At 66.4% G+C, this 57,671-nt stretch carries 47 protein-coding genes and 1 pseudogene (2 of these 48 cut by a window edge); 23 read left to right on the forward strand and 25 right to left on the reverse strand.

Annotated elements, in window-relative coordinates; all coding sequences use genetic code 11:
- A protein-coding gene (locus MU582_00275) for a DUF5011 domain-containing protein (GenBank protein UPK75104.1) crosses the window boundary here: on the forward strand, nt 1-4,517 show its 3' portion. Its footprint begins 364 nt before the window's first position; the window shows 4,517 of its 4,881 coding nt (coding positions 365-4,881); its start codon lies off the left edge, out of view; its stop codon occupies nt 4,515-4,517.
- Nucleotides 4,518-4,661: 144 nt separating this feature from the next.
- Nucleotides 4,662-5,318 carry a hypothetical protein gene (locus tag MU582_00280; GenBank protein ID UPK75105.1) on the forward strand — a complete coding sequence of 219 codons (657 nt, stop codon included), beginning with the start codon at nt 4,662-4,664 and terminating at the stop codon, nt 5,316-5,318.
- A 243-nt stretch (nt 5,319-5,561) separates the two neighbouring features.
- On the opposite strand, the gene MU582_00285 is transcribed toward MU582_00280, so the two are convergent.
- On the reverse strand, nt 5,562-6,245 hold the full coding sequence (locus MU582_00285) for a hypothetical protein (GenBank protein ID UPK75106.1): 684 nt from the start codon (nt 6,243-6,245) through the stop codon (nt 5,562-5,564).
- 60 nt (nt 6,246-6,305) lie between these two features.
- On the opposite strand from MU582_00285, the gene MU582_00290 reads away from it, so the two are divergent.
- The 4 genes from MU582_00290 to MU582_00305 all read left to right on the forward strand — a co-directional run bounded on the left by MU582_00290 (nt 6,306) and on the right by MU582_00305 (nt 10,589).
- Nucleotides 6,306-6,827, forward strand: a complete 522-nt coding sequence (locus MU582_00290) for a MarR family transcriptional regulator (protein ID UPK75107.1) — start codon at nt 6,306-6,308, stop codon at nt 6,825-6,827.
- A gap of 31 nt (nt 6,828-6,858) precedes the next feature.
- Nucleotides 6,859-8,574 carry an alpha/beta hydrolase gene (locus MU582_00295; protein ID UPK75108.1) on the forward strand — a complete coding sequence of 572 codons (1,716 nt, stop codon included), beginning with the start codon at nt 6,859-6,861 and terminating at the stop codon, nt 8,572-8,574.
- A gap of 83 nt (nt 8,575-8,657) precedes the next feature.
- Entirely contained in the window at nt 8,658-10,055 is a 1,398-nt protein-coding gene (locus tag MU582_00300; protein ID UPK75109.1) for a hypothetical protein, read from the forward strand.
- An 84-nt stretch (nt 10,056-10,139) separates the two neighbouring features.
- Nucleotides 10,140-10,589, forward strand: a complete 450-nt coding sequence (locus MU582_00305) for a hypothetical protein (GenBank protein UPK75110.1) — start codon at nt 10,140-10,142, stop codon at nt 10,587-10,589.
- A 29-nt stretch (nt 10,590-10,618) separates the two neighbouring features.
- On the opposite strand, the gene MU582_00310 is transcribed toward MU582_00305, so the two are convergent.
- Together MU582_00310 and MU582_00315 are read right to left on the reverse strand one after the other, a co-directional pair.
- Nucleotides 10,619-11,266: a response regulator transcription factor gene (locus tag MU582_00310; GenBank protein ID UPK75111.1), complete on the reverse strand. Its 648-nt coding sequence runs from the start codon at nt 11,264-11,266 to the stop codon at nt 10,619-10,621.
- Nucleotides 11,263-12,234 (reverse strand): sensor histidine kinase, encoded by a 972-nt coding sequence (locus tag MU582_00315; protein UPK75112.1) that lies wholly within the window; start codon nt 12,232-12,234, stop codon nt 11,263-11,265. Before MU582_00315 ends, MU582_00310 begins: the two co-directional genes overlap by 4 nt.
- A gap of 195 nt (nt 12,235-12,429) precedes the next feature.
- Between MU582_00315 and MU582_00320 the strand changes: the two genes are divergently transcribed.
- Entirely contained in the window at nt 12,430-13,125 is a 696-nt protein-coding gene (locus tag MU582_00320) for a class I SAM-dependent methyltransferase (GenBank protein UPK75113.1), read from the forward strand.
- Between the two features lie 31 nt (nt 13,126-13,156).
- On the opposite strand, the gene MU582_00325 is transcribed toward MU582_00320, so the two are convergent.
- From MU582_00325 to MU582_00340, 4 genes are all read right to left on the reverse strand, one after another.
- Nucleotides 13,157-13,741: a DivIVA domain-containing protein gene (locus tag MU582_00325; GenBank protein UPK75114.1), complete on the reverse strand. Its 585-nt coding sequence runs from the start codon at nt 13,739-13,741 to the stop codon at nt 13,157-13,159.
- Nucleotides 13,738-14,904, reverse strand: a complete 1,167-nt coding sequence (locus MU582_00330) for an FAD-binding oxidoreductase (protein UPK75115.1) — start codon at nt 14,902-14,904, stop codon at nt 13,738-13,740. The genes MU582_00325 and MU582_00330 overlap by 4 nt, the downstream gene beginning before the upstream one ends.
- A gap of 4 nt (nt 14,905-14,908) precedes the next feature.
- Nucleotides 14,909-15,298, reverse strand: coding sequence for a group 1 truncated hemoglobin (locus MU582_00335; protein ID UPK75116.1), 390 nt, complete (start codon nt 15,296-15,298; stop codon nt 14,909-14,911).
- A 211-nt stretch (nt 15,299-15,509) separates the two neighbouring features.
- Nucleotides 15,510-15,719, reverse strand: a complete 210-nt coding sequence (locus MU582_00340) for a hypothetical protein (protein ID UPK75117.1) — start codon at nt 15,717-15,719, stop codon at nt 15,510-15,512.
- Nucleotides 15,720-15,811: 92 nt separating this feature from the next.
- Between MU582_00340 and MU582_00345 the strand changes: the two genes are divergently transcribed.
- The gene (locus MU582_00345) at nt 15,812-16,858 is read left to right on the forward strand and encodes a DNA polymerase IV (protein ID UPK75118.1); all 1,047 of its coding nucleotides are present in this window, start codon (nt 15,812-15,814) and stop codon (nt 16,856-16,858) included.
- An 11-nt stretch (nt 16,859-16,869) separates the two neighbouring features.
- On the opposite strand, the gene MU582_00350 is transcribed toward MU582_00345, so the two are convergent.
- Nucleotides 16,870-17,595: a PaaX domain-containing protein, C- domain protein gene (locus MU582_00350; GenBank protein ID UPK75119.1), complete on the reverse strand. Its 726-nt coding sequence runs from the start codon at nt 17,593-17,595 to the stop codon at nt 16,870-16,872.
- 78 nt (nt 17,596-17,673) lie between these two features.
- Between MU582_00350 and MU582_00355 the strand changes: the two genes are divergently transcribed.
- Nucleotides 17,674-19,305 carry an acyl-CoA dehydrogenase family protein gene (locus MU582_00355; protein UPK75120.1) on the forward strand — a complete coding sequence of 544 codons (1,632 nt, stop codon included), beginning with the start codon at nt 17,674-17,676 and terminating at the stop codon, nt 19,303-19,305.
- Nucleotides 19,306-19,647: 342 nt separating this feature from the next.
- Here MU582_00355 and MU582_00360 read toward each other — a convergent pair whose 3' ends face one another.
- The 6 genes from MU582_00360 to MU582_00385 all read right to left on the reverse strand — a co-directional run bounded on the left by MU582_00360 (nt 19,648) and on the right by MU582_00385 (nt 25,118).
- Nucleotides 19,648-20,409, reverse strand: a complete 762-nt coding sequence (locus MU582_00360; protein ID UPK75121.1) for an isocitrate lyase/phosphoenolpyruvate mutase family protein — start codon at nt 20,407-20,409, stop codon at nt 19,648-19,650.
- Nucleotides 20,406-20,981, reverse strand: coding sequence for a hypothetical protein (locus MU582_00365; GenBank protein UPK75122.1), 576 nt, complete (start codon nt 20,979-20,981; stop codon nt 20,406-20,408). Before MU582_00365 ends, MU582_00360 begins: the two co-directional genes overlap by 4 nt.
- A 74-nt stretch (nt 20,982-21,055) precedes the next feature.
- Entirely contained in the window at nt 21,056-22,627 is a 1,572-nt protein-coding gene (locus MU582_00370; GenBank protein ID UPK75123.1) for an LLM class flavin-dependent oxidoreductase, read from the reverse strand.
- Nucleotides 22,624-22,983: a tetratricopeptide repeat protein gene (locus MU582_00375; GenBank protein ID UPK75124.1), complete on the reverse strand. Its 360-nt coding sequence runs from the start codon at nt 22,981-22,983 to the stop codon at nt 22,624-22,626. The genes MU582_00370 and MU582_00375 overlap by 4 nt, the downstream gene beginning before the upstream one ends.
- A gap of 219 nt (nt 22,984-23,202) precedes the next feature.
- On the reverse strand, nt 23,203-23,892 hold the full coding sequence (locus MU582_00380) for a response regulator transcription factor (protein UPK75125.1): 690 nt from the start codon (nt 23,890-23,892) through the stop codon (nt 23,203-23,205).
- A complete protein-coding gene (locus tag MU582_00385) occupies nt 23,889-25,118 on the reverse strand; it encodes a histidine kinase (protein ID UPK75126.1) in 1,230 nt (409 codons plus the stop codon). Before MU582_00385 ends, MU582_00380 begins: the two co-directional genes overlap by 4 nt.
- Nucleotides 25,119-25,284: 166 nt before the next feature.
- Here MU582_00385 and MU582_00390 point away from each other — a divergent pair, with 166 nt between their 5' ends.
- From MU582_00390 to MU582_00405, 4 genes are all read left to right on the forward strand, one after another.
- Nucleotides 25,285-25,623, forward strand: a complete 339-nt coding sequence (locus MU582_00390; protein UPK75127.1) for a hypothetical protein — start codon at nt 25,285-25,287, stop codon at nt 25,621-25,623.
- A 58-nt stretch (nt 25,624-25,681) separates the two neighbouring features.
- A complete protein-coding gene (locus MU582_00395) occupies nt 25,682-27,034 on the forward strand; it encodes a cytochrome P450 (GenBank protein ID UPK75128.1) in 1,353 nt (450 codons plus the stop codon).
- 92 nt (nt 27,035-27,126) lie between these two features.
- Complete coding sequence (locus MU582_00400) at nt 27,127-28,080, forward strand: cutinase family protein (GenBank protein ID UPK75129.1); 954 nt, start codon at nt 27,127-27,129, stop codon at nt 28,078-28,080.
- A gap of 1 nt (nt 28,081) precedes the next feature.
- On the forward strand, nt 28,082-29,467 hold the full coding sequence (locus tag MU582_00405; GenBank protein ID UPK75130.1) for a choice-of-anchor G family protein: 1,386 nt from the start codon (nt 28,082-28,084) through the stop codon (nt 29,465-29,467).
- Between the two features lie 524 nt (nt 29,468-29,991).
- Here the strand turns inward: MU582_00405 and MU582_00410 are convergent.
- The 6 genes from MU582_00410 to MU582_00435 all read right to left on the reverse strand — a co-directional run bounded on the left by MU582_00410 (nt 29,992) and on the right by MU582_00435 (nt 34,953).
- On the reverse strand, nt 29,992-30,369 hold the full coding sequence (locus MU582_00410; protein ID UPK75131.1) for a GntR family transcriptional regulator: 378 nt from the start codon (nt 30,367-30,369) through the stop codon (nt 29,992-29,994).
- A gap of 44 nt (nt 30,370-30,413) precedes the next feature.
- A complete protein-coding gene (cysA, locus tag MU582_00415) occupies nt 30,414-31,427 on the reverse strand; it encodes a sulfate ABC transporter ATP-binding protein (protein UPK75132.1) in 1,014 nt (337 codons plus the stop codon).
- Nucleotide 31,428: 1 nt separating this feature from the next.
- Nucleotides 31,429-32,238 (reverse strand): sulfate ABC transporter permease subunit, encoded by an 810-nt coding sequence (locus MU582_00420; protein UPK75133.1) that lies wholly within the window; start codon nt 32,236-32,238, stop codon nt 31,429-31,431.
- The gene (cysT, locus tag MU582_00425) at nt 32,231-33,079 is read right to left on the reverse strand and encodes a sulfate ABC transporter permease subunit CysT (protein UPK75134.1); all 849 of its coding nucleotides are present in this window, start codon (nt 33,077-33,079) and stop codon (nt 32,231-32,233) included. Before cysT ends, MU582_00420 begins: the two co-directional genes overlap by 8 nt.
- The gene (locus tag MU582_00430) at nt 33,076-34,086 is read right to left on the reverse strand and encodes a sulfate ABC transporter substrate-binding protein (GenBank protein UPK75135.1); all 1,011 of its coding nucleotides are present in this window, start codon (nt 34,084-34,086) and stop codon (nt 33,076-33,078) included. The genes cysT and MU582_00430 overlap by 4 nt, the downstream gene beginning before the upstream one ends.
- Nucleotides 34,087-34,251: 165 nt before the next feature.
- Complete coding sequence (locus MU582_00435; protein ID UPK75136.1) at nt 34,252-34,953, reverse strand: GntR family transcriptional regulator; 702 nt, start codon at nt 34,951-34,953, stop codon at nt 34,252-34,254.
- A 208-nt stretch (nt 34,954-35,161) separates the two neighbouring features.
- On the opposite strand from MU582_00435, the gene MU582_00440 reads away from it, so the two are divergent.
- From MU582_00440 to MU582_00455, 4 genes are read left to right on the forward strand one after another with little or no spacing between them, the layout of a single operon-like run.
- Nucleotides 35,162-36,562: a hypothetical protein gene (locus MU582_00440; protein ID UPK75137.1), complete on the forward strand. Its 1,401-nt coding sequence runs from the start codon at nt 35,162-35,164 to the stop codon at nt 36,560-36,562.
- Nucleotides 36,559-37,398 (forward strand): class A beta-lactamase-related serine hydrolase, encoded by an 840-nt coding sequence (locus MU582_00445; GenBank protein UPK75138.1) that lies wholly within the window; start codon nt 36,559-36,561, stop codon nt 37,396-37,398. Before MU582_00440 ends, MU582_00445 begins: the two co-directional genes overlap by 4 nt.
- Entirely contained in the window at nt 37,395-38,969 is a 1,575-nt protein-coding gene (locus MU582_00450) for an amidohydrolase family protein (protein UPK75139.1), read from the forward strand. The genes MU582_00445 and MU582_00450 overlap by 4 nt, the downstream gene beginning before the upstream one ends.
- Nucleotides 38,966-40,219 carry an FAD-dependent oxidoreductase gene (locus tag MU582_00455; GenBank protein ID UPK75140.1) on the forward strand — a complete coding sequence of 418 codons (1,254 nt, stop codon included), beginning with the start codon at nt 38,966-38,968 and terminating at the stop codon, nt 40,217-40,219. The genes MU582_00450 and MU582_00455 overlap by 4 nt, the downstream gene beginning before the upstream one ends.
- Nucleotides 40,220-40,268: 49 nt before the next feature.
- Here the strand turns inward: MU582_00455 and MU582_00460 are convergent.
- A pseudogene (locus tag MU582_00460) lies at nt 40,269-40,475 on the reverse strand (helix-turn-helix domain-containing protein).
- A 306-nt stretch (nt 40,476-40,781) separates the two neighbouring features.
- Nucleotides 40,782-41,993: an ROK family transcriptional regulator gene (locus MU582_00465; protein UPK75141.1), complete on the reverse strand. Its 1,212-nt coding sequence runs from the start codon at nt 41,991-41,993 to the stop codon at nt 40,782-40,784.
- 124 nt (nt 41,994-42,117) lie between these two features.
- On the opposite strand from MU582_00465, the gene MU582_00470 reads away from it, so the two are divergent.
- The 6 genes from MU582_00470 to MU582_00495 all read left to right on the forward strand — a co-directional run bounded on the left by MU582_00470 (nt 42,118) and on the right by MU582_00495 (nt 51,249).
- Nucleotides 42,118-43,650: a sugar ABC transporter ATP-binding protein gene (locus MU582_00470; GenBank protein UPK75142.1), complete on the forward strand. Its 1,533-nt coding sequence runs from the start codon at nt 42,118-42,120 to the stop codon at nt 43,648-43,650.
- A complete protein-coding gene (locus MU582_00475) occupies nt 43,647-44,702 on the forward strand; it encodes an ABC transporter permease (GenBank protein UPK75143.1) in 1,056 nt (351 codons plus the stop codon). The genes MU582_00470 and MU582_00475 overlap by 4 nt, the downstream gene beginning before the upstream one ends.
- Nucleotides 44,703-44,768: 66 nt before the next feature.
- A complete protein-coding gene (locus tag MU582_00480) occupies nt 44,769-45,809 on the forward strand; it encodes a substrate-binding domain-containing protein (GenBank protein UPK75144.1) in 1,041 nt (346 codons plus the stop codon).
- 89 nt (nt 45,810-45,898) lie between these two features.
- Complete coding sequence (locus MU582_00485) at nt 45,899-47,089, forward strand: Gfo/Idh/MocA family oxidoreductase (protein ID UPK75145.1); 1,191 nt, start codon at nt 45,899-45,901, stop codon at nt 47,087-47,089.
- 147 nt (nt 47,090-47,236) lie between these two features.
- A complete protein-coding gene (locus MU582_00490) occupies nt 47,237-50,236 on the forward strand; it encodes a DUF1080 domain-containing protein (protein ID UPK75146.1) in 3,000 nt (999 codons plus the stop codon).
- Complete coding sequence (locus MU582_00495; protein ID UPK75147.1) at nt 50,236-51,249, forward strand: sugar phosphate isomerase/epimerase; 1,014 nt, start codon at nt 50,236-50,238, stop codon at nt 51,247-51,249. The genes MU582_00490 and MU582_00495 overlap by 1 nt, the downstream gene beginning before the upstream one ends.
- 605 nt (nt 51,250-51,854) lie before the next feature.
- Here the strand turns inward: MU582_00495 and MU582_00500 are convergent.
- The 3 genes from MU582_00500 to MU582_00510 all read right to left on the reverse strand — a co-directional run.
- A complete protein-coding gene (locus MU582_00500) occupies nt 51,855-52,910 on the reverse strand; it encodes a multicopper oxidase domain-containing protein (protein ID UPK75148.1) in 1,056 nt (351 codons plus the stop codon).
- Between the two features lie 63 nt (nt 52,911-52,973).
- Nucleotides 52,974-54,584, reverse strand: coding sequence for a plastocyanin/azurin family copper-binding protein (locus MU582_00505; GenBank protein UPK75149.1), 1,611 nt, complete (start codon nt 54,582-54,584; stop codon nt 52,974-52,976).
- A 22-nt stretch (nt 54,585-54,606) separates the two neighbouring features.
- Nucleotides 54,607-57,671: the 3' portion of a ThuA domain-containing protein gene (locus MU582_00510; GenBank protein UPK75150.1), read on the reverse strand. 571 nt of this gene lie beyond the right edge of the window; the window shows 3,065 of its 3,636 coding nt (coding positions 572-3,636); the start codon falls outside the window, past its right edge; the stop codon is at nt 54,607-54,609.

The following is a 57,671-nucleotide window of genomic DNA, read 5'->3' on the forward strand; positions in this document are numbered from 1 at the left end:
ACGTCTACGACATCCCCGACGCGTGGTCGGCCTCCGACCCCGGTCACCAGGATGACGTGGACGTTCTCGACGGGGGCACGTTCGAGTGCTACTTCCGATACGACGGCGACAACCCGGTCCCCAGCGGTCAGTCGAGCCAACTGTGCGGTGGCGGGCCACAGGGTTACGCCTTCTACCTCCCGGCGACCGGCTGCTGTGTCCGATTCAAGGCAACCGCGACGACTGCCAACAAGAACACCGCGACCGCTCCGGTTCCCACCAAGAGCGGCGAATGGGTGCACGCGGTGGCGACAGTCGGGGACGGCGACATCGAGTTGTACCTCAACGGCGTACCGGCCACCCAGATCCCGCAGGAGCCCGGAAACGGAGTGGGCACCGGCCACAACCATCTGGGGCCGTACGCGAAGCTCAACGTCGACTCGGTTCCGAAGTGGGGCATCGGTGCCGCCCCGACGGACGCTGGCATCACGACGCCGACCCATGCCGCCATCGCCGCTTCTCGGGTGTGGAGCACTGTGCTCACGGATACCCAGATCGCTCAGCTGTGGCGCGAAGAGCGGCCGACGCCACCAGAGGTGGAGGTGCCGGAGGCGAACATCCTCGACGTCGACTTCTCCGACGACGATGCCCCGTTCGCAGATCATTCGGAATCGAACCGCGAGCCGGGCGTCACCGGCACGGCCGACGTCCAAGCCAACCCGGCGTTTGCGACCCAGCCGCACAACGTCTACACCACCGACGGAGAGAAGGATCACGTCTTCTACCCGCTGCAGGACGCGTGGGCAGACACCGGCAAACCGCACACCGACGACATCGCCACCTACAAGGACGACACGTGGGCCGGCGACGGTCTCACGATCCAGTGCGACGTCAAGATCAACGAGAGTCTCCCGGCCGACGACGCACCGCACTTCTGCTCGGACAAGAGCGGCGGTGGGTTCGGACTCCATATCGACAAGTCGTCGATCGTCGCCGCCTTCCACATCAACGGCGGCTATCAGAGCCTCACGTCGCCACCGGTCCGTTCGGGCGTCTGGCACAGCGTGACCGCGACGTTCGACGGGACTGAGATCGACCTCTACCTCGACGGCGAGCTCGTCGGTACGAACAGCAACAACACCGCTGGACCGCTGTTGGCTCCAACGGCCGGATCCATCATCGAGCCGTACGTACGGTTCTTCGCGATCGGATCGGACGTCAAGGGCAACGGTGCGATCGAAAGTCCGGCCGAGGTGTCGGTCGGTGCAGCCAGACTCTGGGACACCGCGCTGTCCGCCGAGCAGGCCGCTCAACTCGACCGGGACTCCTTCGGCGACCGCAACATCGATATCGAGCTGACCTCGACGACGCCGTCGGCAGGTACGAAACTGAACTCACCGACCGAGTTCGATGTCGCCATCTCCAACGAGGACCAAGCAACTGGCTGGACGTACGAACTGGACGGCGAACCGATCGCACCCGGCGAGGAGATCGGCGCCGGGATGGATGCGGGCGAGCACACGATCGCGATCTCGGCGACGGACGTGTTCGGCAACCCGCTCGACTGGACCGTCGACTTCACCTCCAGCGATATCCCCGGCGGTGGCGGCACTGACACCGGTCAGGGCAAAGGCGTTGTCACCTTGTCTGCGATCGCCAATGGCGACGGCGAGCTGAAGACCACCTTCAAGCGGGCCGGTCTGACCGTCGCCGACGGCGGGTTCCAAGGCACCATCGCCCGGTCGCCGGAGAACCTCCCACTTGACCTCGGCGATATCCAGGACCGTACCGAGATCACCGGCGGGTTGACCACTGGCGACGAGGACACGGTCGACTCGCCGGCGAGCCACAGCCGAGTGCCGTTCCAGCGGTTCGACGTCGCGTTGCCGAACGACCGCACCGGACAGCAGCTGTTGTGGGACGGCGTCGTCGACCCGGCCCGGACGGCGCGGCTTTGGGCATGGGACACCGTTCACGAGACGTGGGCACCGATCGATGAAGCCCGCGGATCGACCGACACCACACACCTGCAAGGTGTTCTCCGGCCGCGGACGATCGACACGAGTGACCCCGAAGCCCCCGTCGTGCACGTCGTCGTCACCGCCGAGGACCCGTTTGCCGACGACCTCGCCCCACGTGACGCCTCGGCCGGAACCCCCGAGGCCAAGGACCACCTCGAAGACCCGAGCGACTACGACTTCTCGTTCGTGCACTACACCGACGCGCAGTACAGCACGGAGGTCGCCTCCGGCAGCCAGATGGATTGGTCGTCGAGCTTGCCGTGGCAGCACATCGACGGTGCGACCAACACCCCTGAGGAAGCGTCGGTCTTCGAGGAAGCACTGCGGCAACAGAACGAATGGATCGCGGACAACAAGGACGACCGCAAGATCGGATTCGTTGCCAACACCGGTGACGTCGTCAACAGCGAGGTCTCGGGCAACGACCTGCAGTTCGACCCGGACGCGGCCGAACCCGGCGGTGGCCCGGCGATGTACGACCAGACCACCTCCGACGGCAAGGTCGCCGGGATCAAGGAACAGATCAAGAACGAGTTCAGTACGGTCCGCGACCTGCAAGAGCCGTTGTGGACCTCAGGCGTACCCAATCAGGCGATCGCCGGAAACCATGACAACCGCAGCGGCACGCACAATGGACCCACCTCACCGTTTGCGGCGTTCTTCTCCGCGGCCGACTACTACGACCAGGCTGCCGAGTACTGGCCATCGGACGCGTCGTACCACACGATGGATGAGGAGACCGATCCCGAATCCGGTGAGACCGTCACGCCCGGCCACGACAGCTCGAACAACTACGTGTTGTTCTCGGCCGGCGGACTCGACTTCGTCGCGGTCGCCCTGTCGTACGGCGTGACCCAGGAGGAGTCCGACTGGGCCGACGAGGTGCTCAAGCGCTACCCCGACCGTAACGCGATCCTGGTCACGCACGGCTACCTCTCGGCGTCATCGGCACCGGACGGCCGCGACGGCGCGATCGGAGCCGACGGCGACAAGCTGTACGACGAGATCGTGCGCGACAACGACAACGTGTTCCTCGTCGTCGGCGGGCACTTCCACGGAGTTGCCACCAACCCCGAGGTCGTTTCGGGCCCGAAAAGCGATCACCGGGTCGTCCAGCTCCTCGCCGACTACCAGGGCTACATGGTCCCCGCAGAACGCATCTTCACGCCCGAACAATGCGAGGCTGCCGGGCTCGACCCGGAGACGCAATGCATCACCGGCACCGGAGGCGACGCCGGCAAGATCGACGTCGACGGCGACGGGACCTGGGACCACAAGAGCAGCGACAAGCTCGCGCTCGGCGCCAGCTTCTTGCGGATGCTGCAGTTCAACACTCGCGACAACACCATGGCGATCGACACCTACTCGCCGTTCCTCGATGAGTACGGAGCCACGCCGTACGACCACGGCAACTCGCCGAAGGACACACCCGAGCCGATCGACCGCTACAACGGTGCCGAAGACAACCTCACCGTCCCGATCGATCTGAGTACGCGTACGACCTCGTTCGCCTCTGACGGCCTCGCGGTGGTCACGCCGACCGACGACGTCATCGGGACCGATACCGCGAAGTCCGGATTCCCTGCGACGGTGGAATGGGCCGGTCTGGTCGAAGGCAAGACCTACGCGTGGGTCGCGAGCAGTGTGCAGACCGGCGACGACTCAGGCGTGGTCGACCAGTTCGGCGGCGTTTTCGTCGCCACAGCTGCCGGCACCGACAAGCAGCCGCCGACGTTGACCATCCCGAAGGCGACGACCCTTCAGCGCGGGGCGACCTTCGATCCTCTCGACGGAGTCAGCGCATCCGATGACACCGACGGTGATGTCACCGACCGAATCGAGGTGGTCGGCGGTGTCGACACCTCCAAGCCCGGTCCGTATCTACTCACGTACCGCGTCGAGGACAGCAACGGAAATCAGTCGGTCGGTTCGCGCCTGGTGACCGTCGCCAAGAAGATCGATGCCGCGGTCGTCGGGGAGGCCCGCAGCACCACCTACGGCAAACCGGCACGGGTGACGGTGAGCGTCTGGGGTGATCGCCCGACCGGCACGGTCACGTTGGCCAAGCAGGGACGGCGGCTTGGTTCGGCGACGTTGCGTCGCGGAACCACGACGGTACGGATACCGAAGCGAGCGCTCAAGCCAGGCCGTCACCGCTTGGTGTTGCGGTACACCGGTGACGCCAGGAACCGAGCGTCGAGGTCGAAGGTCGTTCTCGAGATCGCCAAGGCACGGGCCAACGTGCAGTTGGGGATCAAGCGGAAGAACCGTCATCACGGCAAGTTCACGCTCGTCGCGACGGTACGCGTCAACGGCGCCGGTGTCGGCGTGCGGCCGACCGGAAAGGTCCGCGTACGGGCCGGCTCCAGGACTCGGGTCGGTCGGTTGAGGTCAGGGCGAGTGACGGTTTCCCTCGGGCGTCACCGCGCGCAGGCTCGACCGGTGCTCGTCGCGAACTACCGGGGCGATGCGACCTTCGCTCCGCGCGCCGTACGCAAGCGAGTCGGTAGGAGCTGAGAAGTAGCGGTTTGCGCACGGAGCCGATCCCTCTTGCGGACGAGTGAATCTCACGTCCTGGCGGGATCTTCCGTCCGCCCGTCCCTGGAAGCGTGATCTGTACGGGTCGCCGACGGGGCGGCTGGACAGATGAGGAGACACGAGATGCGTAGAACTCAGGGTCGGGCCGTGCTGGCGGCCGTCGTCGCGGCGGGTGCACTGGTGGCAACGGCTGGGTCCGCGTACACGGACACCGACACCGACGACGCGAACACGACCGGCGGCCACCATGACGGTCGCCGGACGGCCGCGGTGACGGGTTCGGCCGAGTTCGGCGTGCCGTTCTGGCCCGACAAGGACGTTCGTTCCTTCAAGTTCGACGTGCACGCCAAGCCGTACAGCGATCCGAAGCTTCCGTTCGCCCCCAAGGGTCTCCCGACCGATGCGGTCGGCAAGGTGAAGATCTCGCATTGGGTGGCCAAGACCGGCGAAACGATCCACGCGACGGCGAAGGTCGATTGTCTCGCCACTGCGCCGCGCACGGCTACGTTCACCGCGATCGTCACGAAAGCGGACGAAGCGGTGCACGACTGGATCGGCCGCCGGGTCGGCTGGAGCGTGTACGACGGAGGCCCGAGGCGCGGTGGCAAGAGCCGCGACCGGGTCAGCTTCTCCTGGAACTTCAGCATGGATCAGAACAAGCAGGGGAAGTGGCGGGAGGCCAAGCTGGGCACGTGTGTAGCCCCTGCGGCCTTCGGCAAGGTCACCCGTGGCGACTACCAGGTACGCCACGCCGACCTGTTGCCGCAGCCGACGTCGTGACCGCATCGCCGATGGATCCCTCGGCGATCACTCCGGAGGCCTGGTCGGGTCGCTGCCGTTGAGGAATCGGCCCGACTGGCCTGCGACCGTCGTCGCGCCAACTGCCTCCGACCAACGCCGGACTTCGCCGGCGAGGAGGCGGGCTCCGGCGACGTCCTCGGCGTCTTGCGCCAGCACGGCAAGGAGGAGCTGCTGCGCGAGTACGCCTGCGAGATGGCCGGCGCGTGCTGCGGCCGCCGTCGCCTAGGACCACCGTACGTATGCCTCGGCGGTGTGGCTGTCGTCGTGCGCGTGGTCGCCGAGATGTCGCTGTGCCTCGAAGATGAGCAAATCGTCGTTGAACTGGCGGCCGGCATCAAGCGCGTCGCGGTAGTGCGGGGGTGCGCTGTCGCGGTCGCCTCGAATGTTGTCTGCGATCCAACCGAGACACATCCGCGCCCAGCCGCGGCGAGCGGGATCCGGGGCGCGTTCGACCAGCTCCGTCGCGTCTGAGGCGAGGGCATCGACAACGGCGGCGTTGCGGTCGTCGGGGCCGAACCACGGCGATCCATCGGGTCGCCTCAGCTGCTTCGCGTACCGACGGCGTACGGCGAGGAGCTCCGCGTCCCAGACGAGCTCGGAGTGCGGGTCGAGCGCGCGGGCGCGTACGGCGAGTTCATCGAACCACGCGGCAGCGGTCGGATCGCCGCCGCGTACGTAGTCGCGGCGTTCTGCGGCATCGGCAGCTGCGAGTGCAAGTCGTACGTTGTCCGCGGCCGAAAGTGCCTCCGTATCGGCGCTTTCGGCGACCGCGGCAGCGGCCAGTTCGAGCGCTTCGTCGTAACGAGTCGCGAGCGACAGTGCGCGAACCGCCGCGCAGAGCGAGTCGATACCGACGCCCAAAGTCGATGCGGGAGCGAGATCCGATTGCGTACCGGGTGACACCATTGCGCCAAGGTACTTTTGGTCAAAACTTTTTACGAGAAAACTATTCTTGGGCGGCAGACGATGACGACAGCCGACTCGGTCGACGAGCACGTAGCCGCATGGGCCGAGGAGCTGGACTGGCTCGACCCGGTGCACGAGGCGATCGTTGCGCGGATGATGATCCTGACCAAGCATCTGCAGAACGCCAGGGCGCGCGCGTTCGCGGCCGAACAGCTCTCGCTCGCATCCTTCAAGGTGCTGCTCGCATTGCGGCGACTCGGCGAGCCGTACTGCACCAGCCCGTCCCGGCTGGCCGATCTGTTGACCCTGAGTCGAGGAGCGCTTTCCGCCCGGCTGGCGCCGCTCGAGGACGACGGGTTGATCGCGCGCTCGGTGGAGGCGACCGACCGCAGGCGCGTACACGTGCGGTTGACCGATGCAGGCATGACCGCACTTGACGCACACGGATACGCGGAAGGAGCAGCCGAGGCGGAGGTGCTCGATCGACTGGATCGAGACGACCAAAAACGACTGGCCGACCTGCTGCGGGTGCTCGTTATCGGCGTCGAGGGGCCCGTTGACCCCTGGGCGGTCCCAGGTTGACCCGCTCCCCGCGGTCGGTGAGCGTGCAGGTATGCGTACCTCCACCATCGGTCGGCTCGCGGTCGTCGCCCTACCCCTTGTCGGCCTGCTCGCACCCGTCGTCGCTACGAACAGCGTTCACGCGGTCGAGCCGACCACCCAGCAATCACTCACGGACGCGGCCGTGCCGGACATCGACTGGCAGACCTGCGATCTGATCTACCAATGCGCCAAGGTCGAGGTGCCGCTCGACCACGACGACCCCTCCGGCGAGACCACGAAGCTGCCGATCAAGCGGCTGCCGGCGAGCAACCCTGCCGAACGTGTCGGCGCGTTGTTCATGAACTTCGGCGGCCCGGGTGCGACGGCCGCCGACAACATCCAGTTCACTGGCGCGTCGCTGATGTTCGGCAACGATGTACGCGCGAAGTTCGACATCGTCGGCCTCGATCCACGCGGGACCAGCGAACAGACGCTGACCTGTGCACCCGCTCCGGACACCGAGGCGCCTCCCGCTCCGACCACGATGGCACCCGAGACGCCGGAAGAGATCGCGGCCAAGATCGCCTATGACGACTACGTCCGCGACAGCTGCGACAAGACGGCCCCGCCGATCATCGATCACATGAGCACGGCCGACGTCGCGCGCGATATGGACCTCGTCCGGCAGGCGCTCGGTGACGAAAAGCTCTCCTACTACGGCCTTTCGTACGGCAGCGTCCTCGGTGAGACGTACGCATCGATGTTCCCCGACCGGGTAGGGGCGATGGTCATCGACGGCGTCATCGACCCCGTCACTTACGCCAACGACGACGGGAGCGGTGAGCCGTACACGTCCCGATGGGGGATGGCGCCCGGCATCGAGGAAGCCCTGAGCTCCGCCTTCGCACGATGCGACAAGGTCGGCATTCTGCGCTGCCCCCTCGCGGGTAACGCCTGGAAGCGGTGGCATCGGGTGGTCGACTCGCTCGACAAGCAGCCTCTCGCCCTGCCGGGCCTCACGATCGACGGCGAGTACTTCAAGTACGGATTGACGGTCAACGCCCTCCAGATGCATCGAATCGGTGGCGTCCCGCTGCCGACGATCGAACTGCTCGCAGGTGCGACGAAGATCATCGATGTGCTGAGGTTCGGCCTGAGCCAGCCGGCAGCACGCAGCTCTGACAGCACGTTGCGGCTACCCGGGGTCGGGCGGGTAGACCTCGGGGCACAGAACTCGGTGCTGCTCGATCGCCTCGGCGAGATCGTACGCAAGATCATGGACCAGGCGGAGAAGTACGGCTTCCCGCCACTCTCCTCGAGTGGTGTCGCCGCCGATCAAGGTCCGGACGAGCCCGTGCTCAGCGGTGCGCAGTTCGGCGTGAGCTGTAGCGACACGGAGAACCCGACCGACCCGAATGCGTGGGTCACCGCCGCGGAGAACTCGAAAGCCGACGCACCCAACTTCGGGCCAGGCGTCGTCTGGAGCTCGTCCGTCTGCGCCAACTGGCCGGGGTCGTCGGAGAGTGCCTACCGCGGCCCGTTCGACACGGACACGTCGATGCTGATGATCGGCAACACCCACGACAACGCGACACCGATGGCCGGGGCGAAACTGGCGCACCAGCGCTTCCCCGGATCGAGCCTGATCACCCTCAACAGCTGGGGTCACACGGCGATCGGCAAGAGCTTCAACTGCATTCAGCCGAAGGTCGACTCGTACCTGTTGACGGAGAAGTTGCCGGCCGACGGCACGGTCTGCCAGCCGGATGCCCAACTGTTCGGATAGCGCAGATCGCGCAGGGTGCGCTCGGCTGTGAGCGTTCTGTAAGCGGTCGCCTCTAGGAAGAGGCGACCGCTTATGGAGGCTCCATGCCAGATCTGTTTCCGCTCTACCCCGCCTCATCGGCGGCGGTACGCGCCGCCGCGCGCTCGGGTCACGGCGCGGCCGAGGCGTTCGGCCGGGTCAGCGAGAGTGTCGAAGCACGCCATCGGGCCGCTGCCGCGGAGGCGACGGACGATCTGCGGGCGACCCTGGACGGTCCCAGTTACGGTCCGCTGACGACTGACGCCAACGCCCTGCAGCGTGGCGCAATCTGGGCGGCGTCCCAGGTCGAGGTGTTTGCGGACGCGATCGACATCTACAACGAGAGCAGCAAGGCACCGCGATCGATCCGCAAGCTGAATGCCGCGTACGCCGAGGCGACGGGTACGAAGCCGGAGGATCCGGCACTCAAGGGTCAGCTCACGATGGAGAAGGAGCAGCTCGATCGTGCGCTCGACCAGGCTGCCGAACAGGTTGCGGCGAAGCTCAGTCGCCCGCCGACGGATGCGGAGGTACGCGAGCTCTGGCGAGCGGGCAACCTCCCGATGGCGGCGATCGCGGCCTGGCCGGGTCTGAACCTGCGCTTGACGGACCTGCCGTTCGAGATACGCGACACCGCCGTCACTGCAGAAGGGTTGCGCTACCTCACCGACCAGCACCTCGTCGATGCGCTCCTGAACCCGAATCTCAATCCCGAGGTACGGCAGCTGATCCTGGAGAACAGGCCGACGGCGGTCGAACTGCTCGCACAACAGTGGCAGCTGACGCCGGAGACGAAGGCCAGGCTGGATTTCCTCTGCGTTCCGAACTCCGATGGGCAGATCGTCGGTCCCGACGGGCGGCTCTACTACGTGCAACGGCCCGGCCCAGGCCCCGCGTACGACGGTCCGGTGATCGGTGCCCCGAACGATTTCATCGGTGACGACGGTCCCGGATCCACCTGGCGCACGTTGATCTCTCGCGATGGAGCGATCGCGTACGGCGACCCGATGGACCTCGCCACGACGATGGCCTTCGTACTCGCCGGTGATATCGGCAAGCCGTCGGGCAAATGGCAGTCGATCGGCGACCAGCAGGGTGCGTACGTCACGATGGAGGACGGATCGGTTCGGCTGAACGACGGCACCCAGGCGCCCAACGACCAGGCGCCGCCGCCGGGCGGCCCGGTGCCCGAGGGGATGAAACCGCCCAACCCGTACAACGGCGGTGATATCGCCAACGGTGGCCTCGGGCTGCTGATCGACGGAGCCGAGGGCCTGAACAACGCCCAACAGGCAGAGTTCAACCGCCACTACGCAACCGAGGTCACCTTCCAAGAGGACGCTGACGGAAACCGGCGCGCTGTGATCAACCTCTATCAGGTGCAGGCCGACGGAGAGAAGGTCCGGATCGACCACTCTTACGCCGACATCGGACCGGGCGGCACGATCGTCCCGGCGCCCTGAGCCGACTCCGATCCTCCTCGCGGGGGAGCGTGATTCGCGCTCTGTAGTGATCCGGATTCTGCCCGGAGTCGACAGATTGGGGGCATGATTCGACGACTAGAGACTCACGGCCTGCTCGTTGCGATCTGGAGCTTCGCGTTCGCTTGCGTACACATCGCCTGGGCGGCGGGATGGCGCGGCGGTCTGCCCGACTCGTTCGCACCGATCGGAGAGCGGCCGTGGTTCCTCGCCTACGACATCCTGGCCGGCGTCCTCATGTACGGGGCTGCGATCGGCGCGATCCTGCTGGCATTCGGCCGCGGTACGCCGTTGCTACACAAGGTCGCCTTCGTGTCATCGCTGCTCGCTCTCGGCCGCGGTGTCCCGGCGTTGGTCTTCGACGTGTTGGGGGGCGACTTCGGCGTCGTCAGCTTCGGCGCCGATGTCTGGTTCACGGTCGCCGGCCTCGCGGGATTCACGCTGGTCAAACGGATCAAGCGCGAGCAGGTCGCGTCTCGGATCGAATCCCGCGAGGCTCAGTACGCAGGGCACTAGGACGTCGGATACCTGGTCGTTCTACTGGCTCAGGGTTCGATCAGGCCGGCGCGGATCGCGTACCGGGTGAGTTCGGTACGATCGCGCATCCCAAGCTTGGACAAGATGTTGGCGCGATGACGCTCAACGGTCTTGTAGCTGATGACGAGCGTGGCGGCGATCTCCTTCGACGAGTACCCCTCGGCGATCAGCTTCACCACTTGGTCTTCGCGTTCGGTCAGCACCGCGCGCGGTACGCGTTCGCCACGACGCATCCGCGCCATGAAATCGCTCACCAGCGTGCCGGCGACGCCCGGGTACAGGAACGACTCGCCGCGGATGGCGGCGCGGCATGCGGTGATGAGGTCTTCATCGGCCGCAGATTTGAGTACGTACCCGCACGCGCCGTCCTGGAGCGCGGAGAAGAAGTACTGCTCGTTGTCGTACATCGACAGCATCAGCGTCGGAATATCGGGAAACCGTCGGCTGATCTCGCGGGCGGCCTGCAGACCGGTCATCCGCGGCATGGAGATGTCGAGGATCGCGAGGTCGGGTTCGGTCGTGCGCGCGAGCTCGACCGCCTCAGCCCCGTCGGCCGCTTCGGCCACGACGCTGAGGTCGGGCTCGGCGTCGAGGATTCGGCGCACGCCGGCACGGACGAGCGAGTGATCGTCGGCGAGCAGGATTCGTGCGGTCATACGTACTCTCCCGGCACCGGAACCTCGAGCCGGACCTCGGTGCCGCCCTCGGGTCGGGTACGTACGTCGAGTTGGCCGGCGACCATGCTTGCGCGTTCGTACATGCCCTGGATTCCGGCACCCATCGCCGACTCATCGCGGCCGGCGCCGTCATCGGCGATCTCGAGTACGAGGGTCGACTCGCGAAGCCGTAGGTCGAAGTCGATGTTCTGTGCGTTGGCGTGCCTCGTCACGTTCGTCAGCGCCTCCTGCGCCACACGGTAGATGACCAGCTCGGTCTGTTGTGGCAGTTCGGGGATGTCTGGCGGAAAGCTGCGGTGAACCGAGATGTCCGTACGAGCGTCGAGGTCGTTCGCCAGACCGGAAAGCGATCTGAGTAGTCCGAGGTCGGCCAGCACGCCGGGCCGGAGCCGCTGGGAGATGCGGCGCACCTCCTCGAGCGTCGTACGAGTGGTGTCGCGGGCCTGCTCCAGCTCGGGTACGACCCGGTCGGGTGCGGCATCGATCGTCTGCTTCAGGGTCAGCAGGACAACGGTGAGGCTTTGCCCGACCTCATCGTGCAGCTCTTGGGCGACGCGCTGCCGCTCGGTCTCCTGTGCGCGCAAGGCGCGGGCGGTACTGACGCCCCGCTCGACCTCCAGGCGCTGGAGCATTGCATTGAATCCGGCGACGAGCGAACGCGCCGGACCCGATCCGTACTCGTCCAGTCGGCGCCCCGGCCGCCGGAGGTCGATGGTCGCCATGACGGCTGTCAACCGGTCAAGCGGACGCAGCATCGAGCGAAGCAGCAGCCCATTGAGTGCGACGCTGACGACGAGGCCGATCGACAGGATCACCCCCTCGGACCACAGTGGCCTGGCCGAGACGGTCATCGGCGACAGCACCAGAACGAGCACGCCGAGTGCGAACACTGCGCCGTTGATCATGCAAACCCGCCAGAACAGCGGTACGGACAACTCCCGACTCATGTGGCAAGCATTGCAAAGCGTTGTGCAGCGGATATGGGTGCTGGCCTCCATGTTCTGCGCGCCGAGCGCGACAGAGGCTTGACGACACGGGCGCGACGCGTGTCCGTTTCCCGTCGCCGGGTGGTCATGACGTGCTCTCGTCCCCGCTCGATGTGGCGCGGCTACAGAGCAGAACTCAACGCCGACGGAGGACTAGTGATCGAGATAGAGCAGCGCAGCGAGTCCGGCGATCGCCGCGACCCCGACTACACACGCGCGTTCAGCGCCGGCGAGATCCGGGCACAAGAGCACCGCGCGTACGTCGGCGGCAGATGGGAGGAGATCGGCAAGCTACAGCTCGACTTCCTCGTCTCGCAAGGTCTCAAACCCGGTCTGCGGTTGCTCGACGTCGGCTGCGGCAGCCTGCGCGGTGGCGTCAAGTTCGCGAACTATCTCGATCCCGGCAATTACTACGGGATCGACCTCAACCCGCACGCGATCGTCGCCGGGTACGATCACGAGCTGGACGACGAGGGTCGCGAGCGACTGCCGGTCGCGAATCTACGCGGTACGGATCGTTTCGACGGTGACTTCGGGGTGTCGTTCGACATGGCGATCGCGCATTCGGTCTTCACCCATCTCTCGTTGAACAACATCCGGCTGTGCATGTATCGCGTCTCGAAGGTGATGAAGCCGGGTGCCACGTTCTACGCGACGTTTTTCGAGCGCCCGCCCGGGTTCCCCCTCGACGGGCACACCCGCGCTCAGTTCACCGAACGCAACGCGTTCTGGTATTACCGCCGTGACCTCCGCTGGGCGTCCAGGCAGGGCCGCTGGAGCTTCCGCCATATCGGCAACTGGGGCCATCCGGGCGGCCAGCGGATGATCGAGCTCACCCGGCTCGAGGACTGACCGGCCGACCCGATCGGTCAGTCCGATCGGGTCAGGCCGACCTGTCCGGCAGGCTTCGACGCGGCTCGGGCAACGAAGCCCGCTGCGTCTCGCTGCGATCCGACAGGCGCGGAACCTCGCCGAGCGTCTCGACCTGTTCGTTGAGCGCATCGAGCACAGCACGCAACTGGACCTGCGCCACCTTGGCGAACGTACGTACGTACTCGATCTCGGGCACTTGGTGGTCGTAGCCGCCCACCGTACCGTCACCGTCGATCGCATCGTTCTGCCGGACGAGCGATGCGGCGGTCTGCTGCGCTTCTTTGACGATCTCGCGCTGTTGGGTGCGAGCCGACGACATCAGATCGCGGGCATGGGTGACGGCCTCGTCGATCAGGTTGTCCGAGATCTTCTGCGCCTCGCTGAACATCAGGACGGCACGTTCGTTGATCGCGTTGTCGCTGCTCGACTCACGCTCGGCACGAAGTGTGGCGATCTCCTGTTCCTGTTGTTCGATCGTGTCGGCCAGGGCATCGAGGTAGCGCAGGACCTCGTCCTGGTCGAATCCGTTGCGGTGGACGGTGAACCGGGCGTTCCGAATCGTCGCCGCCATCCGACTCGTCTGGGTCTCACTCACGACTGGCCTCCTGCGTCATGCTGGGCGAAGACGGGCTGGTAGCCGCCATCGCCGAAGTGTTCGTGGCGGATGTCGGCCGAAGGGACGCCACCCACCGTGGTGAGCTGGGTAACCGTGTGCTCGACCATCGCCGGTGAGCCACACACGTAAGCCGTGCCGCCGCTCCACGAGCCGTGCCCGGCGGCGACCGCGCCGACGGGGCCGCGCAGACCCTGCCAGCTGGGATCGTCGGAGACGGCGGCGTGATAGTCGAACCAGGGACGGTCGTTGAGGGCAGTGAGGGCTTCGTCGGCGTACAGGTTCCACGGCATTCGCGCGCCGTGGAACAGATCGACCTTCGGCCCGTCGCCGTTCTGCTGCCAATGCTCGTCGATTTGATCGACGACTGCGCGCAGTGGCGCCAGGCCGGTGCCGCCGGCCACCATCAGTACTCGTTCAGGCGGTTTGTCGAGGGTCAGCGCCTCGCCGACGGGAGCACCGAGCTTGACGGTGTCTCCCTTCCGCAACGTACGCACCATCGCGGTGCTGACCTGGCCTCCGTCGACGACCTGTACGTGCAACTCGATGACGCCGTCGTCGCGGGGCGCATTCGCCGGACTGTAGTAGCGCCACAAGCGCGGACGTTGCGGTACCTCGACGGCCATGGACTGGCCGGGGCGGTACGGCAGCGGCTGGTCCGGGCGTACGTGGATCGCAGTGACGTCGACGCTGCGTCGCTCGGTCGCGATCACCTCGGCGTTCCACCAGGACGGCGTCGTCTCGGCCGACTTCTCCGCGCCGTCGATCATCACCTTGGCGATGACGCCGTACGCGGCGGTCCAGTCGGCGGCCAGTTCGTCGGTCCATCGCGGTCCGAGGAAATGCCCGAGAGTGGCGAGCAGCGAAGCGCCGACAGCGTCGTAGTGCTCCGGTTCGACGGCGAAGCGTCGATGGTCCGAGCCGAGCGAGTTGATGAACGGCATCACCTCGTCGAGCTCGTCGACGTGGGTCACGATGTTGGCGAGTGCGCCGACCAGCTTGTCGCGCTGCTGCGACATCGAGACCGGGAACATCGAGCGGAGCTCGGGGTGGGACAGGAACAGATGCGAGTAGAAGAACAGGGGGACGTCGTCTCCGGACTTGGTGACGATGGCCCACGAGTCCTTGAGTGCTGCGGTATCCATGCGATCAGGACGCAGTGACGATGTCCGCCCGGGCTGCGCCGAGTGAACCGCCGAGTCGGTCGATCACGTCCGACGGGACACCGGCCTCGGTCAGCGCCGTGACCAGGTGGGTGACGACTCGATCGAAGTCTGCAGCGCCGATGTCCATGCCCGCGTGGGCTGTGCGCAGATCGCGGCCGTCGTACTCGGCCGGACCGCCCAGCAAGTGTGAGACAAGCATCACCTGGTGTCGCTTCAGATGCTCCATGCGGGTTTCGGCGAAGTAGTCGACCAAACTCGGGTCAGCGAGAATCAGGTCGTAGAAGCGGTCCACGACCGCACTCACTGCGCGTCCGCCGCCGATCCGTTCGTAGTCGCTCGGCTCGGAATTTGGGCGCACTGCATCATCAGACATCTACGGCTCCCTCGGTACTTGTCGTCGAAGTCTGCGGGAACGCTACTGTCTGAATCGCGTTATGTACAGAGGGTTTGAGGTCGATACCAACGCGCAAGATGTTGTAACACGTCACTGATTTTGCAACGCCGCCACGTTTGTAAACCGTGCTGGCGCGACAACATTGGCCGAAGCGTTCACGGCATTTCAGGTCATGAACGCCCGATACCGGCTAGTAGCCGCGACCGGGGAGTCCGGGCGGCGCCGAGGAGGTGCCCGTCCAGCTCGGACCCGGGTTCGGCGTCGGGTGCGGCGCATTCGGCTGCGACGACTGCCCGGCCAAAACGCTGCGTCGGATGCCTTCGTCTGCTTCACGCAGCAACTGCTCATAGATCGGCTCGGCGGTCGTGTGTGATCCCCAGCCCGTGTTCGTTCCAGTCATATCCCACTTGCTCCCTCGCGCGATGCTCTCGAACCGCCCACCAACCGTACGGGATCCGGGCGGATGTCGGTGGACGGCGGCAGGATGTAGCCATGGCGCGTTGGGTGCTCCACGTCGACATGGACCAGTTCCTCGCGGCCGTCGAGCTCCTCCGTCGGCCCGAGCTCATCGGCCTGCCCGTTGTCGTCGGCGGTCGAGGCGACCCATCCGAACGAGCAGTCGTATCGACGGCGTCGTACGAGGCACGAGAGTTCGGCATCCGCTCGGGCATGCCCTTGAAGACCGCCGTTCGCAAATGCCCGGAGGCGGTCTTACTGCCGGTCGACTTTCCGGAGTACGACGCTGCGTCGGCGACGGTGATGGAGGCCCTTCGTACGTATCCGGGCACCGTCGTCGAGGTGCTCGGCTGGGATGAAGCGTTCGTCGGCATCGCGGCCGACGACCCCGTCGATGCCGCCCGAGGGCTGCAGGCGGCGGTGCTCGAAGCTTCCAAGCTGCATTGCTCCGTCGGCATCGGCGACACGCTCGTCCGAGCCAAGATCGCCACCGAGTTCGGGAAGCCGCGCGGGGTGTTCATGCTGACCAAGGAGAACTGGATGGAGGTCATGGGGAAGCGGCCGACGCAGGCGCTGTGGGGAGTCGGTAAGCGGATCGCGCAGCGTCTTGGCGGACTGGAGATCCACACCGTAAGCGACCTCGCGTACGCGGCCGAGCCGGAGCTGGTGGCCGAGTTCGGACCGAACACCGGGCCGTACCTGCGCAACTTGGGTCGCGGTCTGAGCCGGGCGACCGTCGATGACACCCCGTGGGTAGCCCGTGCACATGGGCACGAGACGACCTACCAGCAGAACCTCACGGGCGTCGAGGAGATCGCCGGCGCCGTACGGGCGCTGGCCGAGCAGGTCGTGGTCGACATCCGCGCCGAGGAGCGCCCTTGTATGCGCGTCCACCTGAAGGTGCGCTTCGCGCCGTTCTTCACCTTCACCCGCGTACGAAAACTGCAGGAGCCCACGTACGACCCGGAGGTGATCGCGCAGACTGCGCTCGACCTGCTTGCCGGGCTGGACGACGATCGGCCGATTCGGCTGCTCGGTGTACGCGCCGAGATGGTGCCGCCGGAGGGCGGTTACGACCGATGACCCGTCGTCGGCTAACCGAGCGCGAGCCCGCGTAGTTCGGCTTCATACGCGGCGTACGCACCGCGGAGCTCCGCGGCCGGCCAATCGACGGGCAGCAGCGGCGCCGGGAGCAACGGGTCGGTCGCGAGGTGTCGAACGAGCTGGGCCGCGACCGCGAGTCGTGCCGCGGGCTCCGTTGTGGCCTCCAGCCGAGCGCGTAGCCGCCGGCCGCCTCCGCTCCAGGCGCCCAGATCCCACAGCGATGCCGCAAGATCGACGGAGTCGCCGTCCGGCACCGCACGAAACGTCGTGAGCACCCGGTTCGCCGCGTACTCCGAGGGTCGGCGGAGGTTGGCCGGCCGAGTCCAGACACCTTCGCGGAGCTCCGCGAGCCGGTGCGCGCGCATGGTGTCGCGCAGTGCCGCGCGCTGCGAGCCAGTGCGGCCGGTGACGGAGACGACGGCGAGCTCCCAGTCGCCGTCCCATTCGGTCTCCGCGTCGTCGATCGCCTCCGTCTGATAGCGCTGACGCTCGACAAGTGGGTCGCCGAGCACGTACTCGGCGTGACTGCGCTCGACCTCGCCCGCGGCGACGGCGCGGCTGAGTGCGGCGCGGATCGTCGATGCGGAGATCCCGAAGTAGTTGCCGGCGCGGGTCATCGCCGACGGGCTGATCGGCTCGGGATGGGCGCCGAGTAGCAGGCTGAGCACGACGGAGCGTGCCGGGAGCGGGGTGGGTCGGTGCTGGTCGGCTGCCACAGACGCAGCATCGCACGCTACAGGTTCGGGTACAACCGTGGCACAATATGTAACACTTCGTCGATCGAGAGGTGCCTCATGTCCGCAACGCACGACGTGCTCAACCAGGCGCCGCCCCTCGTCGGGCATGACACGAGTGCGGACGCTGCCCTCCGTGAAGGCGTCGAGCGTGAGGGCGCCGGCTGGGCGATGCAGGAGCTCGAGGAGCTCGGCCGTCTCGCCGGCAGCTCGGAGGTACAGGAGTGGGGCCGCCTCGCTGAGCGCTATCCGCCGCGGCTTGTGACCCACGACCGTTACGGCCACCGCATCGACGAAGTGGAGTACGTTCCGGCGTACCACCGCCTGATGGAAACCGCAGTCTCCCACGGGCTGCATGGCGCGGCCTGGGCCGACGACCGACCAGGCGCACATGTCGCCCGGGCGGCGAAGCTGATGGCATGGTCGGCCGACGCCGGCCACGCGTGTCCGGTCTCGATGACGTACTCGATCGTTCCTGCGCTCCGAGCGGCGCCCGACCTCGCGGCCGTGTACGAACGCCTGTTGACGAATCGTTACTACGACTACGGCCTACGCGAGCCGACCACCAAGCGCGGACTCATCGCCGGCATGTCGATGACCGAGAAGCAGGGCGGATCAGACGTACGTGCCAACACCACGCGCGCGGAGCCGCAGCCCGACGGGTCGTACCGACTCACCGGGCACAAGTGGTTCACGTCGGCGCCGATGTCCGATCTGTTCCTGACGCTCGCGCAGGCTCCGGAGGGCCTGTCGTGTTTCCTGGTGCCGCGGGTGTTGCCTGGTGGACAACGCAACGCGATCGCTCTGATGCGTCTCAAGGACAAGCTCGGCAACCGCTCCAATGCGTCGGCCGAGATCGAGTACGACGGGGCGTACGGCTGGCGGGTCGGTGATGAAGGCCGAGGCGTACGCACCATCGTCGAGATGGTCAACATGACAAGACTCGACTGCGTCGTCGCGACGTCGACCGGGATGCGTACATCGCTGGTGATGGCGGCGCACCATGCGCGGCACCGCGCTGCGTTCGGCAAGTCACTCATCGACCAACCCCTGATGCGCAACGTACTCGCCGATCTGGCGATCGAGTCCGAGGCCGCGACGTCGGCGATGCTCCGCCTCGCCGGTGCCAACGACCGGGCGGTCCGCGGGGACGAGTCGGAGGGTGCGTTGCGCCGGCTCGCACTGGCGGCGACGAAGTACTACGTGTGCAAGCGCGGGCCGATCCATGCTGCCGAGGCACTGGAGTGCCTGGGCGGCAATGGCTACGTTGAGGAGTCGGATCTTCCGCGGATCTACCGGGAGCTGCCGTTGTTGTCGATCTGGGAGGGGTCGGGCAACGTCGCGGCGTTGGACGCTCTGCGGGCGATGGCGCGCGAACCCCAGACCCTCGAGGCGTACTTCGCCGAGGTGGAGCAGGCCGCAGGTGCCGATGCGCGATTCGACGACGCCCTTGCACGGTTGAAGAAGGACCTCGGCTCGCTCGACGACATCGAGCTGCGCGCGCGACGGGTCGTCGAGCAGATCGCGCTGGTGTTCCAGGGCTCGCTGCTCGTGCGGCACGCGCCGAGCGCGGTCGCCGACGCATTCTGCGCTAGTCGGCTCGACCGTGACTGGGGCGGCGCGCTCGGCACCCTGCCCGCCGGACTCGACCTCGGCCCGGTGCTGGAGCGTACGTACGTCGAGGTGCCGTGATCGCGGCGCACGTCGGGAGGTGACGCGCTCTCGTGGTTCCTACGGTGCGGCTACCCCGCCTGCCCACCTCGGTTCGCGCTCGGCTTTCCCGCTACGTCTGGCTGGGCAGACGCGGCGACGCGCGGAGGCGCCATTTCGGTTCGGTTGCTTGGCGGCTTTCGCGGCACTTTGAGATGGGATCGGGGTAACGTTCGGATTCGGCGTCACATACGTACCGATGGCCACGTACGAACCAATCGGCGTGGCAAGGTGCCACTTTGCACGGTGTAGCTGCCGTGCAAAGTGGAGTTTCACCATGTCTACTTGGTAAACGACCACCACCGACTCCGCAAGAACCGACCGCTACGGGGCATACGAGCGAGTGAGTCGCTGGACCTCCGCGTACGCAATCGCCTCCGGACTCGTTCCGGCGCGTACGCAGTCGACTGCGGTAACCGCGGCTGCGAGGGCAGCCCGGTACGGGAGTGATCCCGAGCTGACCCGACGAACGCCGAGCTCGGAGAGCTCGGCAACGCTGAGGCCCGGTTGGGGCAGGACGTTCAGGGGTACGTCGAACCCGGATGCGAGCGCGACGATCGTCTCTGGATCGAATGCGCCGGGTACGAAGACTCCGTCTGCACCGGCCCCGACATAGTGTCGCGCGCGTTCGAGGGTGTGCTCGATGGTCGCGTCCTGACCGAGCCAGAACGTGTCGACCCGCGCGTTCACGAACACGGCGTCGCCGCAGGTCGCTTTGATCTCGGCGATCTTCGATGCGTGGGCCACTGGTTCGATCAGCGTTTCCGAGGTGCTGTCCTCGATGTTGATGCCTGCGACGCCCAACTCGTCGACATACGCGGCGACCCGGGCCGGATCGCCGTCGAATCCGTCTTCAATGTCTGCTGAGACGTGCACGGGCAGAGTACGAAGGGCGCGTACGAGGTCGCGCGTACGCTCTCGGCCGCCGCGCGCTCCGTCGGGGTGGCCGTGACTCGCTGAGACACCGAGGCTGGTCGTACCGACGGCGGGGTGACCGGCATCGACGAACGCGAGCGCCGAGGCGACGTCCCAGGCATTCGGCAACAGCAGCGCCCCGCGACCGTGATGCAGATCGGCGAACGTCATGTCAGCGCCGCCGCTGCCAGTCGGCGGGCGATCGCCTCGCCCGGACATGCATGTGGGCCGCGCCCGAAGTGCGCGTCGGCGAGATCGACCTCGACGACCGTACCGTCTGGTGCGACACGCCGAGTCATCGGAACGGGCGCTCTACCGTCGCCCGCCTCCAGTGCGTCGATGAGTGCGCGCGTACCCGCATGCGCCTGTACGAGAAGGCAGATCGTGGCGGCGACGCGTTCACTGCGTTCGTCGAACTCCGTTACGAAACGCTCGACGGCCTCGTCGGCTTCGGTCGTTGTCGGCTGATGTGGGTGGTACGCGGCGGCGATCGACGCGACCTGGTGTGCGAGCGATCTCGGCAGACCGAGCGAACGCAGCAGGCAGTCCGTCGGATCCTCGCCCGGGTACGGATCGACGTCGAGCCGGTCGAGCTGGTCTTCGACGGCCGCGCGCATGCGGGCATGGTCTGTGCCGTCGGCGAAACGCGCGATATGAGAGCGCAGCCACCCCATCCCGTGGGCGCCCGCCTCCGGCGTCGGCATTCGGTACGCAGGATCGAGAAGAACTGTTGAGCGGAGCATTCTCCGATTGTGGGCGCCCGATGTTTCGTTGCCGGCCGAACCATCGCTGCGGCGAGGCGATGACGGCGCCGGTCTCAGCCGAAGCCGTGGGCCGCGAGCGGGTGCACGAGTTCGCGTTCTTCGTACGCGAGATGCGATAGCAATGTGTCGGTCAACAGGTCCAGTTGGTGTTCGAGCTCGTCGAGCGCCGCCTGGCCCGTCGTGCCGTAGCCCTCGTCGTCGACCAGGCCGACCAGCGCGCGGTCGAGAGCGTCGAGCACGTCGGCGATCACCTCGTGTTCCCGTTCGAGCCGGTCGATCACGGGTACGAGATCGGGTTGTGCGCGACGCAGATGCGGGAAGATTCCGGTGTCCTCGAGCGTGTGATGGCTCGCGACGATCCGGCAGTACGACTCGCAGAACGCCCCCAGGGTCCAGTTGTTCTGGCGGATCGCCATCGTGTTGATGATCGAGCGAGCGGCACCGACTTGCAGGCTTCCCTCGCGTACCTGCGAGAGCACCGAGCGGACGCGTTCGAGCTCTCCGCGCAGCCCGTCGTGCACCTCGATCAGATGTTGCGGAACGGCTTGCTGGGCGGGCGTGTACTTGGCTTCGAGCGGCTTGGCTGCCGTCGGACGCGAACTCTCGTCCCACGGCTGCTTCTCGACGAGCCGTCGGCCGTCGTCGGTGGTCGGCCGCACGGTCAGCGGGGAGGCATCGAGCCCGAAACCCGAAGGCGCCTGACCGGTGAACGACTCGTCGAAGGATGCAGCAGTGGCAGGTGCGGACCGGTGCGCTGCTACGAGCTCGCGTACGGCCGGTGCGACCTGTGTTGCGAACCGCCGGATATCGGTCTCGTCGTCGCTGCCGAGGATCAAGGTGCTCATGCCCTGCTCGAGTACGAGGCCGGCCAACTGCTCGGCCCAGTCGGCGGGCGACCCCTTGAGGAAGTCGGAGCTCGTGCCGAACCGTCCGCTGATGTTGTACATGCGGCGGATCGACTGCGGCGCGCGGCCGGCATTCGCAGCGGCGTCATCGATACGGGCGTTCATCTCCGCCAGCGCCGGCGGGTCGGCGTACCCCATACTCGGTATCCAGGCGTCGGCCAGCTCACCGGTGACGCGAAGCATCCGCGGCTTGTACGCGCCGAGCCAGATCGGGATGTCGTGGGCCGGTTCGGGTCCAGCATGCATTCCGTGGACGCGGTAGTGCTCACCGTCGACGCTCAACGAGCCGCCCTGCCAGAAGCCCCGGATGATCCGGATCGCCTCGATCAGCGCGTCGACCGCCTCCCGCGGCGTACGGCGGACTCCGCCGGCCGCCTCGATCGCGTCCCAGAATGCGCCCGCTCCGAGGCCGAGCTCGACGCGCCCACCGGTCAGCAGGTCGAGCGTTGCCGCCGACTTCGCCAGGACGGCCGGGGGCCGCAATGGAAGGCTCGCGACGTTCGGTGAGATCCGGATCGCGTTCGTACGCGCGCCGATCGCCGACAGCAACGTCCACGTGTCGCCGAAACGTGCTTGGTACGGGTGGTCTTGCATCGTCAGCAGGTCGAGCCCCGACACCTCGGCGAGCGATGCCAACTCCAAGATGTCGTCGACGCGGTCGGAGTTCGGCGTCACGAAGACGCCGAACTCGACCTCGAGACCGTAATCGGTCACTGTCATGCCCCCGTCTTGGCGGTCGCACCATGTGCGCGCAACAGGTCGTCGTCGCCGGTCAGCGCGGCGGCGATCCTACGGTGCTTGGTCGCCTCGTCGGGACGCGACTGCCGCTCGAGCGTACGCGCCAACATGTGGTGCGCGTACGACTCCGTCGGGTCGCGCTCGATGACCTCACGCAGCTGCGCCTCGGCCGGGGCCAACAGCGCCGCGTGGTAGTACGAGCGGGCGAGCAGCATCCGAACGCCGACGTTGTCGGAGTCGTCCGCGATGATCTGGCTGAGCTCGTGGATCGCGGCCCGGTAGTCGCGGGAGTCGTAGTAGCTCTGTGCGAGGTTGTATCGCAACGTGCGGGTGTCCATCGGGCCCTCCTTCGCGGTCCGAATCGAGGCGGCAACTTGACGCCTCAACTATCTTGTGCTCATGTAACCGCGGGCGCCAGCCGGGTATTCCGGCGGTGGTCTGGGTGCCTTCGGCCGTACGACCGCCCATCCGCTGCGGGAAGTTCGGTGCAGATTGCACCACGCGGCATGGTGTCGGTGGTGCAATTCGCGCCGAACTCCGCTGGACAGGTCGCGAACCTAACGACCTACGATCGGCCCGCGGGACTCGTTCGGTATGACGAGCCCGTGGTCGAAGGCGTACACCACTGCCGCGGCCCGGTCGCGGAGCCCGAGTTTGGTGAAGATTCGGCCGATGTGGCTCTTCACAGTGAGCTCGGAGATGTGCAATTTACGCGCGATCTCGCCGTTCGACAGCCCGTGTCCGATGGCCTCGAGCACCTCGCGCTCGCGTACGGTCAGCGCATCCGCCGAGGTGGCAGGCCGCGATGCGGGTGCGGTCCGGTAGGTGCTGAGTACGCGAGCGGTCACCGCCGGATCGAGCCAGGAGGAGCCGCCGGCGACGGTGCGCACAGCACGGATGAGGTCTTCGGCCGGCGAGTCCTTGAGTACGAAACCGGCCGCGCCGGCACGCAAGGCACCCGACAGCATCTCGTCGTCGTCGAACGTCGTGAGCGCAAGCACCGCGGGAGCATCCTCGGCGTCGCGCAGCCGTTGGGTGGCCTCGATGCCGTCGACTCGCTTCATCCGCAGATCCATGACGACGACATCGACTTGCGCGTTGGTGAGCGCGGCCGGGACCTCGTCGCCGTCGGCACATTCGCCGACGATCTCGAACCCGTCTCGTCGCCGCAGGATCCGCCGGATGCCGGAGCGTACGAGCTCCTGATCGTCGACAAGCAACACTCGTACCCGGGCGGGTTCGGTCACGGCAGCATCCTCCGTACGACGCAGTCGGCGCTGTCTTCGGTCGGGGCGGCCCCCTCGGGCGCCGAGGCCGGTACGACGAGGTCCACGATCCAGTGTCCCTCGTCGGGGCCGGTACGACAGTGCCCGCCCAACTGTTCGGCACGCGACGCCATGCCGGTCAGACCCGAGCCATCGCCGGGTTGTTTGTACGAGGCCGGCAGCCGGTTGCGCACCGACATCCGTACCTCGTCGCCGTCAACATCCAGCAGCATTCGTACCTGCGAGGTCGGTGCATGCTTCGCGACGTTCGCGAGCGACTCCTGAGCAACTCGGTAGACACCGAGCCCGACGACGGACGTCAATGCACTAGGCGCTCCGTGCTCCTCGTACGACACGCGTACGCCGGCCGCGCGTACGTCCTCGACCAGATCGCGGATATCGGTCGCGGTTGGCAGCGGACGATTGCCCGTCGACTCCGTCGCGAGCACACCCACGGTTCGCCTGATGTCTGCCATGGCCTCCCGGCCGATGCGTTCGGCGTCCCGGAGCGCGTCGACCGCTTCGTCGACGTCCTCATCCTCGGTGAGTGCCCGGCGCGCACCGGTGACGTGCAAGAGCGTGACGCTGAGGGAGTGCCCGACCAGATCGTGAATCTCCCTTGCGATCCGTTGCCGTTCGGCTAGCGTCGCGCGTTCGCGTTCTCCCGTACGCGCGGCGCGTTCGGCGACCAGAGCACGCATCTGCCAGCGCAGCATCGCGCCGACCATCAGACCGAGGAGAATCTCCAGCACATGCACGATCCGGCCGTCGAAGCCCGCGATCCCGATGAGCGCGATCGACAGCGCGGTCACGAACGAACCGACGCGCCATCCATCGGTCGCGGTGACCTCTGCGGCGAGAAAGGCGAGGATCGGCGGCGCCATGTCGAGCGGAGCAGAGACGCCTCCCGGATCGCCCATCAGCCACGCCACCGAGCCGAGCAGGATGACGGCGATGAACCACCAAGGCGCGAACTTCTGGGTCGCGAACTCGAGGAGGAACGCGCCGACGACGAGCACCAGTGACAACGTGACCGCACGCGGTGGGAACAGCGCCTCGCGTTGCACCAGCGCGAGGATCGCGAGCGTCGTCGTACCGAACGCGCAGATGATCGGGATCCACCACGGATAGGCGAGCCCGCGTCGCGCACCGCCCGCCTCGATGCGCGCGGGGATCCCCTTGATCAACGCGAGGATGCCTCCGTCCATGACGTCAGCCTATGCAGTACGCCCGGAATCGACATCGTTCCCGGGGAGGCCCGCCGATTCCTACCACGGTAGTAAGCCGATTGCGTACCGTCGCCCGATGTGTGCCCCCTCGCCACCGCATTAACGTCGACTCATCGCAACGAAGCGAGATGGGGAGGCGACGGCGATGAGCTGGGACGAGACGCACCGACGCTGGCAAGCGGTCCGCGAGGTGATCGCGCAGATCGATATCGACGCGAGTGGAGAGCTGCCGTGGCGCAGTGAGTACGCCGAGATCTTCGGCGATCGCGATGGACTCGTGCACGCCCTCCGGTATCGATGGAAGCTGATCGTGCAGGCGCAGCTGGATCCGGAACTCTCCGAGGACGTCCTCGCCGAGACATTTCGCGACATCATGGTGCGCAATGCGGGCCTGCTGCGGGTCCTTGACCGTTATACCGAAGGCGTTCCGTACGTCGGAGACGCTGAATCGATGAAGGGATTGGCCGTTGTCGAGGCCGGATAGCGCTACACCGAACGCAATGGCGGAGGCGGGCACCTGCCCGATGGCATCCGGGAGCGCGGTGCGTACTGTCGCGAAGACCGACTGGGGCCCGGAGCGTCGATCACGGGTTCCTGGTCGCGTCTTCGCGACCTGGGCCTGCGCGTTCGGGTTCACCCGCTGGGGTCTGCGGCTCGGTGCGCGGCGGGGTGATCTGCTCGCTCGCATGGTGGTCGATCAGCGGCTTCGTGCCGACCCGTTCGCCGGGTACGACGAGGTACGCGCCGGTGGCCCGGTCTACCTTGGCCGCTACATCGGAGCAACGGCCAAGTACACCGCGGCCAATCACGTCCTGCGTAGCGATGCGTTCGGGGTTGCGGGCGGCACGGGAGGCCTCCCCCGCCCCGTCGAACGACTACTCGACCGGGTCGCCGACCCAGGTGCGCTCGGCCCGCTGTCACCGCCGTCGATGCTCGCGATCGACCCGCCTGAGCACACTCGTAACCGGCGTCGCGTCTCGCGCGTGTTCACACCGCGAGCGGTCGCCCGCCTCGAGTCCAGCGTTCAAGCCGTCGCCGACGATCTGCTCGACCGCATCACGGCATCCGGGGTGAACGGGTTCGATCTGGTGGGGCGATACGCCTCCCAGCTGCCGGTCGCGGTCATCTCCGACATCCTCGGCGTACCGGAGAACATGCGTCAGCGCGTACTCGAGTGGGGTGACCATGCTGCGGTGACACTCGACCCAGATCTGTCCTGGCGTACGTACCGCGACGCCGAGCAGGATCTACGCGCCATGTACGGATGGTTCGACGAACACGTTGCCTACCTACGCGAGCATCCGGGCGAGGATCTGCTCAGCGAGCTCGCTCAGCTCGACGGCGAGGATCGTCTCGACGACGATGAGATGCGCGCGACCGGGTTGCTCGTACTCGGTGCCGGGTTCGAGACGACGGTCAACCTGATCAGCAACGCGGTCGCGACCCTGGACGCACACCCCGATCAGCTGGCGAAGGCGCAGCAGGACGACCTGTGGGGCAACCTCGTCGAGGAAGTGCTGCGCTACGAGTCTCCCGTGCAGTTGACGCTACGAGAGGCGTACCGGGATACCGAAGTCGAAGGCGTACGCGTGCCGAAGGGCCAGGCGCTTCTGGTGATGCTCGCCGGTGCCAACCGCGATCCGGAGATCTTCGCCGACCCGCACCGGTTCGACGTCACTCGCAGCAACGCCGGCGACCACCTGGCGTTCTCCTCGGGCGTGCACTATTGCCTCGGCGCCAGCCTCGCCCGAATGGAAGCGACGGTAGGGCTGCGAACGTTGTACGAGCGCTTCCCCGACCTCCGGTTGGACGGGCGGCCCGTACGCAAACCGACCCGCGTGCTGCGCGGGTTCGAGCGACTTCCGGTGCGATTCGAGCGCAGCCGAACGGCCTGAGTCGGCCCGGGTCCTGTATCGCCGCAGGATGCCAGGAGCCCGAACCCGCCCCTAGCGTGGCGACGTCCTAGTCGAGCGCAGAGGGGAATCCCATGAAGGTACGAGCACTACTGGCCTCCGCAGCAATGGTCGCGGGTGGCTCGATGTTGGCTGTCGGGTCCACTACTGCGCCGGCAAGCGCAGATGCACCGTGCGCGCCGCTGCAGGTCGTCGGCGTTCCAGGCACCGGGTACGAGCTCATCTTCGACGGGCAAGGTATGCCGAACGGCCTCGATCTGCTCAAGCCAGGCGTGTTGATCAAGGATGTGGCCGCCAAGTTGCAGCCTGAGCGCGACGCAGGCAGGGTCACCTACCAGCAGGTCCCCTACCCCGCGGACATCGGCATCACCATGTCGTACCGCAAGTCGGTCCGGGTCGGAACGGCCGCTACGAAGACCTACATCAAGGCAAAGTCGATCCAGTGCCCGGGCAGCCGGTTCGCGCTCATCGGGTACTCGCAGGGTGCGAGGGTCGCCGGAAACGTGCTGCATTCCATCGGCAAGGGCAACGGGCCGATCGCGCCCGATAAGCTCGCGGTCGGCGGCTTGTGGTCCGATCCCGGCCGATCGACGTCCGACCAGCTGATCGGACCGGGAGTACCGGGTGTTGGCATCGACCGGCTACGCAAGGGAGGCTTCGGCGCGGTCAACGGCCGTACCTTCTCGGTCTGCGCTCCCGGCGACATCGTCTGCTCGACGGACGATACGACGCTGCTGCGTCCGCTCGTGCGCAAGTTCGGCAAGTCCGCACTCGCAGACACGTCGATCTTCCAGCAGGCCCTGAAGATGCTCCGCCGCAACGGATTCGACCTACAGAAGTGGTCGCGCGAGTTCGGTGAGCAGGATCCGATGTCGCTGCTGCCGAAGGCGTTCAAGACCGGGTTCGAGATCGACCGGTACGTCCGCGAGGGCAGCCACGGCCATTACCTCGTCGGCAACACCATCAGTGTCGACGGCCAGTCGTCGATCGACTGGGTGACGGATCGCCTGCGCGACGCGGCACGCTGAGATGATTCGCAGGTACGCCACCCTGTCGGTGGCTACGGCCCTGGTGGCCGGCGCGTGCCTCACGGCACCGCCGGCCACGGCCGCCGATCACTCGTCGGCACGGGCGCGGTTCATCTCGGCCGATGTCGCAGGCATCGACCTCGGGCCGCTCGCCGCGCTGAAGGGTGTGACGGCCCATCAGCGCGGCGGGCATACGGTCACGAAGGCGAACAAGTTCAAGGGCTCGTTGCTCGGTACGACGATCCCGCTGAACAAGTACGCCAAGCAGCTCACCCTCGGCGGAGCCATCACCATGGGTGGCATCACGCAGTACGCGCAGGCCAAGTCGAACGGCCGGTCCCGGGCGTACGCGGGTCTCGTGAGCTCGTCGGGGGCGATCGGCGACAACGGCGGGCACCGGGTGCCGAAGAGCGCGACCGTCAATCTGTCGAAGCTGATGAAGGGTCGCGTACCGGACTTCGTCAACGAGCAGGTCAAGGATCTCCGCGTCAGGTTCCGGGGCCTGACCGCCGTCGCCGCGATGAACGGACGGCGCAACGACGCACCGGCGACGCGATGCCGGAACCTCGACCGACCGAAGCACTGTCTCGGCTATCAGCTCGGCAACGTTTCGATCGGTGCGCGCCTCCCGGCGCTGAAGGACCTGTACGCGCAGGTCAGCCCCCTGTGGTCGGCGTTCGACGGCAAGTCCAAGCCGATCGGTGAGATCTGCCGCTCGCTGCTGCGACCGCTGCCGCAAGTCCAGCCGGCATGCGGTGCGCTGGACAACAACCCGTTCATGCAGGTGAGCATCAAGCCGCCGAATGCGAACGCGTTGATCAATGTGTTCCGGCGGGCCGGTCGACACCATGGTCTGTTCGTGAACCCGAAGACCGGCGCGGTCAAGCTCGACGCAGATCGCTTCCTGTCGGGGATGGGCGTTGACGTCAACCGGCTCGGGCAGGGCACCAACGTCGTCAGCTACGTGACACAGGCGATGGACACCGGCGTGGCCACGGCACTCAACCAGACGGCACAGCGGGTGATCGACGAGGTCGTCGCCGAGCTCGAGAAGTCGGCGATCACGATTCGTCCTGCCGGCGGAGCGCCGTTCACGGTGCATGTTCGTGACCTGTCGCCGCTGTACCTGCCACTGGTCTACGCACTGAAGGCGGCCGTCACGGAAGGCATCCGCCACGGCGTCGGCCAGGTCACAAGCCAGATCCTGCCCGCGCTTCGGCAGGCCGACGCGTACAGCAACCAGGTCCAGCTGCTTGCGAACGTGCAAGACCGGACCCCGAGCGGTGCGTACCGCGTCACTGCCTTGCGCGTACGGATCAACGACCAGGAGGCGCTGCCCGGCAACGTCGATCTCGCGACAGTGGCGGTCGGCCCGAACGGGCGGTGAACTGCGGGTCGGTCTTCCCCGCTTCTACCGTGCGACTACTCGTCTGCCCGGTCCCGCTCGCTGTCGGCTTTCCCGGCTCCTTCGGCTGGGGAAAGACGCGGCGACGCGGGGGCCGCAACTACGACCTCGGGTTGCTTGCCGGCTCACCCGTTCCGGTCGGCTTTTGTGGGGTCGATGGGTGGCGCTTTACCAAGTAAACATGGTGAAACTCCACTTTGCACGGCGTGGACACCGTGCAAAGTGACAGGTTGCCGTGCTCGTTGGTACGCCAGCGACTACCGGTACGGATGTGACGTCGAAACCGAACGTTACCCCGATCCCATATTAAGGTTCGGGGAAGCCGCCAAGCAACCGAACCGAACTGGCGCCTCCGCGCGTCGCCGCGTCTTTCCCCAGCCGAAGGAAGCAGAAGGCCGACAGCGACGAGGAATCGGGCAGGCGGGTGGTCGCAGGCGAGGCAAACGGATCAACTGACAGCGCAGCCGAATCGGGCAGCCGGGAGGTCGCACCGACCGAAGTTGCCTTCACCGCTCGCTGTGCAGTGTCGTGTGCAGTAACGCCTCGACGCTCTCGTGGTCGAGTCCGGCGTCGCGGGCGTGCCGCAGCCAGACCTGTAGTTCGCGGCGAAGCGGGGCGTGTGCCGCGATCTCCGCGTCGGAGACAGGGGTGAGTACGAAGGTGCCGACGCCGGGTCGCGCCTCGACAAGACCGTCGCGCTCCAGCTCGCGGTACGCCCGGAGCACCGTGTTGGGGTTGATCGCGAGCTGTGCGGCCGCACCCTTCACCGTCGGGAGCTGATCGCCCTTCCGCAGCATCCCGAGAGTCAGCGCGTGCCGAACCTGCCGCACGATCTGCCAGTACGAGGAGATGCCGGAACGCTCATCCAGGTAGAACTCGATCACCGCTGTCCAATCTCTCGATGCGCTCCGGCAGCGCTACTTCCCGGTCACACTGCCCGTACGGCGGCGCGTACGGGCGCCGTCTGCTCAGCGGTCAGCCAGACTTCCGAGCCGATCTCGAGCCCGAGGTTGCGGGCGTGGGAACGTGTCGTCACAGCCGTGACGTTCTCGCCTTCGTCGGTGCGTACGCCGAGCCGTACCGCGAAGCCGATCCGCAGCAACCGGGTGATCTCGCCCCGGACCGCGTCCGGGGCGGCGTTCACCACCTCGACTCCGATGTCGTGGGGGCGTACCTGCCGCCCGCCGAGAGTGGTCACCTCGCCGAGGAAACCCATCACGAAGTCGTTGGCCGGCTCGTCGTAGAGCTGGTCGGGCGTGCCGACCTGTTCGATGCGGCCGTCGTTGATCACGACGATCTCGTCGGCGACCTCCATCGCCTCCTCCTGGTCGTGGGTGACGAAGACCGTCGTCACGTGCACGTCGTCGTGGAGTCGGCGCAACCATTCGCGCAGCTCCTTTCGCACCTTCGCGTCGAGGGCGCCGAACGGCTCGTCGAGCAACAGGACGGTCGGCTCGACGGCGAGGGCACGGGCGAGCGCCATCCGCTGTCGCTGGCCGCCGGACAGCTGCGCAGGCAGCCGGTCCGAGAACTGCGATAGGTGCACCAGCTCCAGCAGCTCGTCTACGCGCTTTCGGATGCGCGCCTGGTCGCTGCGCCGCTTCGACGTGCCCGGGATGCGGGTACGCCCGGGCGAGCGGATCTCCAGTCCGAACGCGACGTTCTTCGCAACGCTCAGGTGCTTGAACACGGCGTAGTGCTGGAAGACGAACCCGACGTTGCGCTTCTGGGGTGGCAGCTTCGTCGCATCGGTGCCTTCGATCTCGACGAGACCGGAGTCGGCCGTCTCGAGGCCGGCGATGATCCGGAGCAGGGTCGACTTCCCGCCCCCCGATGGGCCGAGCAGCGCGGTCAGCTGGCCGGACGGGATCGAAACGGAGACGTCGTCGAGAGCGACGAAGTCGCCGAATCTCTTGTTGACGCCCGCGATCTCAATGCTCATGTCAGTTGTGCTCCTTTGGACGCAGGATCGAGACGACGACGATGCAGACGACGCTGACCGCCGCGAGGATGAACGAGGTCGCGTACGCCGCGCTCTGCTCGAAGTTCTGGTATTTCTGCTCGACGACCAAGGTGGCCGTCTGGGTCTGGCCGGCGAAGTTGCCCGAGACGATCTTCACGGCGCCGAACTCGCCGAGTGACCGGGCGAGAGAGAGGACGACGCCGTACACGACGGCCCATTTGATGCTGGGCAGCGTGATTCGCAAGAACGTCTGGCGCGCGCCCGCCCCAAGGGAGCGCGCTGCCTGCTCCTGGTCGTCGCCGATCTCGGTCAGGGTGGGTACGACCTCGCGGATGACCAACGGCAACGCCACGAAGCAGGTCGCCATGATCATGCCCGGGCTGTTGAAGATCACCTGGAGCCCGCCGCTTTCGACGGTCGGCCCGAACCAGCCGTCGCGCCCGTTGTAGACGAGCAAGAGAGCGAGGCCGACCACCACTGGTGAGACCGACAGCGGTACGTCGATCAGTGTCGAGAGCAGTCGTTTGCCCGGGAACTCGTAGCGTACGAGCAGGATCGAGATCGTCACCCCGAAGACCAGGTTGATGGCAACCGCCCATAGCGCGACCTCGACGGTCAACGACAGTGCGCTGCGTACGTTCGGGTCCGAGAAGATCCCCTCGAGCGAGGCGAACCCGTCGGCGAACGTGTGCTTGACGACGAGCGCAACGGGCCAGGCGACGAGAAGGAAGACGTATCCGAGCGCGAGGAGTCGCAGACCCCAGCGCACGGCGATGGATCGCTCACCCACGGCGCGCCACCCTTCTCTGCAGGAGGTCGAGTCCGACGATCACGATCAACGCGACGGCCAACATCACCGACGCGAGCGCCGCGGCACCCGCGTTGTTGCCGTTCTCGATGAACGTGAGAACCCGAACCGACACGACCTCGGTCTGGAACGGCAGGTTGCCCGACAGCAGCACCAGCGAGCCGTACTCAGAGATCGCGCGGGCGAACGACAGTGCCGCGCCTGCGGCGATGGCGGGAGTCAGGCTCGGCAGGATGATCCGCCGGAAGATGGTGAACCGGGATGCTCCGAGCGAGGCGGCGGCCTCCTCGACGTCACGGTCGAGCTCTTCGAGTACGGGCTGAACGGCGCGTACGACGAACGGCAGGGTGACGAACGCGAGCGCGAGCAGCACGCTGTTCTTCGTGTTCGCCCACTCGAGGCCGAGCGGACTGTTGGTCCCATACAGGGAGAGGAGTACGAGGCCGGCGACGATCGTCGGCAAGGCGAACGGGATGTCGATCACGACGTCCATCGCCGACTTGCCCCAGAACCTGTCGCGTACGAGTACCCACGCGATGACGGTGCCGATGACCGCGTTGACCGCGGTGACGATGAGCGACTGGCCGACGGTCAGCCGGATCGCCGCCCAGGTCTGGTCGTTGGACAACGTGGTCACGTACTGGTCCCAACCCCCGCCCGCCGCGGTCGCGACGACCGCGGCGAGCGGGATGAGCACCAGCAGGCTGAACCACATCACGGAGACGCCGAGACCCAGTGCAGAGCCGCGGGTGAGCGTCGAACCCCCAGCCGGGCGCCCCTTGTTGCGCGTGCGGGTGATCGTTTCGGCGGTTGCTGAAGTCATTCGGTCTGACCAGTCTTCTGCTGCAGCTCGGGGATGATGCCGGTGTCCTCGTCGAAGTACTTGTCGGCCGCAGCGTCCCAGCCGCCGAAGTCGTCATCGATCGTGTAGAGGGTCTTCGGCTCCGGGAACGGGTTCTGCGGGTCGGTCGCGCCGTCGACGTCGGTCTGCACGCCGTCGATCACCGGCCGGAAACCGCTCTTGGCGTAGTCGGTCTGGGCGTCCTTGCTGAGTAGGAAGTCGAGGAAGTCCGATGCAATTGCGTCGGCATCCTTGGTGACCGCGGCCGGGTTCTCGATCAGCAGGGTGTCGTCGGGGACGATGTAGTCGACGTCCTCGCCCTGCTGTCGCGCGAGGATCGCCTCGTTCTCGTACGAGAGAAGGACGTCGCCGTTGCCGCCGGTGAACGCCGTCGTGGCCTCGCGTCCGCTGCCCGGCAACGCGATGACGTTCTGCAGGAGTTTGGTGACGTACGCCTTGCCGGCGTCGTCGTCCTTGCCCTTGGTGGCGTGCGCCCAGCCGGCGAGGATGTTCCAGCGGGCCGAACCCGATGATCCGGGGTTCGGAGTGATGATCTCGACGCCGGGCTTGACCAGATCGTCCCATCCGGAGATGTTCTTCGGGTTGCCCTTCCGTACGACGAACACCACCACCGATGACGTCGCGATTCCCTTGGTCGGACCGGACTTCCAGTCCTTGTCGACGATGCCGGCGTCGACGAGTCGGGTCACGTCGGTCTCCAGCGAGAAGTGGATGAGGTCGGCGTCGAGATCGTTCTCGACCGCGCGGCTCTGGTCGCCGGAAGCGCCGTACGACTCCTTGAAGACGGCTCCCTCGCCTTCAGCGGTGTCTTGGAAGTCAGCGATGATCGGCTTGTTCGCGGCCTCGAGTACGGAGTACCCGACGATGCTCACCTGCTTGTCCGGTGACGCGCCGCTGCTCGAGCAGGCGGTCAAGGCCAGCGCGCCGGTGACTGCCGTCGCCACTGCGATCGTGAACTTGTGCTTCATGGTGGCTCTCTCCCGCCTCCGAGCACGAAGGCGTAACTAGTGAATCTCGAGTAGTTTAAGCGACTAAGACCTTAATATCATCCCAGGGGTGGGTTCGCGGGGGGTTTCAGCTAGTGAGCGGGGGAGTGCCTCGTTGTGACGAGGTCGTTGTGAGCCTGCGGATCCCTACCCGGGCGATCCCTTGAGATCGATGATTGCTTGACGCAGTGCTTCGATGTTTCCGTCCCGATGCACATTGAGCATGTGCACGAGCCCGCGTGCATCCCGGGCGCGTACCGCATCGATGATCGCGTGGTGCTCTTCTTCGAATCTGCGACGGCGTTCGTCGTCGCCGTAATGCACCGACCGGTACGCGGCGGTCGACTCCCATAGTCGGGAGAGCAGCTGCACGAGATGCGGCATCCGCGCGGCCTCGAAGATGATGAAATGGAATCGGCGGTTGGCCGACGCGATCGCGAGGACGTCCTCGCTCGTGCCGGCGGCTTCGACCGCAGCCTCGGCGGCCTCCAGCTCGGCGATCTGCTCATCGCTGATCAGCTTGATTGCCTGGCGCGCGGCTTCGGTTTCGAGCAGCCGACGGAGGCGGTAGATCTCGCTGAGATCGTCGACGGTGAGCTCGCTGACGACATACCCGCGGCGTGGTCGATACTCGACCTGCCCTTCGCCCTCGAGGATCTTGAGCGCTTCGCGGATCGGCACCCGGCTCACGCCGAGCAGCTCGGCCAGTGAGTCCTGTCGAATCGGCTGACCGGGCCGCAGGTCACCGGTCAGGATGAGCCGCCGCAGCTCGCTGAGCGCGTAGTGGGGTGTTGTCATCGGCCGGCGTGCAGCGGCATCGGAGTCTGCTCGTGGCGTTGAGAAACTCATGGACACCGTAATTCGTCGCGGTCACTGTCGGTCGCCACGCTATCGGGCCCCCTGCTGCCGGAGGAGACGACGATGTGCTCGTCGGGGTGTTCCGGCATGCGTCGAGGCCCTTGCGGATTCGAGATTGGATCAAGTATACATCATCCAACCTTCAGTCAGCTGTCCGAGAGCACCCACCTGGGCCTCCGGATAGGCAAGGAGATGATGAATGTCAGCGACAGTCACCGGACGGCCGACGACGCAGAACCTCGTCGCAATCGGCGCCGTACTCGTCGGCCTGGTTGCGTCCGTACTCGTACACCTGCTGACCAGCTCGCCGAGTCTGTGGGGGCTGCTCCCCATCGCGTTCTACGCAGTGCTGGTGCTCATCGGGGTCAACATCATCCTCGCGACGGGCGGGGCGATCATCAGCGCGGCCATTCTGACCGGCACGACACCGCTCGCACTGGGCGACATGCTCGCAGAGTCGCTCGGCTCCTTCCTCGTACTCGTCGGGTTCATCGTCCTGCTGGGCGCCGGCCTCGGAGAGGTGGCTGCGCGTACGGGTGCTGCGCACTCGCTCGTGCACGGCGTGATGAGCCGGATCGGTCTGCGTACGCAACTGCAGGTCCAGATCGGTGTCATGGTGGCGGGTACGGCCTTGAGCGCGATGCTCGGCACGATGGTCGGTGCAACGGCCGTACTGGCGACGGTTGCGATCCCGCTGGCAGCGAAGGTACGGCTGAGCCCGCCCGCGGTTGCCGCGATGTTCCATGCGGGCGGAGCCGCTGGCCTCTTCGTCGGTCCGTTCACCCCGCCGGTCGTCACGATCACCGGTGTCACCGACATCAGCTACGCCGAGTACCTGCTGAAGGCCGGCGGTCCGATGGCGCTGGCCACGTGGATCACCGGGTTCTTCATGGCGCGCTGGATCCAGCGCCGTTACGGCGCAGAGCACCATTACTCGGAGGAGGATCTCGGTGAGGTGACCGGCGAGACCAAGACTCCGACGCATGCGCGTGCGGCCAGCATCGCGTTCGTCGTGACGCTCGCGGGCCTCGCGACGATCGGCATCATCGTCGAGGCGACCGCCAGCTACATCCCGCTCGTCATGATCGTCACCGCGGCAGTGACCGGGCTCGCGGGCCGACTCGGGCCAACCGCGATCCTGGATGCGATGTACGCCGGCGGCGCTCGGATGCTCTGGCTGGTGTTCTTGTTCTGGCTCTTCGACCCCTTCCTGATCCTGTCCGAGCAGACCGGTGGGTACGAAGCGCTCCTGGACGTACTGGAGCCGATGACGGCGACGACGAGCGTGACCCTGGTCGGCCTGGTACTCGTTCTGGTCGGGTGGCTCGGCATCTCCGGTGCTGCCGTCGCTCAGGTGACGTTGATGGACAAGCTCTTCGCGCCACTTGCCGCCAGCCTAGGCATCAACCCAGGTGCATGGTCACTCATTCTGCTCGCCAGCTCGCAGATCGACTGGTTCGGACCGTTCCCCGGCCCCGACATGGTTGCGCAGATGGGGCTTGCGCGGTCTCGAAGCCTGCGGCTCATCCTCTACAACGGTTGGGCGATCATGGTCGCGAACGTACTCATGCTCGTCGTACTCATCCCGGTGCTCACGTGACGACTGACGTGAACGCGGACCAGCTGCGCGCGGACGTCGAAGCGGTCATCGCGCGCGCCAGTGGCGAGATCGCAGTGGCCATCGACCTCCGAGGCGGCGACTCCGGGCAGGTCAGGCTCGGGAGCAATGCGAGGTTCCCCGCCGCGAGCATCGTCAAGCTCGCGGTCTTGCTCACCGTCCTGACCCACGTCGATCGTGGACGGCTCGCGCTCGACGAGGTGGTGTCGCTGGACCGGAGCGCGGACGTCGGCGGCTTCGGCGTACTCGTCGATGTGCCCAGCGTGCACAGCCTCCGTCTTCGTGAGCTGCTCGCTCTGATGATCGGGTTCAGCGACAATACGGCGTCCAACGCGTGCATCGACCTCGTCGGACTCGATGAGATCGCCGTTGCCCTCGACTCGGCCGGCCTACGGGACACGACAGTGCAGCGACGGCTGATGGATCTCGATGCCGAGGAGGCCGGCCTGCGCAATGAAGTGACCGCTGCCGACGCAGCTCGACTGGTGTGGCTGCTCGTCCGAGGTACGGCGGTGTCGCCTCGCCTGCGCGACGTGGCATGGCAGCTGTTGCTCGGCCAACGGGTCAACGACAGGCTCCCGCGGAAACTGCACCCCGATGTCGTCATCGGACACAAGACCGGTGAGTTGCCGGGCGTACGCCACGATGTCGGTGTCCTGCAGTACGCCGATAGAAGCGCCGCGGTCGCCGTGCTCACCAAGGGTTTCACCGATCAACGTACGGCGCAGTGCAACGACGGTGGTGACGCATGCGATCTGATCGCGGAGATCGGGAGCATCGTCGGAACCCACCTCCGTACCGGAAAGGCGGCAGTTTGAAGTACCTCATCCGTGGGGGTTCGATCGTCGACGGCACCGGTGCGCAGCCGGTACGCGGCGACCTCCTCTTATCGGGGTCTCGCATCGCCGCCCGCTTGGCGCCGGGTGAGACCGGGCCAACCGATGCGGTGGTCATCGATGCGACCGGGCGGTACGTGTGCCCGGGTTTCATCGACGTTCATTCGCATGCGGACAACTCACCGTTGCTCGAGAGCGATGATCGCTCGAAGCTGATGCAGGGCGTGACGACCGAGATCGTCGGGAACTGCGGATTCAGTCTTGCGCCCGCGGCACCGGGCCGCCGGATGGAGTTCGGGGAGTACCTGCGCAGGTTGTTTCCGCCGACCAGCGTTCGATGGTCGACGTTCGGTGAGTTCCTGGCACACGTCGACGAGCGCGGGTCGGTCACCAACTACTGCCCTCTGGTCGGCCACGGTGCGCTCCGGTTCGCCGTCGTGGGTATGAACCGCGGGTTGGACTCGACGGAGTTGCAACGGATGCGGTCCGAGTTGGAGGCAGCGCTCGAAGCCGGCGCATTCGGGATGTCGAGCGGGCTCGTCTACCCGCCCGGATCATCTGCAGACAGCGCTGAGATCACGTACCTCGCCGACGCGCTGCAGGGCCGGATCTACGCGACGCATCAGCGGGCCGAGGGCGCGCATCTGATGCCGAGCCTGGCCGAAGCACTCGACGTCGCGCGGAGCACGAGCGCGCGGCTCCAGATCTCGCACCTCAAGGCGATGGGTCGTCCGAACTGGGGAGCAACCAGAGCAGCGCTCTACGCGATCGACGAAGCATCGGACGCGGGTGCGTCGGTTGCGCAAGACGTCTACCCCTACACCGCGACGTCGACGACGTTGATGTCACTGCTCCCGCCAGAGTTCCTCGTCGGCACCAACCAGGAGGTGCTCGATCGACTCGGGTCCCGCGGTGCGGTCGATCGGCTGCGGGAGTTGCTCGAATCCGGAGTCGACGGGTGGGAGAACCGCGCCGCGTACGCCGGGTGGGGCGGAGTGCTGGTTTCGTACAGCGCGAGCGGTGCAGATCAGGGCCGGACGCTGGCCGCGATCGCCGAGGAAGCCGGCGAGGACCCGGTCGAGACCCTCGTACGCGTACTTCGCCGGGAACGCCTCGAGGTGACCGCGAGTACGTTCCTGATGGACGAACGTGACATCGAGGTGGTGCTCGGGCATCCACGGACGATGATCGGCTCCGATGGTCTCCCCGTCGGAGCCGCGGCCAGACCGCATCCGCGGTTGTTCGGCACCTTCCCGCGGATTTTCGCCCAGTACGTCGGCTCCGGTCGGCCGCTCGACTTCGCGGAGGCAGTACGTCGGATGACCTCGTTGCCAGCAGAGTGGTTCCGCGTCCCAGAACGCGGTCTGATCAGGTCCGGGATGATCGCGGACCTCGTGATCGTCAACCCGCTCGCCGTCAGCGACACCGCGACGTATGCGGAGCCGGAGCAGTATCCCGAGGGTGTGGAAACGGTGGTTCTGGGCGGACAGCCGGTGGTCCGCGACGCCGTCTACTGCGGTGAGCGCCGAGGCACGCGTTTGGAGCCGGCATGAGTCGGGTGACAACGGATGTCGTCGTTGTCGGTGCTGGTGCGGTCGGCGCGTCCGTCGCATACGAACTCGCCGACGGTGGAGCCGATGTCGTCCTACTGGACGCAAACCCCCGGGTCGGTGACGGATGTTCAGCGGCAAACGCCGGCCTGCTGACCCCGAGTCACGTCGAGCCGCTCGCCAACTCCGCGAACGTCATCGCCGGCGCGCGCTCGATAGTGCGCCCGTCGGGACCGTTCGCGATGAGCCCGCGGCCCCAGCTGATGCCGTGGATGATGCGGTTCCTCGGCTCGGTCGGCCCCAAGCAGGTGGCGTTGCGCGCGGCACGGCTCAAGGAGCTCGCCGCGTACAGCCTTCGACTGCATCACTCCTACGCCACCGCAGGGTTGGGATCCGGACTCGCATCGACCGGCGTCCTAGACGTGTACTCGACCCAGAAGAGTTTCGATCGCGCCAGCTCGGCACTTGGCGAGACCAACCGCGTACGCGTGCTGGACGCAGCCGGTGCACGCCGCGAACAGCCGTCGCTCGGTGAGGTGAGGGGAGCTGTGCACCATCTAGGGGAGGCGCACTGCGACGGCCGGCAGTTCGTCGGTGCGGTCAGCGAAGCCGCGCGCCGTGCGGGTGCCGTCGTCCGGCTCGGCCAGGCCGTCACCGGTGTGCTCGTCCGCAATGGCCGAGTGCTCGGCGTCGAGACCACCGATGGTCGCATCGATGCCGAACACGTTGTCATTGCCGGTGGGGTCGGGAGTTCTCGTCTCGTTCGGTCGGTCGGCCATCGACTTCCGATGCAGGCGGGCAAGGGATACGTGATCGATGTCGAGGCCAGCGGACCCGCGCCGTCGATCCCGATCTCGTTCAAGGATCTGCGGGTTGTGGCGACGCCGTATCCGGACCGACTTCGAATCTGCGGAACCTTCGAGCTGACCGGTGACGACCGCTCGATCGACGATCGACGAATCCGCTCGGTTTTGGATGGTGCGCGGGGAATGCTCCCGTCGCTTCGGGTCGAAAGCGTCCTACAGGCCCGTGCGGGACTTCGCCCGTGCAGCCCAGACGGCCTTCCTTACATCGGGCGTACGCGCACGACAGAGAACCTGGTCTTCGCCACCGGGCACGGCATGTGGGGCCTGACTCTCGCGCCGGTCACGGGACGACTGGTGGCGAAGGGGATCCTCGACGAAGCGCCGACGCTCAATGAGGCGGCGCTGTCGCCGGATCGGTTTCGACCGCTGCTCACCCCCGCTGCCTGATCGGCGCACGGCGCGGTCAGGCGCTTCGAGCCTCCATGCGCTGATCGCGGGGAAGAAGTTCGGTGATGGGGACTGCGTAGAACTCGGCCAGCTCATACAGGCGCTGAACCGATACGGCGCGGTCGCCGCGCTCGTACGAACTGACGACGACGGCCTTCCAGCGACCGCGTGATCGCTGCTCGACGCCCTTCAGGGAAAGTCCGTGCCGCTGTCGGATCGCACGCAGCCGCTGCCCTACTGCCTTGGCATACTCCATGTTCCGCAAGAGGTCACTCCACTTGTAAATATCGGTTACTGAAGAGTACCCGCTACCAGGCTCGACCGTCCTGTTGCCGTCTCATGCGCTGGATTTCGTGTGGAATCCGTCGTATGTGCCTGGTTCAACGACGATCCCACAGGTGAGGGTCAGTCCGGAATGCCCCAGCCGGTGGCCATGCGTCCACCGTCGACACCCTCCACCGTTCGAGCGCAGACTTCGTCACGATGTGCCGACGCGCGCTCGACGCAGGTGGAGTATGGGCACCGCGTCAGAGGCGCTTGCCCCGTCGCTCGCAGTAACGAGTCAGGCGCGGGAACGCTGTACGTACGCGTCGACCGCCTCGGGTGCGAGCACCGAGTCGATGACCATGGCGCTGGCGCCGAGTACGCCCGCCTCGACCCCGGTTTTGGAGGTGACGATCTGGAGCCCGGTGGTCGCAAGCGGCAGCGAGCGTTGGTAGACGATCTCGCGTACGCCGGCGAGCAGGAACTCACCGGCTTCGGCAAGCTTGCCGCCGAGCACGATGATCGAGGGGTTGAGCAGGCTCACGCAGGTGGCGAGCACCGTTCCGATATCGCGACCCGCCTGGCGTACGGCGTGCACGGCGCGTACGTCGCCGCCGCGTACGGCATCGACGATGTCCTGCAGGGTCTCTGCGTTGCTGCCGGACTCGCGAAGATGGGCGGCGATGGCAGGTCCGGCGGCGATCGCCTCGAGGCACCCGGTGTTGCCGCATCGGCAGACGACCTCCTCGGCGGTACTCGACGCGACCCGTACGTGCCCGAGGTCGCCCGCCGATCCTTGCGCGCCGCGATCGAGCCGACCGTCGGTGATGATCCCCGAGCCGATTCCGGTCGCCACCTTCACGAACAGCAGATGTTCGTGGACCGACCACTCCTTGGCGTGCTCGCCCAGCGCCATCAGGTTGACGTCGTTGTCGACGAGGATCGTCGTGTCGAACGTCTTGCCGAGGTGCCCGGGTACGTCGAAGGCGTCCCAGCCCGGCATGATCGGTGGGTTCGTCGGCTTGCCGGTCGCGTGCTCAACGGGCCCCGGAATGCCGACGCCGATACCGGCGAGCTCGGCATGTTCGGTCTCCTCGAGCATCGCCGTCGCCTCCGCAGCAACCGTGTCGAGCACGGCAACGGGTCCGTCGGCGATCGTCATGTCGAGAGTCTTCTCCGCCAACAGCTGACCGCCGAGATCGGTGAGAGCGACGCTCATATGGGTCGCTCCGAGGTCGACGGCGAGTACGGCGCGCGCGGAGGTGTTCCAGGCAAACCGGGCAGCCGGGCGTCCGCCGGTGTGCGCGGTGCCGCCGATCGGTGCGATCAACCCGGCCGCGAGCAGAGCATCGACGCGCTGGGTGATCGTCGAGCGCGCCAGCCCGGTCACCTGGGCCAGTTCCGCGCGGGTGCGCGGCTGGCCGTCACGCAGGAGCTGGAACAGGTCACCCGCACCGGGTGCCGCCCCCGGGCCCGAGGTCGGTACTGGGGACATGTGTACCTCTGTCATCTCGTCAGAATGGCCGCCTCGTTGCGACTCAAAACACAGATTAGCCGAACGAGGGGGATTCTACCGACGAGCATCGACATACTTTCGCTTGCGATCCGTCATAAGTGGTGTCTAAGATCACGCCATGTCGGCCCAGACCCCTCAGGCACCCTCCGATGCCCCGCTGCTCGCGATGCGCGGTATCGTGAAGGAGTTTCCTGGCGTTCGCGCGCTCGACGGCGTGGATCTCGACGTACGCGCCGGCGAGGTGCACTGCCTGCTCGGCCAGAACGGCGCCGGAAAGTCGACCCTGATCAAGGTGCTCGCAGGCGCCCACAGCATCGACGGTGGAGAGATCCGTTGGAACGATGAGGTGCAGCAGATCAGCTCGCCGCAGCAGGCGATCGACCTCGGCGTCGCGACGATCTATCAGGAACTCGACCTGATCGACGGGCTCTCCGTGGCCGAGAACATCTTCCTCGGGCACGAGCTCGCGACGGCGGGCTTCACCCGCAGGTCCGACGCCGCACAGGCGACCCGTGAGCTGATGCGGCGACTCGGTCACCCGGAGATTCGGCCCGGTCGTGAGGTCGGCGGTCTTCCGGCGGCGGGTAAACAGATCGTGTCGATGGCCAGGGCGCTGTCCCATGACGCCAAGGTGATCGTGATGGACGAGCCGACCGCCGCGCTCGACTCGGACGAGACCGATGGGTTGTTCCGGGTGATCGAAGGTCTGCAGGCCGACGGCGCCGCGATCATCTACATCTCGCACCGGCTGGAGGAGATCCGTCGCATCGGCGACCGCATCACCGTGCTCAAGGACGGCCGCACCGTCGGCACGAACCTCCCGGCCGCAACAACCGAGACGAATGACCTGATCAGCATGATGACCGGTCGGTCGATCGAGTACGTCTTCCCCGACAAGTTGGCCGACACGTCTGACGCCGATCCGCTCGTACGAGTCGAGGGGCTGAGCCGCAAGGGCGAGTTCAGCGATGTGTCGTTCGACGTACGTCCCGGCGAGATCGTCGGCCTGGCAGGTCTGGTCGGCGCCGGACGAAGCGAGATCCTGGAAACCGTCTACGGAGCCCGCAAGCCGGACACCGGAACCGTCACGATCGATGGTCGGCGGCTGCGGCCGGGCTCGGTCGCGGCGGCGGTCGCCGCCGGGGTCGGGCTGTGCCCGGAGGAGCGCAAGTACCAAGGCTTGGTACTCGACGACGCGATCTACCGAAACATCACCATGCCGACGTTCGGCCGATTCGCTCGGTTCGGGTTCACCCGGGCCGGCGCCGAACGCCGGGCGGCGAGTGACGCGGCCGGATCGGTCGATCTGCGGCCGGCCGACACCGACCGCGTCACTCGCACGCTCTCCGGCGGCAACCAACAGAAGGTCATGCTCGCGCGCTGGCTGCTGCGCGACTGTCGCGTACTCATGCTCGACGAGCCCACCCGCGGCGTCGATGTCGGTGCGCGCAGTGAGATCTATGCGTTGATCCGCGAGCTCGCCGACACCGGGGTGGCGGTGATCGTCGTCTCCAGCGAGATCGAAGAGGTCCTCGGGATGGCCGATCGCGTCCTGGTCATCTCCGACGGCCGCATCGCGCACGAAGCGACCAGCGGTGACATCGACGAGCACGAGGTACTCGACCTCGTGATGGAAGGGAGAGTCGCGTGAGCGACCGTACGACGTCGGCCGACCCACCGGCCGCTGCGGACGACGACGCAGTATCCGGCGCCAACGGCCCCGAGGGATCGAGTTCGCGCGAGCGTACGCTTCCGCCCGGGGTCGTACGCAATCTCGGCCTCGTGATCGCGCTGCTGATCCTGTGCATCGTGGGCACCATCACCGCGGGCGACCGGTTCGCCTCCACCGACAACGTGCTCACCATCCTGCGGCTCGCGGCGACCCTCGGCGTCGTCTCGATCGGGATGACCTTCGTGATCACCGGAGGCGGTATCGACCTCTCCGTCGGCGCGGTGCTGGCGCTCGCGTCGGTCTGGGCGACCACGAGCGGCACGCTGCAGATCGCCGAGGACTTCCATTGGATCGTGATCGTCACGACGGCGTTACTCGTCGGGGCCGGAGCAGGGGCAGTCAACGGTGTGCTCATCTCGTACGGGCGCGTCGTACCGTTCATAGCCACGTTGGCGATGTTGGCGAGTGCCCGCGGACTCGCCGAGCTGCTGTCCGACCGGCAGACCCAGATCGTCAGCAATACCGGCTTCTTCGACTTCTTCGGCGCCGAGCCCCTCGGCATCCCGGTGCTCGTGCTGATCTTCGCCGCGGTTGCTGCGCTCGGCTGGGTACTGCTGAACCGGACGACGTTCGGGCGCCGCACGTTCGCGGTCGGCGGTAACCCCGAGGCCGCGCGGCTCGCGGGCATCAAGGTGCAGCGGCACACGCTCTACCTCTACGCACTCGCCGGACTCTGCGCCGGCATCGGTGCGGTGATGCTGATCGCACGCACCACAACGGGCACCTCGACCCACGGCACGCTGTTGGAGCTGGACGCCATCGCTGCGGTGGTCATCGGCGGCACGCTGTTGTCCGGTGGACGCGGGTCGATCGTGGGCACGGTGCTCGGCGTACTCATCCTGACGACGCTGACCAACCTGTTCATCCTCAACAACATGTCCATCTCGGCGCAGTCGGTGGCCAAGGGCGCGATCATCGTCGTCGCTGTGCTGCTGCAGCAATGGCTCGCCCGACGCGATCGAGCTACCTAGCCCGACCGCCTCACCTACGCAGTCCCGATCCAACACCTCATCCGCACATTCCCACGAGGAGCACCGATGTTCCGAACAAACCGCCGACTCATCGCAACCGTCGGGCTGATGGCCTCCGCCGCGATCGTGGCAACCGGCTGTACGAACTCCAGCGATGACGACGAAGGCGGCAACAACGCCAACACCGCGACCAGCAACAACGATGAGCCAGGCAAGACGGTGACGATCGGGTTCTCCGGACCGGCTCCCGACCACGGCTGGCTCGGCGCGATCACCAAGGCAGCCAAGGCCGAGGCGAGCGAGTACGAGGACATCGACCTGAAGGTCGCCGAGGGCGGCACCGACATCAACCAGCAGGTCTCGCAGGTCGAGACGTTCATCAACGACAAGGTCGACGCGATCGTGCTGTTGCCGATCGACGGTGCCGCGTTGACCGACGTCGCACTGAAGGCGATGGACGCCGGCATCCCGGTCGTCAACGTCGACCGCGAGTTCAGCTCGCCGTTCGCCGCTCGTACGACGGTCCTCGGTGACAACTACGGCATGGGCGTCTCCGCCGGGCACTACATCTGCGAGCAGGCCGACGGTGACAGCGACGCCGTGGTGGCCGAGATCGCCGGTATCGACTCACTGCCGTTGACCCAGGACCGCTCGAAGGGCTTCAAGGACGCCCTCGATGACTGCGGCCTCGATGTCGACAACCGCGTGGCCGCGGACTTCACCGTCGAAGGCGGACAGAAGGCCGCGTCGAACCTGCTCCAGGCGGCGCCGGAGATCGACTACCTCTGGAATCACGACGACGACCAGGGCGTCGGTGTCATGGCCGCCATCGAGGAGGCCGGCCGCGATGAGTTCACCATGATCGGCGGCGCCGGCTCGAAGAACATGATGGACCTGATCAAGGCCGACAACTCGGTGATCAAGGCGACCGTCCTCTACCCGGCAACCCAGGCCGCCGACGGCATCCGTCTGGCCCGCCTGATCGCGCAGGACAAGGCGATGGCCGATCTGGTCGAGGTGGAGATCCCGCGGACGATCACACTCTCGGCGCCGGTCGTCACCAAGGACAACGTCGACGACTACATCGACGCAGCGTTCGAATCCTGATCGGTCAGCAAGCCGACGGCGTCTCGGGGCCAACTCGCCGTGCGTCGTCTGTAGCCGAAGGGGGCATCGACTATGAGGAGGGCAGCACGATGAGTGCAGGACGACCAGTGTCAGAGCTGGGCATCGGGATGGTCGGGTACGCGTTCATGGGCGCCGCCCATTCGCACGCCTGGCGTACGGCGCCGGAGTTCTTCGAGCTACCGGCTCGACCGCGGCTGCGGGCACTCGCCGGGCGAAACGTCGATGCGGCGCAGGCGACGGCCGACCGGTTCGAATGGGAGTCCGTGACGCCGAGGTGGCAGGACCTCCTCGAGCGCGACGACATCGACCTGATCGACATCTGTACGCCCGGCGACACCCATGCGGAGATTGCGATCGCCGCACTGGAGGCCGGTAAGCACGTGCTGTGCGAGAAGCCGTTGGCGAACACGGTCGAGGAAGCGGTTCGGATGGCGAAGGCCGCCGAAACCGCTGCCGAGACCTCCGGCGCGCGAGCGATGGTCGGCTTCACGTACCGGCGTACGCCCGCGGTCGCGTACGCGCGGCAGCTGGTCGCCGACGGACGGATCGGCGAGATCCGCCACATCCGTGCGCAGTACCTGCAGGACTGGCTGTCCGACGAGAACTCCCCGCTCACCTGGCGGCTCGACAAGTCGAAGGCGGGCTCCGGCGCGCTCGGCGACATCGGGGCACATATCGTCGATCTGGCGCAGTTCGTGTCGGGTGACAAGGTCGCGCGGGTCAACGGCATGCTCGAGACGTTCGTGACCACGAGGCCGATCGAGGGCGAGGCGTCGGGCATCGGCGGCATCGGATCCGCAGACACACAGCGTGGGCCGGTCACCGTCGACGATGCGGTCGCGTTCCTGGCTCGCTTCGAGACCGGAGCGTTCGCGACGTTCGAGGCGACCCGCTACGCCAATGGACGGCGTAACGGTCTTCGGCTCGAGATCAACGGTACGAAGGGCTCACTCGCCTTCGACTTCGAGGACATGAACGTCCTGAACTTCTACGACGCTACGCAGCCAAGTAGTGAACAGGGCTTCAGACGCATCGTCGTCACCCAGCCCGAGCACCCGTACCTGGAGGCCTGGTGGCCGCCCGGGCACGGCCTCGGGTACGAACACGGCTTCACCCACCAGGTCGTCGATCTCGTCACCGATCTGGCGGCGGGCCGTCAGCCGCGGCCGTCGTTCGCCGACGGTCTACGTGTCCAGCAGGTTCTCTCGGCCGTCGAATGCAGCGCTGCAGACGGCGGCTGGAAGGCGGTCGCCGAATAGCCGCATGACGGACGCATCTCGGTGGCGTCCACGAGACAGGACCAGTCGTACGCCCGTTCCGTTCCTCTGGAGGATCCCGTGCCCACCGATCGATTCCGTAGAGCTCACCGCGACGCCGACCAGACTCGACCGAAGGTGAGTTGACCGATGAGCACCTCAGGTACCCTCCGGCTCCGTCGATCGTGGGCACTCGCGGCGACCGCGCTCGTTGCCGGTGCGCTCGCGGTCGTACCGGCGAACCCGTCCTCGGCCGATGACGTGCCGGGCGTGACCCAGCGGGTGTTCGAGCTCGCACGTGGCCTGGACAAGCTGTGCACGTTGAAGTCCGGCCAGACGCCGAACGTCGATGTACGCAAGGACGTCGTCGACTGGTCGACGACTGATGACTTCGGCGGCTACTCCGACAACTTCCTGGTGCACACCGTCGGCAAGATCGAGGTGCCGCAGGACGGTACGTACACGTTCCGCCTGACCAGCGACGACGGGTCGAAGCTGTTCATCGACGGGGCCGAGGTCATCGACCACGACGGGTTGCACGAGGCGACCCCGAAGGACGGTGACGTCGAGCTGACCGCCGGCGCGCACGACCTGCGGATCGAGTACTTCGACGCGACCAACGAACAGGTACTGAAACTGTCGTGGAGGCCGCCGGGCGCAGACGACTTCACCGTCGTACCCACCGACGTGCTGAGCACCGAGGATGCCACTCGGGTCACCGCGCCCGGCATCAAGCAATGCGAGGGTGACGACGACTCACCGGGTGATGGCCTGCCGCTGGGGGATGTGCATCCCGACTACGACCTCACCGACCTGCGACCGGAGGGCTTCGAGCCCGACGTCTCCGGTATGGCGTGGTTCCCCGACGGGCGGCTTGCCGTGCTCACGTGGGGTAAGGACCAAGAGTCGAAGAGCGGCAAGCTGTATGTGCTGCGCAACGTCACGGGCAAGACCAAAGCCAGCAAGGTGAAGGTACGTGAAGTCGCGAGCGGCCTGCGCGAGCCACAGGGCGTCGCGATCGTCAAGGGCAAGATCTACGTCGCGCAGAAGCATGAGCTGAGCCGGCTCGTCGACGCCGACGGTGACGGTACGTACGAAGGCACGCAGACGGTGGCGACGCTGCCAACCAGCGGTAACTTCCACGAGTTCGCCTTCGGCCTGCTGCACAAGAAGGGCTACTTCTATCTCAGCCTGTCCGTAGCACTGGAGAAGTCCGGCGCTTCGGTTGATCCGCAGCCGGCGAAGAACCGCGGTACGAGCCTGCGAATCAACGCAAAGACAGGCAAGATCGACTATGTCGCCGGCGGTCTTCGTACGCCCAACGGGATCGGCTGGGGCCCGGACGGCAGCGTGCTGGTCACCGACAACCAAGGCGACTGGCTACCCGCGAACAAGCTGGTGCAGATCAAGCGCGGCGCGTTCTTCAATCACTACACCAATCCGAGTGGCCGATTCGACGACAACCCGGTGACGCAGCCCGTGCTCTGGCTGCCGCAGAACGAGATCGCGAACTCACCGTCGACGCCGGTCATGCTGAAGGAGGGCCCGTTCGCCGGGCAGCTTGCGATCGGCGACGTCACGTACGGCGGACTGCAACGCGCGTACCTCGAGAAGGTCGGCGGCGAGTACCAGGGCGCGGTGTTCCGGATGACCCAGGGCCTCGAGGCCGGTGTGAACGAGGTCAGCGTCGGCCCCGACGGTGCGCTGTATGTCGGCGGAATCGGCTGGGAAGGCAATTGGGGCCAGCCCAACAAGCTCCGGTTCGGACTGCAGAAGATCGACACCAACGGCAAGAACGTCATGGACATCGAGAAGATGGAGCTCACCCGACGCGGGTTCGACCTGACGTACACCAAACCCGTGTCGGCGAAGACTCTGCGAGACATCAAATCTGCCTACCAGGTCGAGCAGTGGCGCTACTCGCCGACTGGTTCGTACGGTGGCCCGAAGGTCGACGAGGAGCGACTGAAGGTACGCAAGGCGACGGTGAACAAGAACGGTAAGCGGGTGCGCTTGACGATCGACGGTCTCAAACCGGGTCGCGTCGTGCACGTACGCTCACCGCGTCCGTTCACCTCGGCGGGTGGCCAGGAGCTGTGGAGCACCGAGGCCTGGTACACGCTGAACAAGCTCCCGGGCTACACCGATCCGGCGACCAGCAAGGGTCTGTACGAATCGGAGGAGGCGCAGCTGTCCGGCGGTGCGGCACTGGCGACCGACCACACCAGCTACTCCGGCGGTGGGTTCGTCGCCGGCTACGGCAGCAAGGGCGCGTCGGCAAAGCATCACGTAACGGTGCGCAAGGGCGGCAAGCAGCCGGTGCAGATCCGCTACGCCAACGGACCCGATCCGTCGGAGGGGCCCAAGACACTCGGCCTGTTCGTCAACGGCGAGTTCGTCAAGCAGGTCACGTTCCCGAGCACGGGCGACTGGCAGACCTGGGCGTACGTGAACAGCAAACTGGCGTTGCGCAAGGGCTCGAACACCATCGAGCTTCGCAATCGTGAGGCCGACACCGGCCATGTGAACCTCGACTTCGTCCAGGTCGGTTCGGGCGGCGACATCTGTCGCGCGGCCAAGCCGAGCAAGGGCTACACCTCGTTGTTCGACGGTACGCTCGCCAGCCTCGACGATTGGCGGATGGCGGGGCCGGGAGCGTTCGCACGGCGGCACGACTGCACCATTCGTACCGTCGGTGGCATGGGTCTGCTGTGGCATCAGGACGAGCTGGAGAACTACAGCCTGAAGGCCGACTGGAAGCTCGCCGGCGACGACAACGCGGGCATCTTCGTCGGCTTCCCCGACCCGGGCGACGATCCGTGGGTGGCGGTCGACCATGGGCACGAGATCCAGATCGACGCGACCGACGAAGACAACAAGACGACCGGAGCGATCTACAACTTCCAGGGCGCCGACCTGGAGGCTCGGGACAAGGCGCTGAACCCGCCGGGTCAGTGGAACTCGTACCGGCTGCGGGTCGACGGCGACCGGATCAGGGTCTACCTGAACGGCGTACTGATCAACGACTACACCGACACCGACGACGAGCGCATGGTGCCGCCGAGCTTTGTCGGGCTGCAGAACCACGGCGGAGACGACACCGCGTACTTCCGCAATATCGAGATCAAGAAGTTGGAGGGTGGCCGCTGATGGTGCGACCGATCACCTTGTTCACGGGTCAATGGGCCGATCTGCCGTTCGAGGAGGTGGCTCGGCTGGCCTCGGAGTGGGGCTACGACGGACTCGAGATCGCCTGCTGGGGCGACCACTTCGATGTCTGGGCCGCTGTCGAAGACGACTCGTACGTCGACGGCAAACGCGAGCTGCTGAAGCGATACGGGCTCGAGGTACACGCGATCTCGAACCACCTGAAGGGTCAGGCGGTGTGCGACGATCCGATCGACCAGCGGCATCGCGACATCCTGCCCGATCGCATCTGGGGCGACGGCGACGCCGAGGGCGTACGCCAGCGGGCAGCAGAGGAGATGAAGATGACGGCCCGGGCCGCGGCGAAGCTCGGCGTCGAAACCGTTGTCGGCTTCACCGGATCTGCGATCTGGAAGTACGTCGCGATGTTCCCCCCGGTCGGCGCCGACGTCATCGATGCCGGATACCAGGACTTTGCCGACCGCTGGAACCCGATCCTCGACGTGTTCGACCAGGAGGGCGTGCGCTTCGCGCATGAGGTGCACCCGAGCGAGATCGCGTACGACTACTGGTCGGCGACGCTCGCCCTCGAAGCGGTCGGACATCGAGAGGCGTTCGGCCTGAACTGGGATCCGTCGCACTTCATCTGGCAGGACCTCGACCCGGTCGGCTTCCTATGGGACTTCAAGGACCGCATCTACCACGTCGACTGCAAGGACGCGAAGAGGCAGACGGGCAACGGTCGCAACGGCCGACTCGGTTCGCATCTGCCCTGGGGCGATCCGCGGCGTGGTTGGGACTTCGTCTCCACCGGCCGCGGTGATGTGCCGTGGGAGCAGTGCTTCCGTACGCTCAACGCGATCGGGTACGAAGGCCCGATCTCGATCGAGTGGGAAGACGCCGGCATGGATCGACTCGTCGGCGCACCGGAGGCGCTCGCGTACGTACGCGCGAACCTGTTCGATGCCCCCGACGCGGCCTTCGATGCAGCGTTCTCCGCTTCCTCGGAGGGCTAGCCGCCGCTCAACTCCTCGGCGCAGGCGGGTTTTCGTACTAGCTTCTGGTGCGACTGCCCGCCTGCTTCGTTTCCGCCTCGCTGTGGCGTCGCGCACCTTCTACGGCGACTACTCGCTTGCCCGATGCCTCGTCGCTGTCGGCTATCCCCGCCCCTTCGGTTGAGTAAAAGACGCGGCGACGCGGGAGGCGCAACTACATGGATCGGGTTGCTCGCCGGCTAACCCGTTCCGGTCGGCGTTTGCGGGGTCGGTGGGTGGTGGTTTACCAAGTAAACATGGTGAAACTCCGCTTTGCATGGCAGGTTCGCCGTGCAAAGTGACACGTTGCCGTGCCCGTAGGTACGCCAGCGACTACCGGTACGGAAGTGACACCGAAACCGGACGTTACCCCGATGCCATACTAAGGTGGCGGGGAAGCCGCCAAGCAACCGAACCGAAGCGGCGACTCCGCGCGTCGCCGCGTCTTTTGCCCAGCCGGAGTAAGTGGGAAAGCCGACAGCGACGAGGACCGGGCAGGCGAGTAGTCGTACCGACGGAGCCCAGAAAGCCAGACAACGCAAAAGGCCGTGCGGCGTAGTGCCGCACGGCCTTCTGTCGAGGTGCCGTCACATACCGCTGTGGCCGCCACCGTGGTTCGGCGGGTGTCCGGGAGGCGGATCACCGTTCTTCTTGTGTACGTGGAAGAACGTCGACATGCCCATATCGGAGTGGGTCTGCAGGTGACAATGCAGCATCCAGTGACCGGGCCCCGACATCTCGCCGGCGATCACCTGGAAGCCGAAGCTGTCGCCCGGGCCGATCGTCTTGTTGTCGATGATCGCGATGTCATCGGCCCACGGCACGTCCTTGATCACGCCCGTACGCGTATCTGCCCAGGAATGCCCGTGCAGGTGCCAGGTGTGCAGCTCGCTGCCCAGCGCGATGTTCACGAACTCGATCCGCTCGCCCTTGTTGGCGACGATGCTGGTGTTGTTGCGCTTCGGGTTGTCCATGTTGTACGTGTCGGTGTCGGGGTAGCGGCGCAGGTTGAGCGTCATCCCGTCACCCATCGCCGTCACGTACGTGGTCTTCGGCAGCGGGTCGCCCTTGCGACGAACGATCAGCGCACCGAACAACCCCGCATTCAGCCCGGCCGTGCCGTGCGCCGTGCCGACCATGTGGTCGTGGTACCACCAATAGCCCGCGGTGCCGGCGATACCGCGCTTGCGCGCCGGCGGGCGGGCGTACCAGATGTACGTACGCTTCTCTCCGGGTGCGACGTAGGAGTCGCTGTGCAAGGTGCCGTCGGACGCCTGGTTGTAGCGGACGCCGTGCGGATGCAAGGAGACCCCGAGCGGCAGGTCTTCGTCCTTGCGGAGCTTCTTCAGCGTCTCCTCGGACACCTCGTTGTGCAGGGTGATCGCGATGCACTCGCCCTCGAGCATCTCGATCGTCGGCCCCGGGTAGGAGGCCGTGTCGGGGTCGTGGCCGTAGCCGATGCGCACCTCGTCCTGGTACGACGGCAGTTCGGTGGCGTACAGGTGGAGCTTGCGGGTCGGCTCGGGGAAGCCGGCCGGCACATCCTCGGCCAGCGCCGCTTCGACCCCGGTCAGCCCGGCCATGCCCGCGGCTGCGGGTACGGCGGTCAGGCCACGTAGCAGGGTACGGCGTTCGATCGTCATCGGGTCCTCCGGCTTCTCAGATGTTGCTGTGGGTGGCGCTGCGTCGCGTTCGACATGGCGGAGTCAGCGCTTGCGCGCGCCCTCTTTGCCGACATCGGAGCGCTTGGCGGCGTTCACGATCTTGGTGCGTTCGCCGGCGGTCACGGTGCCCTCGGCGAGCAGACCGCGCAGTACCGACTTCGCATGGGCCACGAACCCGGCGTGGGTCGACCAGCGGGCCTCGTCATGGATCAGGTCGTCGATGGTGCACCCGCCCCCGGCGCTACGGTTGCGTACGCCGCTGTTGACGTTGCCCATCACCACGGTCGGGCTCGGATCGGGTTCGGCGCAGGCCGGCTCCTCCGGCGACTCCGACACGATCGTGAACGTCACGCGCTTGGCCTCGGAGGTGTTACCGGCGGCGTCGGTCGCGCGATACGCGACGGTGTGGTCGCCTTCGTCCTCGACCTTGACCGGCTCCTCGTACGCCTGCCAGTCACCACCGTCGATCTTGGCTTGCACCTTGTCGATGCCCGAGCCGTCGTCCTTGGCCGTGACCTTCACCGACACCGGTCCGACGTAGTTCCAGTCGGAATCCTGGGTGCCCTGCACCATCGCGCTGACCGTCGGCGGCTCCTTGTCGTCGTCCGGACCCTCCACGACCGTGAACGCCTGCTCGACCGGGTCGGAAGCGTTGCCCGCCTTGTCGGTGGCTCGCGCCTGCACGGTGTGGTCGCCGAGCGCGTCCACCTTGAACGGATCGGCGTACGCCTGCCATTCGCCGTCGTCGAGCTTGTACTCGACCTTGTCGACACCGGACTCGCTGTCCGTCGCGTCGACCATGACCTCTGCCGAGCCGACGTACGCACCGTCGCTGTTGGTGTCGCCGTGCAGCATCAGCTCGACCTTCGGGGGTGCGGTGTCCTTACCGTCGTCCTCGACGACCTTGAACGGCTTGCTGCCTTCTTCCGACTTGTTGCCGGCGCCGTCGGTCGCTCGGTAGCCGATGGTGTGGTCGCCGACCTTGTCGACGACGACCGGATCGGAGTAGGCCTTCCAGCCGAGGTCGTCGACCTGGTACTCGATCTTGTCGACACCCGATCCGCCTTCGTCGGTTGCGGTCACCGAGATCTCGGCCTGGCCGATGTACGCGCCGTTGTCGTCCTTCTCCCCGGCGATCTTCGCGTCAGCGGTCGGCGGCGTGGTGTCGTCGCCCGGATCTCCGCCGCCACCGGTGACGACGAGCTCGCCCTGCATCTGCCCGTGACCGGGAATGATGCAGTGGAATCGGTACGTGCCCTCGGTGAGCGTCACATCAGCGGTCCACTTGCCGCCGTTCTCGTCATCGGGGTACGCCAGGATGTCGAGGTCGACATCGTGGTTGTAACCGTCGGTCGAGGTGTCGAACGTCAGCGTGTGCTGCATTCCGCTCGTGTTGCCGGTCGCCTTGCTGTTCTCGAAGACGATGGTTGTCGGCCCGGCCTTCGCCTCGGTCGGCGCCGTCTTGTACGCGGTGGTGCTGTTGTCCGCGGTCCAGGTCAGCGTCTGCGCGGCCTGAGCCGTCGCCGGCTCAGCCTTGCTGACGGCGGGCCGGTCGGCGTACGCGGCACCGCTTGTGAAGGCGAGCATGCCGAGTACGAGCGCCAGGGCCGCGAGAATCCCGAGTGGGCGTGTCTTGTCGATTGATCTGCGCATGGCAAGTCCTCTCCCAGCCGCGTCAGCGACGCTGCACTCGGATGTTGCGGAACTCGATCAGGTCGTTGTCGGAGTGGTTCTGCAGGCCGATGTAGCCCGACGCGAACTGCCGCATGTCGGTCGGCGGATCTCCGGCGCGCGACGACTCCTTACCCGGGTCGTTGGTGAAGCGGTTGATCACCACGCCGTTGCGGATGATCGTGTACTTCTGGCCGACGACGCGAACCTCGTAGTCGTTCCACACCTTCTTGTCCGTCGGCTCGGCATCGTCGATCGAGACAGAGTCGAAGTTGTAGACCGAACCGGTCTTCTGCTGCTCGCCCTCGTCGCTCTGCGGACCGTCGAAGATCTGGATCTCCTGTCCGCAGAAGATTGCCACCCAGGCGGGTGAGTCCTTTGCGGACCCGACCGTGCCGCAGCTTCCTTCCGGCCGATCCTCGACGGGCGTACGGATATCGGGGAACCGTACGAACACCCCGCTGTTGGCGCGGTGACCTTCGGGTGCGATGTCGCGGAACTGCAGGCGTACGGAGAAGTCGCCGTACGCGCGCTTCGCGTACCACAGCATGCCCAACCCGCCGGACGAGCGGATGTTGCCCTGCTTCGTACGGGTGAACTTGCCGCCCGGTGCCTGCTCCCACTTCTTCAGCGACGCCGCGGTGCCGTTGAAGATCGGCTCGTACGCGTTGGCGACACCGACATCGGACGCCGCCGCGGCACGCTCGAGTGCGTACTGCTCGGTGTCGTTGAGCGGGCCGTCGTCGGCCATGCGCTGGGCCAGAGTCTCGACGTACTTGACGAATCCGTCGTGAGAACCCCACGTACCTTCATCGTCGACGACATCGTTGACGGTGCACTTGCCGCCGACGCTCTCATTCGCGACGCCGGTGTCGCGGCCCAGGAACCGAACGGTCTCTCGCGCATCGGGAGCGGGGCACGTCACCTTGACGTCCTGCTCCGTCGTCGCGGTTTCACCGTCCGCGTACGTCACGGTCAGCTTCGCGGTGAACGTACCGCCCTTGGTGTAGGTGTGTGCGGGGCTCATCGCCGTCGACGTCGTGCCGTCGCCGAAGTTCCACTTCCACTTCACGCCGCCGGCCTGCTGCCCATTGAACTTGATTCGCGTGGGCGTGCCCTGCGACGTCGGCTTCGCGGTCACACCGGCTGCCTCGGCTGGTGCCTCGGCGCCGGGCATGAGCGGTGCCTTCGACGGGGTGGGTGTCGCAGGTCCACCGTGGTACGTGATCCGGATCAGCTTCTGGTTGTCATGCAGGCTGAAGAAGCCGCCTCCGTAGTCCAGCATGTACAGCGCACCGTCGGAGCCGAACTTCGCATCCATCCAGCTCATCAGTTGGTTGTCGCCGGTGCCGGACGGGATGATCGAGCGGATGTCCTCGGCGAACGCCGGCGGGGCCTGCGAGTGGACCTTGCCCGGGTCCATCGTCACCGCGATGCGGTTGTTCGCGTTCGACTGGTCACCGATCAGCCACTTGTCCTCCCAGTACTTCGGCCAGGAGATCTTGCTGTCGGCATCGACCTCGGACTGGTGGAACGTCGGACCGGACATCACTGCCTGGCCACCGCCCTTGAGGTACGGCTCCGTGTACGTCTCGTCCTCGATCTTGTAGGTCGGGACACCGTTCTCGCGCTTCGGGTAGGTCACGCCGCCGCCCTGCGGGGAGTACCAGATCGAGTTCGTACGCGCATCGGGGATGTCGACCAGCCCGGTGTTACGCGGTGAGTTGTTCTCGAGGTTGTCGCAGTCGTACCAGTCGGCCGGCTTGGTAGCGTCCTCGTTGCTGCGGTCGCGGTACGGCTGCTTGTTGCCCATGCAGTACGGCCATCCCTGGTTGCCAGCAGATGTGATGACCGTCGCCGTCTCGTACTTGGCAGGACCCCACTCCGGGCTCGGCTCCGACGCATCCGGGCCGACCCAACCGGCGGTGAGCCAGTCGGTCTCGCTGTCGATCTGCAACCGCGAGATGTTTCGTACGCCCATGACGTAGATCTCGGGCCGTGCCTTGTCGCCGCCGCCCTCGTCGCCGGTGAACAGGTTGCCCGCCGGGATCGAGTATGTGCCGTCGTCCTCCGGGTGGATGCGGATGATCTTGCCGTTGAGGTTGTTGGTGTTGCCCGAGGTACGACGAGCGTCCTGGAACGACAGGCCCTTGTAGTCGGCGGTCCAGTTGTTGCCGGAGTAGCCGTCGGAGCCGCCGGAGGAGTTGTTGTCGCCCGAGCCGACGTAAAGGTTGCCGTCGTCGTCGAAGGCCATGCCGCCACCGGCGTGGCAGCAGCTGTGAATCTGCGTGGGCCACTGCAGGAGGTCCTTGCGGGTGCCCTGGTCGATCGTGTCGTTCTCGGCGTCGTAGGTGAAGCGCGAGATCGTACGCTGGCCGATCCGCTTATCGCGATCGATCGACTCGTGCGGCATCCAGTACACGTACAGCCAGTTGTTCTCGGCGAAGTCCGGATCGGCGACGATGCCGAGCAGGCCCTCTTCGTTCTTCACCAGCTCGTCACCGCTGCCGCGGTTGCCCATCACATCGAGTGTCGTGAGCAGGTTGACGTCGCCCGAGTCGGGGTCGTAGCGGTGGATGGTGCCGCAGCCAAGGCCGACGTCGGGGTTGTCCCACTCGACGATCGGGCCGCTGGGGCAGGCGGCCTTGCCGACGTAGAAGATGTCGCCGCCGGGTGCAACGGTGATGCCGTGCGGCTCGCCGATCTGGTCGAGCTCGCCCTCCTTGTTCTGTGCGGTGAGCTTCTCGACCTTGTAATTCGAGGCGATCGTTGCCTGGCAGTCGCCGCGCACCATGCCGGCGGTCCACTGGATCGCGCCGAGCAGATGCTTGCGGAACTGGTCGTCGCCGTACGAACCGGCCGTGGCTCCCATGCCGGTGTAGAACGAACGACCGCCCTGGTAGTCGCGGCACCATGAGACCGGATGGAACGGGCCGTTGGCCGATGCGCCGGGCTGGTACGTGTGCTCCTCGACTTGAGCGACGGTGTGCACCTTGCCGCTCGGGTTCTGCTTCCAGTTCGGCCAGCGGCCGGTGTGCTCGAAGTTCAGCGGAAGCTTGCGTGTGGCGG

It is taken from the genome of Nocardioidaceae bacterium SCSIO 66511 (assembly GCA_023100825.1).
Classification (GTDB): Bacteria; Actinomycetota; Actinomycetes; order Propionibacteriales; family Nocardioidaceae; genus Solicola.

Excerpts from the sequence above, each read along its gene's own strand:
- cysA (UPK75132.1), bottom strand. The coding sequence starts at position 31,427 with ATGAGCATTGAGATCGCGGGCGTCAACAAGAGATTCGGCGACTTCGTC.
- MU582_00360 (UPK75121.1), bottom strand. The coding sequence starts at position 20,409 with ATGACGTTCGCCGATCTGCATCACGGTCGCGGGGCGCTGCTGTTGCCG.
- MU582_00340 (UPK75117.1), bottom strand. The coding sequence starts at position 15,719 with ATGACTGGAACGAACACGGGCTGGGGATCACACACGACCGCCGAGCCG.
- MU582_00295 (UPK75108.1), top strand. The coding sequence starts at position 6,859 with ATGCGTACCTCCACCATCGGTCGGCTCGCGGTCGTCGCCCTACCCCTT.
- MU582_00335 (UPK75116.1), bottom strand. The coding sequence starts at position 15,298 with ATGTCTGATGATGCAGTGCGCCCAAATTCCGAGCCGAGCGACTACGAA.
- MU582_00315 (UPK75112.1), bottom strand. The coding sequence starts at position 12,234 with ATGAGTCGGGAGTTGTCCGTACCGCTGTTCTGGCGGGTTTGCATGATC.
- MU582_00375 (UPK75124.1), bottom strand. The coding sequence starts at position 22,983 with ATGGACACCCGCACGTTGCGATACAACCTCGCACAGAGCTACTACGAC.
- MU582_00365 (UPK75122.1), bottom strand. The coding sequence starts at position 20,981 with ATGCTCCGCTCAACAGTTCTTCTCGATCCTGCGTACCGAATGCCGACG.
- MU582_00385 (UPK75126.1), bottom strand. The coding sequence starts at position 25,118 with ATGGACGGAGGCATCCTCGCGTTGATCAAGGGGATCCCCGCGCGCATC.
- MU582_00470 (UPK75142.1), top strand. The coding sequence starts at position 42,118 with ATGTCGGCCCAGACCCCTCAGGCACCCTCCGATGCCCCGCTGCTCGCG.
- MU582_00440 (UPK75137.1), top strand. The coding sequence starts at position 35,162 with ATGTCAGCGACAGTCACCGGACGGCCGACGACGCAGAACCTCGTCGCA.
- MU582_00435 (UPK75136.1), bottom strand. The coding sequence starts at position 34,953 with ATGAGTTTCTCAACGCCACGAGCAGACTCCGATGCCGCTGCACGCCGG.
- MU582_00485 (UPK75145.1), top strand. The coding sequence starts at position 45,899 with ATGAGTGCAGGACGACCAGTGTCAGAGCTGGGCATCGGGATGGTCGGG.
- MU582_00500 (UPK75148.1), bottom strand. The coding sequence starts at position 52,910 with ATGACGATCGAACGCCGTACCCTGCTACGTGGCCTGACCGCCGTACCC.
- MU582_00430 (UPK75135.1), bottom strand. The coding sequence starts at position 34,086 with ATGAAGCACAAGTTCACGATCGCAGTGGCGACGGCAGTCACCGGCGCG.
- MU582_00390 (UPK75127.1), top strand. The coding sequence starts at position 25,285 with ATGAGCTGGGACGAGACGCACCGACGCTGGCAAGCGGTCCGCGAGGTG.
- MU582_00300 (UPK75109.1), top strand. The coding sequence starts at position 8,658 with ATGCCAGATCTGTTTCCGCTCTACCCCGCCTCATCGGCGGCGGTACGC.
- MU582_00480 (UPK75144.1), top strand. The coding sequence starts at position 44,769 with ATGTTCCGAACAAACCGCCGACTCATCGCAACCGTCGGGCTGATGGCC.
- MU582_00505 (UPK75149.1), bottom strand. The coding sequence starts at position 54,584 with ATGCGCAGATCAATCGACAAGACACGCCCACTCGGGATTCTCGCGGCC.
- MU582_00355 (UPK75120.1), top strand. The coding sequence starts at position 17,674 with ATGTCCGCAACGCACGACGTGCTCAACCAGGCGCCGCCCCTCGTCGGG.
- MU582_00310 (UPK75111.1), bottom strand. The coding sequence starts at position 11,266 with ATGACCGCACGAATCCTGCTCGCCGACGATCACTCGCTCGTCCGTGCC.
- MU582_00370 (UPK75123.1), bottom strand. The coding sequence starts at position 22,627 with ATGACAGTGACCGATTACGGTCTCGAGGTCGAGTTCGGCGTCTTCGTG.
- MU582_00495 (UPK75147.1), top strand. The coding sequence starts at position 50,236 with ATGGTGCGACCGATCACCTTGTTCACGGGTCAATGGGCCGATCTGCCG.
- MU582_00400 (UPK75129.1), top strand. The coding sequence starts at position 27,127 with ATGAAGGTACGAGCACTACTGGCCTCCGCAGCAATGGTCGCGGGTGGC.
- MU582_00305 (UPK75110.1), top strand. The coding sequence starts at position 10,140 with ATGATTCGACGACTAGAGACTCACGGCCTGCTCGTTGCGATCTGGAGC.
- MU582_00330 (UPK75115.1), bottom strand. The coding sequence starts at position 14,904 with ATGGATACCGCAGCACTCAAGGACTCGTGGGCCATCGTCACCAAGTCC.
- MU582_00490 (UPK75146.1), top strand. The coding sequence starts at position 47,237 with ATGAGCACCTCAGGTACCCTCCGGCTCCGTCGATCGTGGGCACTCGCG.
- MU582_00285 (UPK75106.1), bottom strand. The coding sequence starts at position 6,245 with ATGGTGTCACCCGGTACGCAATCGGATCTCGCTCCCGCATCGACTTTG.
- MU582_00405 (UPK75130.1), top strand. The coding sequence starts at position 28,082 with ATGATTCGCAGGTACGCCACCCTGTCGGTGGCTACGGCCCTGGTGGCC.
- MU582_00345 (UPK75118.1), top strand. The coding sequence starts at position 15,812 with ATGGCGCGTTGGGTGCTCCACGTCGACATGGACCAGTTCCTCGCGGCC.
- MU582_00290 (UPK75107.1), top strand. The coding sequence starts at position 6,306 with ATGACGACAGCCGACTCGGTCGACGAGCACGTAGCCGCATGGGCCGAG.
- MU582_00280 (UPK75105.1), top strand. The coding sequence starts at position 4,662 with ATGCGTAGAACTCAGGGTCGGGCCGTGCTGGCGGCCGTCGTCGCGGCG.
- MU582_00455 (UPK75140.1), top strand. The coding sequence starts at position 38,966 with ATGAGTCGGGTGACAACGGATGTCGTCGTTGTCGGTGCTGGTGCGGTC.
- MU582_00465 (UPK75141.1), bottom strand. The coding sequence starts at position 41,993 with ATGACAGAGGTACACATGTCCCCAGTACCGACCTCGGGCCCGGGGGCG.
- cysT (UPK75134.1), bottom strand. The coding sequence starts at position 33,079 with ATGACTTCAGCAACCGCCGAAACGATCACCCGCACGCGCAACAAGGGG.